This is a genomic window from Paenibacillus sp. FSL E2-0201 (assembly GCF_037963325.1).
Taxonomy (GTDB): domain Bacteria; phylum Bacillota; class Bacilli; order Paenibacillales; family Paenibacillaceae; genus Paenibacillus_AQ.
The window spans coordinates 1-57671 of sequence record NZ_CP150154.1; the positions used below are offsets into that span (position 1 = coordinate 1).

General features: G+C 45.6%; 47 protein-coding genes, 6 rRNA genes and 1 riboswitch (1 of these 54 running past the window's edge). Of the genes, 49 read left to right on the top strand and 4 right to left on the bottom strand.

Annotated features, from left to right (window positions below; all coding sequences use genetic code 11):
* From dnaA to gyrB, 6 genes are all read left to right on the top strand, one after another.
* Positions 1–1347, top strand: coding sequence for a chromosomal replication initiator protein DnaA (dnaA, locus tag NSU15_RS00005; RefSeq protein WP_042123043.1), 1347 nt, complete (start codon positions 1–3; stop codon positions 1345–1347).
* A 197-nt stretch (positions 1348–1544) separates the two neighbouring features.
* A complete protein-coding gene (gene dnaN / locus NSU15_RS00010) occupies positions 1545–2687 on the top strand; it encodes a DNA polymerase III subunit beta (protein ID WP_042123045.1) in 1143 nt (380 codons plus the stop codon).
* A gap of 48 nt (positions 2688–2735) precedes the next feature.
* The gene (gene yaaA / locus NSU15_RS00015; RefSeq protein WP_042123047.1) at positions 2736–2966 is read left to right on the top strand and encodes a S4 domain-containing protein YaaA; all 231 of its coding nucleotides are present in this window, start codon (positions 2736–2738) and stop codon (positions 2964–2966) included.
* A gap of 20 nt (positions 2967–2986) precedes the next feature.
* Entirely contained in the window at positions 2987–4105 is a 1119-nt protein-coding gene (gene recF / locus NSU15_RS00020; protein WP_042123050.1) for a DNA replication/repair protein RecF, read from the top strand.
* A 16-nt stretch (positions 4106–4121) separates the two neighbouring features.
* Entirely contained in the window at positions 4122–4370 is a 249-nt protein-coding gene (locus tag NSU15_RS00025; protein ID WP_036677731.1) for an extracellular matrix/biofilm biosynthesis regulator RemA family protein, read from the top strand.
* Between the two features lie 47 nt (positions 4371–4417).
* Complete coding sequence (gene gyrB, locus NSU15_RS00030) at positions 4418–6328, top strand: DNA topoisomerase (ATP-hydrolyzing) subunit B (protein WP_042123053.1); 1911 nt, start codon at positions 4418–4420, stop codon at positions 6326–6328.
* A gap of 126 nt (positions 6329–6454) precedes the next feature.
* On the opposite strand, the gene NSU15_RS00035 is transcribed toward gyrB, so the two are convergent.
* Positions 6455–7330 (bottom strand): YheC/YheD family protein, encoded by an 876-nt coding sequence (locus NSU15_RS00035; RefSeq protein WP_339288693.1) that lies wholly within the window; start codon positions 7328–7330, stop codon positions 6455–6457.
* 355 nt (positions 7331–7685) lie between these two features.
* On the opposite strand from NSU15_RS00035, the gene gyrA reads away from it, so the two are divergent.
* The 16 genes from gyrA (at position 7686) to NSU15_RS00115 (ending at position 30459) form a co-directional block, all read left to right on the top strand.
* Entirely contained in the window at positions 7686–10226 is a 2541-nt protein-coding gene (gyrA, locus tag NSU15_RS00040; protein WP_042123056.1) for a DNA gyrase subunit A, read from the top strand.
* A 269-nt stretch (positions 10227–10495) separates the two neighbouring features.
* A complete protein-coding gene (locus NSU15_RS00045; RefSeq protein ID WP_076120624.1) occupies positions 10496–11593 on the top strand; it encodes an HD-GYP domain-containing protein in 1098 nt (365 codons plus the stop codon).
* A gap of 388 nt (positions 11594–11981) precedes the next feature.
* Positions 11982–13539, top strand: a 16S ribosomal RNA gene (locus NSU15_RS00050).
* A 233-nt stretch (positions 13540–13772) separates the two neighbouring features.
* Positions 13773–16700: ribosomal RNA gene (locus tag NSU15_RS00055) — 23S ribosomal RNA — on the top strand.
* A gap of 129 nt (positions 16701–16829) precedes the next feature.
* Positions 16830–16946 (top strand): 5S ribosomal RNA (gene rrf / locus NSU15_RS00060).
* Together the 16S, 23S and 5S rRNA genes form the textbook arrangement of a ribosomal RNA operon.
* Before the next feature lie 154 nt (positions 16947–17100).
* Complete coding sequence (locus NSU15_RS00065) at positions 17101–18717, top strand: ABC transporter substrate-binding protein (protein WP_339288695.1); 1617 nt, start codon at positions 17101–17103, stop codon at positions 18715–18717.
* Positions 18714–19703, top strand: a complete 990-nt coding sequence (locus NSU15_RS00070; protein WP_339288697.1) for an ABC transporter permease — start codon at positions 18714–18716, stop codon at positions 19701–19703. Before NSU15_RS00065 ends, NSU15_RS00070 begins: the two co-directional genes overlap by 4 nt.
* A complete protein-coding gene (locus tag NSU15_RS00075; protein ID WP_339288699.1) occupies positions 19700–20566 on the top strand; it encodes an ABC transporter permease in 867 nt (288 codons plus the stop codon). The genes NSU15_RS00070 and NSU15_RS00075 overlap by 4 nt, the downstream gene beginning before the upstream one ends.
* On the top strand, positions 20563–21330 hold the full coding sequence (locus NSU15_RS00080) for an ABC transporter ATP-binding protein (RefSeq protein ID WP_339288700.1): 768 nt from the start codon (positions 20563–20565) through the stop codon (positions 21328–21330). Before NSU15_RS00075 ends, NSU15_RS00080 begins: the two co-directional genes overlap by 4 nt.
* Positions 21321–22094 carry an ATP-binding cassette domain-containing protein gene (locus tag NSU15_RS00085; RefSeq protein WP_339288702.1) on the top strand — a complete coding sequence of 258 codons (774 nt, stop codon included), beginning with the start codon at positions 21321–21323 and terminating at the stop codon, positions 22092–22094. Before NSU15_RS00080 ends, NSU15_RS00085 begins: the two co-directional genes overlap by 10 nt.
* Positions 22091–23155, top strand: coding sequence for an aminotransferase class V-fold PLP-dependent enzyme (locus NSU15_RS00090; protein ID WP_339288704.1), 1065 nt, complete (start codon positions 22091–22093; stop codon positions 23153–23155). Before NSU15_RS00085 ends, NSU15_RS00090 begins: the two co-directional genes overlap by 4 nt.
* 2 nt (positions 23156–23157) lie before the next feature.
* Positions 23158–24309, top strand: coding sequence for an amidohydrolase family protein (locus NSU15_RS00095; protein WP_339288706.1), 1152 nt, complete (start codon positions 23158–23160; stop codon positions 24307–24309).
* 490 nt (positions 24310–24799) lie between these two features.
* Positions 24800–26357 (top strand): 16S ribosomal RNA (locus NSU15_RS00100).
* A gap of 260 nt (positions 26358–26617) precedes the next feature.
* A 23S ribosomal RNA gene (locus NSU15_RS00105) occupies positions 26618–29545 on the top strand.
* 128 nt (positions 29546–29673) lie between these two features.
* Positions 29674–29790: ribosomal RNA gene (gene rrf, locus NSU15_RS00110) — 5S ribosomal RNA — on the top strand.
* A 255-nt stretch (positions 29791–30045) separates the two neighbouring features.
* Positions 30046–30459 (top strand): hypothetical protein, encoded by a 414-nt coding sequence (locus NSU15_RS00115; RefSeq protein WP_042123070.1) that lies wholly within the window; start codon positions 30046–30048, stop codon positions 30457–30459.
* 75 nt (positions 30460–30534) lie between these two features.
* Here NSU15_RS00115 and NSU15_RS00120 read toward each other — a convergent pair whose 3' ends face one another.
* Positions 30535–31059, bottom strand: a complete 525-nt coding sequence (locus tag NSU15_RS00120; RefSeq protein ID WP_042123072.1) for a hypothetical protein — start codon at positions 31057–31059, stop codon at positions 30535–30537.
* A gap of 208 nt (positions 31060–31267) precedes the next feature.
* Between NSU15_RS00120 and NSU15_RS00125 the strand changes: the two genes are divergently transcribed.
* The 10 genes from NSU15_RS00125 (at position 31268) to rsmI (ending at position 38980) form a co-directional block, all read left to right on the top strand.
* On the top strand, positions 31268–31453 hold the full coding sequence (locus tag NSU15_RS00125) for a sigma factor G inhibitor Gin (protein WP_042123074.1): 186 nt from the start codon (positions 31268–31270) through the stop codon (positions 31451–31453).
* 209 nt (positions 31454–31662) lie between these two features.
* Positions 31663–33204: an aminotransferase class I/II-fold pyridoxal phosphate-dependent enzyme gene (locus tag NSU15_RS00130; RefSeq protein WP_339288707.1), complete on the top strand. Its 1542-nt coding sequence runs from the start codon at positions 31663–31665 to the stop codon at positions 33202–33204.
* A complete protein-coding gene (gene tmk, locus NSU15_RS00135; protein WP_042123078.1) occupies positions 33205–33846 on the top strand; it encodes a dTMP kinase in 642 nt (213 codons plus the stop codon).
* A 123-nt stretch (positions 33847–33969) separates the two neighbouring features.
* The gene (locus tag NSU15_RS00140) at positions 33970–34299 is read left to right on the top strand and encodes a cyclic-di-AMP receptor (protein ID WP_042123080.1); all 330 of its coding nucleotides are present in this window, start codon (positions 33970–33972) and stop codon (positions 34297–34299) included.
* A 49-nt stretch (positions 34300–34348) separates the two neighbouring features.
* Entirely contained in the window at positions 34349–34792 is a 444-nt protein-coding gene (locus NSU15_RS00145; RefSeq protein ID WP_042123083.1) for a YaaR family protein, read from the top strand.
* A 17-nt stretch (positions 34793–34809) separates the two neighbouring features.
* A complete protein-coding gene (gene holB / locus NSU15_RS00150; RefSeq protein ID WP_042123085.1) occupies positions 34810–35784 on the top strand; it encodes a DNA polymerase III subunit delta' in 975 nt (324 codons plus the stop codon).
* Between the two features lie 139 nt (positions 35785–35923).
* Positions 35924–36724, top strand: coding sequence for a stage 0 sporulation family protein (locus NSU15_RS00155; protein ID WP_042123087.1), 801 nt, complete (start codon positions 35924–35926; stop codon positions 36722–36724).
* A 31-nt stretch (positions 36725–36755) separates the two neighbouring features.
* Entirely contained in the window at positions 36756–37121 is a 366-nt protein-coding gene (yabA, locus tag NSU15_RS00160; RefSeq protein WP_042123089.1) for a DNA replication initiation control protein YabA, read from the top strand.
* Positions 37122–37298: 177 nt separating this feature from the next.
* Positions 37299–38072 carry a tRNA1(Val) (adenine(37)-N6)-methyltransferase gene (locus tag NSU15_RS00165; RefSeq protein WP_076121197.1) on the top strand — a complete coding sequence of 258 codons (774 nt, stop codon included), beginning with the start codon at positions 37299–37301 and terminating at the stop codon, positions 38070–38072.
* On the top strand, positions 38069–38980 hold the full coding sequence (gene rsmI / locus NSU15_RS00170) for a 16S rRNA (cytidine(1402)-2'-O)-methyltransferase (RefSeq protein WP_076121196.1): 912 nt from the start codon (positions 38069–38071) through the stop codon (positions 38978–38980). The genes NSU15_RS00165 and rsmI overlap by 4 nt, the downstream gene beginning before the upstream one ends.
* Before the next feature lie 239 nt (positions 38981–39219).
* Here the strand turns inward: rsmI and NSU15_RS00175 are convergent, their stop codons facing one another.
* Entirely contained in the window at positions 39220–39474 is a 255-nt protein-coding gene (locus tag NSU15_RS00175) for an AbrB/MazE/SpoVT family DNA-binding domain-containing protein (protein WP_042123095.1), read from the bottom strand.
* Between the two features lie 304 nt (positions 39475–39778).
* Between NSU15_RS00175 and NSU15_RS00180 the strand changes: the two genes are divergently transcribed.
* The 13 genes from NSU15_RS00180 to NSU15_RS00240 all read left to right on the top strand — a co-directional run bounded on the left by NSU15_RS00180 (position 39779) and on the right by NSU15_RS00240 (position 52581).
* A complete protein-coding gene (locus NSU15_RS00180; protein ID WP_076121195.1) occupies positions 39779–41062 on the top strand; it encodes an HD domain-containing protein in 1284 nt (427 codons plus the stop codon).
* A gap of 149 nt (positions 41063–41211) precedes the next feature.
* Positions 41212–41982: a TatD family hydrolase gene (locus NSU15_RS00185; RefSeq protein WP_042123099.1), complete on the top strand. Its 771-nt coding sequence runs from the start codon at positions 41212–41214 to the stop codon at positions 41980–41982.
* 197 nt (positions 41983–42179) lie between these two features.
* Positions 42180–42409, top strand: a riboswitch (cyclic di-AMP (ydaO/yuaA leader).
* 281 nt (positions 42410–42690) lie between these two features.
* Positions 42691–43854, top strand: coding sequence for a 3D domain-containing protein (locus NSU15_RS00190; protein ID WP_042123100.1), 1164 nt, complete (start codon positions 42691–42693; stop codon positions 43852–43854).
* Positions 43855–44031: 177 nt separating this feature from the next.
* On the top strand, positions 44032–44583 hold the full coding sequence (rnmV, locus tag NSU15_RS00195) for a ribonuclease M5 (protein WP_042123102.1): 552 nt from the start codon (positions 44032–44034) through the stop codon (positions 44581–44583).
* The gene (gene rsmA, locus NSU15_RS00200; RefSeq protein ID WP_042123104.1) at positions 44580–45464 is read left to right on the top strand and encodes a 16S rRNA (adenine(1518)-N(6)/adenine(1519)-N(6))-dimethyltransferase RsmA; all 885 of its coding nucleotides are present in this window, start codon (positions 44580–44582) and stop codon (positions 45462–45464) included. The genes rnmV and rsmA overlap by 4 nt, the downstream gene beginning before the upstream one ends.
* Before the next feature lie 71 nt (positions 45465–45535).
* Complete coding sequence (gene yabG / locus NSU15_RS00205) at positions 45536–46438, top strand: sporulation peptidase YabG (RefSeq protein WP_076121194.1); 903 nt, start codon at positions 45536–45538, stop codon at positions 46436–46438.
* Positions 46439–46832: 394 nt separating this feature from the next.
* On the top strand, positions 46833–47108 hold the full coding sequence (locus NSU15_RS00210; RefSeq protein ID WP_019914493.1) for a Veg family protein: 276 nt from the start codon (positions 46833–46835) through the stop codon (positions 47106–47108).
* 182 nt (positions 47109–47290) lie between these two features.
* Positions 47291–47467 carry a small, acid-soluble spore protein, alpha/beta type gene (locus tag NSU15_RS00215; protein WP_339288711.1) on the top strand — a complete coding sequence of 59 codons (177 nt, stop codon included), beginning with the start codon at positions 47291–47293 and terminating at the stop codon, positions 47465–47467.
* A gap of 140 nt (positions 47468–47607) precedes the next feature.
* Entirely contained in the window at positions 47608–48462 is an 855-nt protein-coding gene (gene ispE / locus NSU15_RS00220) for a 4-(cytidine 5'-diphospho)-2-C-methyl-D-erythritol kinase (RefSeq protein WP_339288713.1), read from the top strand.
* Between the two features lie 76 nt (positions 48463–48538).
* On the top strand, positions 48539–49366 hold the full coding sequence (gene purR / locus NSU15_RS00225) for a pur operon repressor (RefSeq protein ID WP_042123117.1): 828 nt from the start codon (positions 48539–48541) through the stop codon (positions 49364–49366).
* A gap of 210 nt (positions 49367–49576) precedes the next feature.
* On the top strand, positions 49577–49867 hold the full coding sequence (spoVG, locus tag NSU15_RS00230) for a septation regulator SpoVG (RefSeq protein ID WP_042123119.1): 291 nt from the start codon (positions 49577–49579) through the stop codon (positions 49865–49867).
* A gap of 272 nt (positions 49868–50139) precedes the next feature.
* Positions 50140–51540: a bifunctional UDP-N-acetylglucosamine diphosphorylase/glucosamine-1-phosphate N-acetyltransferase GlmU gene (glmU, locus tag NSU15_RS00235; protein ID WP_339288715.1), complete on the top strand. Its 1401-nt coding sequence runs from the start codon at positions 50140–50142 to the stop codon at positions 51538–51540.
* 87 nt (positions 51541–51627) lie between these two features.
* Positions 51628–52581: a ribose-phosphate diphosphokinase gene (locus tag NSU15_RS00240; protein ID WP_036678796.1), complete on the top strand. Its 954-nt coding sequence runs from the start codon at positions 51628–51630 to the stop codon at positions 52579–52581.
* A gap of 90 nt (positions 52582–52671) precedes the next feature.
* Here the strand turns inward: NSU15_RS00240 and NSU15_RS00245 are convergent, their stop codons facing one another.
* Positions 52672–52872, bottom strand: a complete 201-nt coding sequence (locus tag NSU15_RS00245; protein ID WP_076121190.1) for a hypothetical protein — start codon at positions 52870–52872, stop codon at positions 52672–52674.
* 124 nt (positions 52873–52996) lie between these two features.
* Here NSU15_RS00245 and pth point away from each other — a divergent pair, with 124 nt between their 5' ends.
* The 4 genes from pth to NSU15_RS00265 all read left to right on the top strand — a co-directional run.
* Complete coding sequence (pth, locus tag NSU15_RS00250; RefSeq protein WP_060621480.1) at positions 52997–53557, top strand: aminoacyl-tRNA hydrolase; 561 nt, start codon at positions 52997–52999, stop codon at positions 53555–53557.
* 85 nt (positions 53558–53642) lie between these two features.
* The gene (locus tag NSU15_RS00255; protein ID WP_076121189.1) at positions 53643–53873 is read left to right on the top strand and encodes an anti-sigma-F factor Fin family protein; all 231 of its coding nucleotides are present in this window, start codon (positions 53643–53645) and stop codon (positions 53871–53873) included.
* Positions 53874–54004: 131 nt separating this feature from the next.
* Positions 54005–57529 (top strand): transcription-repair coupling factor, encoded by a 3525-nt coding sequence (mfd, locus tag NSU15_RS00260; RefSeq protein ID WP_339288717.1) that lies wholly within the window; start codon positions 54005–54007, stop codon positions 57527–57529.
* Positions 57516–57671: the start of a peptidylprolyl isomerase gene (locus tag NSU15_RS00265; RefSeq protein WP_042123130.1), read on the top strand. The gene runs 873 nt beyond the window's last position; 156 of the gene's 1029 nt are visible here — the first part of the coding sequence; its start codon is at positions 57516–57518; its stop codon lies beyond the right edge, outside the window. The genes mfd and NSU15_RS00265 overlap by 14 nt, the downstream gene beginning before the upstream one ends.

Genomic DNA, 57671 nt, shown 5'->3' on the forward strand with positions numbered 1-57671 from the left:
GTGGACAGCCATACTTCCGAATTATGGCAGCAAATTTTATCGATTATTCAAACCAAATTAAGCAAGCCGAGCTTTGATACCTGGTTTAAGGCTACCAAAGCCGTAACCTTCAACTCCCAGGTTCTCATTATTTCGGCACCTACAACGTTCGCAGTAGAATGGCTGGAAAGTCGCTACACCAAACTAGTAGGAGCTACGGTTTACGAAGTTACAGGGAAACAAGTGGATGTAAAATTCGTCATTGAAGAAAGCAAGCCGCCTGAGCTTGTGGTTCAACAATCGGCTCCCACTCCCGTAGTATCACGAGAAGAAGCGCAAACGCATCTACTCAATCCCAAGTACACCTTTGACACTTTTGTAATTGGCTCTGGCAACCGTTTTGCGCATGCAGCCTCACTGGCAGTAGCCGAGGCACCCGCCAAAGCATACAATCCCTTGTTTTTATACGGTGGTGTAGGACTGGGCAAAACCCATTTAATGCACGCCATTGGGCACTATGTACTGGAACATAACCCAAATAACAAGGTTATTTACATCTCTTCAGAGAAATTCACGAATGAATTTATCAATTCAATCCGTGATAACCGCGGTGAAAGCTTCCGAAATAAGTATCGTAACGTTGACATTTTGCTTATTGACGATATTCAATTCCTCGCTGGAAAAGAGTCCACGCAGGAGGAGTTTTTCCATACGTTCAATGCGCTCCACGAAGAACGCAAGCAAATTATCATCTCCAGCGACCGACCGCCAAAGGAAATTCCCACACTGGAAGAACGCCTACGTTCCCGGTTTGAATGGGGCTTGATTACGGATATTCAACCACCTGATCTAGAGACCCGAATTGCGATTTTGCGCAAAAAGGCGAAAGCAGAGAACCTTGATATCCCTAATGAGGCCATGATGTATATTGCTAACCAGATTGACACCAATATTCGTGAACTCGAGGGTGCATTAATCCGGGTTGTTGCTTACTCATCGCTAACCAACCAGGATGTAACCACTCATTTGGCAGCTGAAGCACTCAAGGATATTATTCCTTCCAGCCGGCCTAAGATGATTACCATCGCTGATATTCAGCAAAAAGTCGGTGAATACTACAATTTACGCCTTGAAGACTTCAAAGCACGAAAACGTACGAAAGCCGTAGCATTTCCACGTCAAATCGCAATGTATCTCTCCCGTGAACTAACGGATTATTCGCTTCCTAAGATTGGCGAGGCATTCGGTGGACGTGACCATACGACCGTAATTCATGCGCATGATAAAATTACACAGTCATTAAAGGTCGATCAGGAGTTGTACAAAGTGGTAAATAATCTTGCGGAGAAAATTAAAAATCCTTCCTAAGAGGAACAAAGAGCCTATACACAATCTATACACATGTGGGTAGGCTTAATTTTATGCTATTTGATAGGGTTATCCACATATTAGACGCCCCTACTACTAATACTATTAAATAACTATAATAATTCATCATGTAAAGACGCGTAATAAAGAACAGCAAATACAACGAAATCCCCAATTTTTCAGCTAGGAGTGAAATCATGAAAATAAGCATTCTTAAAAACGAACTCAACGAATCCATTCAACACGTATCCAAAGCTATCTCCAGTAGAACGACGATCCCAATTCTGACCGGTATTAAGCTGGAAGTTAGCCATCAAGGCGTCACACTAACTGCAAGCGACACTGATATTTCCATCCAATCGTTTATTCCAGCAGAAAATGACAGCCATACGATCGTGAAGATAGATCAGCCAGGAAGTGTAGTTCTTCCCGCTAAGTTTTTCGTCGAGATTATTAAGAAGCTGCCCTCCAAAGAGATTCACATGGAAGTTAAAGAAGGATTCCAAACGTATATTTCTTCTGGATCCACGGAGATTCAGATCGTAGGTTTAGACCCTGAAGAATTCCCGGTGTTACCGAGTATTGAGGAGAACGATACTATCTCCCTGCCAGGTGATTTGCTGAAAAATATGATTAAACAAACCGCTTTTTCTATTTCTACCCAAGAGACAACTCCGATTTTAACAGGTATACTGTGGAATCTGGCTGATAATGAGTTTAAGTTCACAGCGACAGACCGTCACCGCTTAGCTACAAGAGCAGCAAGACTAGAAGGTACGGAGAATGTCCAATTTGCAAATATCGTAATCGCCGGTAAAACCCTTAATGAGCTAAGTAAAATTATCCCTGATCAAAATATGCTCGTTGATATTGTGGTTGCGGACAATCAAGTTCTCTTTAAAATCGACAAAGTACTGTTCTATTCACGGATCCTTGATGGAATTTATCCGGATACTTCTAGAATTATTCCAACAACCTACAAAACAGAACTAACTTTGGACACAAAAAAATTAAGCGAATCAATTGATCGCGCTTATTTGCTGTCCCGTGAAGAAAAAACCAATATAGTGCGCATGCAGACGCTTGAACAAGGCGGCATTGAAATTTCTTCTAGCTCTTCTGAGCTTGGTAAAGTTCGTGAGGAACTTGAAGTCATTGATTTCAAAGGTGAACCTCTCAAAATATCTTTCAACTCCAAATATATGCTAGATGTCTTAAAAGTTATTGAGAGTGAGCAGCTTGTCATAGCATTTACAGGGATGATGAGTCCGATCATTTTGAAGCCACTTGACCAAACGAATAGCTTGTATATCATTTTGCCTTACCGTACAACAAATTAATGCCAACATTCATGAACATGTGGATAAGTGGCTGAAAGGATAAAAACCATGAAAAAAATACTTATCCACAGTGGATATATTAAGCTGGATCAATTCCTGAAACTTTCTGATTGTGTATCCACAGGTGGAATGGCTAAAGCTTTACTGCAAGAAGGACATGTACTGGTTAACGGAGAAGTAGAGGAACGACGTGGAAGAAAGCTGTATCCGGGTGACCAAATTGAAGTGCAGGATAACGGCACCTTTCAGGTTGAAGGTGGAGGAGTTAAAGAGGAGTAGGCTAGGGGAGGAACCATTTCGTGTTTGTTAAAAATATCGGTCTGCAGCATTATCGAAATTACGGGCTGCTGCGTCTGGAGAGCCTGGGCGATGTCAATCTGATTCTGGGTCAGAACGCCCAAGGCAAAACAAACCTCATGGAGGCATTGTTCGTCCTGGCGATGACCAAAAGCCACCGCACCTCGAAAGATCGCGAACTTATTTCATTCGATGCCCCTGGAGACGCTGCTCAGATCATTGCCGAGGTAGAACGTAAGTACGGCGATCTCAAGCTAGAGCTCACCCTTTCTGCCAAAGGTAAAAAAGCTAAGATTAACGGTTTAGAACAACGGCGCCTTAGTGAGTTTGTAGGATCACTTAATGTGGTCATGTTTGCACCGGAAGATTTAGAGATTGTAAAAGGCACACCTGGCATCAGACGGCGTTTTCTTGATATGGAGATTGGCCAAGTCCAGCCCAGTTATCTATTTCACCTCCAGCAGTATCAAAAGATTCTCTTACAAAGGGGCAATTTGCTAAAGCAGTTGTGGGGGAAAGAGGCAGCGGGAAAAGATCTTTTGGAAATCTGGGATGCTCAACTTGTGGAGCACGGTGTTAAAATCGTAAAAAAAAGGAAACAATTCATAAAGAAGCTGCAAATATGGGCTGAAAGCATACACCGGGGGATTACGAACGGCGGAGAAGAACTGAAATTGCTCTATGTCCCCTCTTTCGGCGATCGTGATGAGGAAGATGAAGCTGTCTTATTAGACAATTTTATGTTAAAGTTATCACAAACGAGAGAACAAGAAATCAGGCGCGGCATGACGCTGACGGGTCCCCATCGGGATGACCTGTCCTTTTTTATCAACGGAAGGGAAGCTCAGGTCTACGGTTCTCAGGGACAGCAGCGTACCACGGCTTTATCGCTCAAGCTGGCGGAAATCGAGCTGATCCATGAAGAAATCGGAGAATATCCTGTGCTGCTTCTTGATGATGTTTTATCCGAGCTTGATCCTTACCGACAGACCCAGCTTATTGAAACCTTTCAAAGCAAGGTACAGACATTCATTACCGCTACCGGAATTGAGGGTCTGAATGCCGATAAATTAAAAGGCGCCAGCCTATATCATGTTCATGATGGAAAAGTGGAGTTATAAAGAGCGGAGGAAGATCATGTATATTCATTTGGGCGGGGAGAAGATTATTCGCTCTTCGGAGTTAATTGCAATATTTGATATTTCGATTGAGAAATCTTCCAAGGTGTCTAAGCAATTCGTCATTCACTCTGAGCAGGACAAGAAGCTTGAGCGGATTGGTGAAGAGGAAGCAAAATCTATTGTCGTAACTAAAAATATCGTGTATTACTCCCCCATTTCCTCCTCCACTCTCAAAAAAAGAGCCAAAATTTTGCTCGAGATATAACTTGCGTTTAGTAACAAAGAGATAATCTGAAAGAAGTAGGTGAAGGCATGTCAATGAATCAACCGACATATGATGAGAGCCAGATTCAGGTACTAGAAGGGCTAGAAGCTGTCCGGAAACGTCCGGGCATGTATATTGGTTCCACTAGTTCTAAAGGTCTCCATCACTTGGTGTGGGAGGTCGTAGATAATAGTATCGATGAAGCCCTAGCAGGTTATTGTGACCGGATTCAAGTGATTATTCATGAGGATAACGGGATTACTGTTATCGATAATGGACGTGGCATACCTGTAGGTGAAAATGAAAAACTTAAAAAGTCGACGCTTGAAGTTGTAATGACAGTACTGCATGCAGGCGGTAAATTCGGCGGCGGCGGATATAAAGTATCAGGCGGCTTACACGGTGTGGGTATCTCCGTAGTAAATGCCTTGTCTGAGAAGGTTGTTGTTAATGTTAAGCGTGATGGGCATGTTTATCAGCAGGAATACAGACGTGGTGCACCACAGTATGAAATCAAAGTTGTTGGAGATACGGACGAGACAGGTACGACTACAACTTTTCATCCAGATCCTGAAATCTTTACTGAAACCACGGTCTTTGAATATGCGACATTGCTTACACGTATTCGTGAGCTAGCTTTTCTTAACAAAGGAATCGAGCTTTCACTGCATGATGAGCGGACCGATGTTACCAACGTGTTCAAATACGAGGGTGGTATCGTTGAATATGTGAAATATTTGAATGAGAAAAAAGAAGCGCTGCACGAGGAACCAATCTACGTGGAAGGCTCACGAGATATGATCCAGGTTGAAGTAGCTCTCCAATACAATGATTCGTATACAGAGAACATCTACTCTTTTGCGAATAATATTAATACTCATGAGGGCGGAACGCATGAATCCGGCTTCAAAAGTGCGCTAACACGTATCATCAACGATTATGCCCGTAAAGCGGGTGTGCTGAAGGATGGTAATTCAAATCTGACTGGTGACGACGTGCGTGAAGGATTGACAGCGATTATTTCTGTCAAAATTCCAGAGCCTCAGTTCGAAGGTCAAACGAAGACTAAGCTCGGAAATAGTGAAGTACGCGGAATTGTAGAATCACTGTTCGGAGAGAAATTGCAGGAATTCCTAGAAGAGAATCCAGCAGTATCTCGCCGTGTCCTTGAAAAGTCGCTTTCAGCTTCACGTGCACGAGAAGCTGCTCGTAAGGCTCGTGAGTTAACACGCCGTAAGAGTGCGCTTGAAGTCAGTGCACTACCTGGTAAACTTGCAGACTGTTCATCCAAGGATGCGTCTATCAGCGAATTGTATATCGTCGAAGGTGACTCTGCGGGGGGATCGGCCAAGCAAGGCCGGGATCGTCATTTCCAAGCGATTCTACCACTGCGTGGTAAGATCCTAAACGTAGAAAAAGCTCGCTTAGACCGTATTCTATCCAACGCGGAAATCCGGGCGATCATTACGGCTCTGGGTACAGGGATCAGCGATGATTTTGACCTATCAAAGGCTCGTTACCATAAAGTCGTTATTATGACGGATGCCGACGTCGATGGAGCTCATATTAGAACTCTGTTGTTGACATTCTTCTACCGTTACATGCGGAAGCTAGTAGATGCAGGTTATATCTATATCGCACAACCGCCATTGTTCAAGATAGAGCGCAACAAAGTGATCCGTTATGCAGGAAGCGAGAAGGAACGCGATGAGATTATCGCTTCTTTTGGAGAAAATGTTAAGGTCAATGTCCAGCGCTACAAAGGTTTGGGTGAAATGAATGCTACCCAGCTGTGGGACACGACGATGGATCCTGAGGCGCGTATGATGTTGCAAGTAACGATTGAAGATGCGATGCTTGCTGATAGTATTTTTGATACGCTGATGGGTGATAATGTTGAACCAAGACGTGACTTTATCCATGAGCATGCGAAAGACGTCAGATATCTTGATGTGTAAGAATAAAATATAAGGATAATGTATAACGTGAAACTTATACCTACTTATATTTTTAACAAAACCTCCGGCTTCTGTTCCTAATGGAATTAGAATGCTGGAGGTTTTTTTGATTTCAGAGCTGTTTTTTTAGGCCTTGGTGATTTGTTTGTTGCGGGTAGTGTATGGAGATTTTCTAGCTTTTACACGCCCGTATGCTACAGCATAGCGGTGTATTTTACGATAGATAGATTTATCAGGAAATAACTTAAATATGACTATGGATGGAAGGGTGTTGACCTCAAGCAGCCACATATCCATATGCTGATCCATGGCAATATCCAGACCGATTTCTTTAATCCCTGGATAAGTAGTTTCCAATTGGCCTGCAATTTGTACGCCTAAAGATTTTAATTGATTAACGGTGGAGAGTGTTTCAGAAGGGTTCATATGACTTTTTAATAATGTATTTACTGACACAATACTGCCTCCGTTATGATAATTGGTGACGATTTTCTGAGGGGCAGCTACTCTTCCGAGCATTCCTGTCGTTTCCCATGCGCCTGACGGACTCTTTTGGGCAAGAACTCGAAGGTCGAAGGGGCGGTCTTGATAACGTAGAAGGTCAATTCCCTTTTGGATCAGGTAGGTACGGTTCTGAATTCGTTTCTGTAAGGCTTCATGCAGCTCTTCGGGAGAGAAGAAAACTTCTGCCGTTTTTGCATATCTTAAAATATATAGGAGCTGTGTTTCTTGTTGTTCTATCTCCTCGTTATCGGTGGTGGCATTTTTTTCAGACTTCCGCTGGCTAGGGCTCAAAATCACCGTACGCTGCTCGGCTCTCATTACACCAATGCCAAAGCTTCCGCGGTCAGGTTTAATATAGACCATTGTATATAACGCAAGCATTTCTTTAAGAACACTTAAATCGTATTTACGAGTATCCGGTACATATAGAGATAGAGATTGATTTTGAAGAATGACTTTTGTTTTTGCCCATTTACTTGGGACACGTTGAATCTTCATTATCTTCCTCCTTAACAATTTTTTGCAGCATTTGGTCTTTTGAATTCCTTTGTACAAAACTTGCTTTGGAAGCATAATCTTTGACGGCTGAAAATCAGGACAAGCTACCTAAACAATGGTATAATATAAGGATATGGGGTTATGCCTTATCGAACGATACTAGGATAATAAAACCGTGTTTCTTGTCTTTATAGTCTATGTACTAAAGACATTTGCGGAAAGGGCGAATACCCTAACCAACGCAAAAGAAATCAATATTAGAAGATAAAAGGCTATCATGTTTAATTGTGCTACTTTTGTGAAAGTAATATAATTAAGGGTAGCGGTTTTTTAACTGAAGGAGGTCCAGCAACTCATGGCTGAACAAAATAACCCACAAGTCAAAGATCGGGACATTGGCGTGGAAATGCGTGAATCCTTTATGGATTACGCAATGAGCATCATTGTTAGTCGGGCTTTGCCAGATGTGCGGGACGGACTCAAGCCGGTTCACCGACGCATTTTGTTTGCGATGTCGGAACTTGGAATGTCTGCGGATAAGCCTCATAAGAAATCGGCAAGAATCGTCGGTGAGGTTATCGGTAAGTACCACCCTCACGGTGACTCAGCCGTCTATGAAACAATGGTACGGATGGCTCAGGATTTCTCTATGCGCTATATGCTTGTGGACGGTCACGGGAACTTTGGTTCGATTGATGGTGATATGGCTGCAGCGATGCGTTATACAGAAGCCCGTCTTTCCAAGATTGCAGGCGAAATGCTTCGAGATTTGAACAAAGAAACAGTTGATTTCGCACCCAACTATGATGGTGAAGAGCATGAGCCAGTTGTATTGCCAGCTCGTTATCCGAACCTGCTCGTGAACGGGGTATCTGGTATTGCTGTAGGTATGGCTACTAATATTCCACCGCATAACCTAGGTGAAGTTATCGATGGTGTGCAGGCGATGATTAAGAATCCCGATATCACACCTATGGAATTGATGGAGTATATCCAAGGCCCTGACTTCCCTACGGCTGGATATATTTTGGGTCGTGAGGGCATTCGTCAGGCTTATCGTACGGGGCGTGGTTCCGTGACCATGCGTGCCAAGGCAACAATTGAAGAGAACAACGGTAAGGCTCGCATCATTGTACATGAGCTGCCATATCAGGTAAACAAGGCAAGACTGGTTGAAAAAATCGCAGAATTAGTACGTGAGAAACGGATCGAGGGTATAACGGATCTTCGAGATGAGTCTGACCGTAACGGTATGCGTGTAGTTGTTGAGATGAGACGTGATGTGAATCCAAATGTTGTGTTGAACAATCTATATAAACATACTTCAATGCAATCCACATTTGGGATCAACATGCTTGCCATCGTCAACAACGAGCCGAAAATCCTTAATCTGCGTGATGTGCTCTATCATTATTTGCAGCACCAGATTGAAGTTATTCGTCGTCGTACAATATTTGATCTTAAAAAAGCTGAAGCACGCGCTCATATTTTAGAAGGTCTGCGTATTGCGCTGGATCATCTGGATGAAGTTATTGCGTTAATCCGCGCTTCGCGGACAACGGATATAGCTCGTGACGGATTGATGAGCACCTTTAGCCTCAGTGTAGAGCAGGCTCAAGCAATCCTCGACATGCGGATGCAGCGTCTGACCGGTCTGGAACGGGAAAAAATCGAGAATGAATATAACGAATTGTTAGCTAAAATTGCAGAGTACCGTGAAATTTTGGCGAATGAGCATCTCGTACTGGAAATCATCAGCAACGAGTTGCAGGATATTCGTGATAGATATTCTGATGATCGCCGGACAGAGATTACGGTTGGTGAAGAAAGTATCCTCGATGAAGACCTTATTCCACGTGAAGAGGTTGTTATCACTATTACGCATACTGGATACATCAAACGTCTGCCTGTCAGCACTTACCGCAGCCAGAAGCGTGGGGGCCGCGGAGTAATGGGGATGGACACCAAGGACCAAGATTTTGTGGAGCATCTCTTCGTGAGTAACTCTCATAACTATCTGATGTTCTTTACCGATAAGGGTAAGGTGTACCGGATTAAGGCTTATGAGATCCCAGAGCTGGGACGTACTGCACGTGGGACACCAATCATCAACCTGATTCAAATTGAACAAGGTGAGAAGATTAGTGCCGTTATCCAGGTGGAAGAGAGCGATAGTGACAAGTACTTGTTCTTTGCTACCCGCGAAGGTATCGTGAAGAAGACGCCACTTGAGGATTACAATAACATCCGCAAAGGCGGACTTATCGCTATTAATCTTCGGGAAGAGGATTCCCTGATTGAGGTTAAGCTGACAGATGGCCAGCAAAATCTTATTATCGGTACAGCACGCGGAATGTCGATTACGTTCTCAGAGAATGATGTTCGTTCTATGGGTCGTAGCGCAACTGGCGTGAAGGGTATTACACTCGATAGTAATGACCATGTCATTGGTATGGACTGTGTCGATAAGGAGCTTGAGGTTCTGATTGTTACTAGCAAGGGTTATGGTAAACGGACACCAGCCGGCGACTATCGTTCCCAGACTCGTGGCGGTAAAGGAATCAAGACCATTAATCTCACTGAGAAGAATGGACCTGTAGTTGGTCTTAAAGTTGTTAAGAACGACGAAGACTTAATGATCATTACTACAAGCGGTACCTTGATTCGTACCAGCATGGATGGAATTTCTACTATGGGTCGTTATGCGCAAGGGGTTAAGCTAATTAACATCCGCGAGGATGATGCTGTGGCCACCCTGTGTAGAGCCGATAAGAATGAAGAGGACGAAATGTCTGAAGATATAGAAGGCCTCGAGGACCAAGTAACAGTTGATGAATCTGGCGATATAGATCAGCCGGAAACAATCGCTGAAGATCAAGAGGATAACTTAGAATAGTTTATATTCAATAAAGAGCAAGGGGTTCTATTACAGAACCCCTTGCTCTTTTTACTGTGATTAATTAATAGTTAGTTATTTTATGAAATGTAATGAGTAATTTTTAAAAGAATAGTTTTCATTGCACTAGTCGCTTCCTTTTATCCGTACTATAATTAGCCGATAGAGTATAAATCAGTATATAAAGTACTATTTTCTCAGAAATTATCTGTCATATTAGATTTGGGTAATCCTGAGCTTATTGTTATAGAAATTAAGGGGCTGAGTATATGCCAAATGTATTGGTTGGAGAAGTTAAAGCGGGCTCAAAGATAATCAAAGATGTAATTACACCTTTGGGTGGGATTTTGTTTACCAAGGGAAAAATACTACTCCCCCGTGATCTAGAAATTTTGGAAGCTTTCTTAGTTGGGCAAGTGGAGATCGAGGGTGTTCAAGGAGAGGGCAACTCTGATGCTGCCAAAAAAAACTCGAAGCAGACATCACTTAAAGCCGGAGCCATTATAAATGAATCAATGCTGATTAAGAACAATTCCCCACTACACGATGAATATGACAAAATGATCGGACTTATTAGGACAAGCTATCGTTCGGTAACGGCAGCCTCTCTTCCTATTTTTGAGTTACGGAGTCAGTTAGAGGTACTAATTAGTCATTTGAAGGATTATCATGTCTTGAAGTTTTCTCCACGTACGCTAAAAGACGAGGATTACAACTATCACAATGCCGTATTGTCCGCGTTAACATCATATAAGATTGCTCAGTGGTGCGGGTATCCGCAAAAGGATTGGATGCAGATCGCTTTTGCTGGATTGCTGCATGATATCGGAAACGCAAAAGTAGATAGTTCTCTCTTACATAAGCCGGAGTCACTTAATAGTGCCGAAATAGAAGAGGTTCGCAGACATACTACATATGGCTATCAATTATTACGTAATGTCACAGCGATTAATGAAGGGGTAAGACTAACGGCGTTGCAGCATCATGAGAAGGTTGATGGGTCTGGTTATCCACTTAAGCTAGAAGGTAGCCAGATTCACTTTTACGCTAAAGTAGTTGCGGTAGCAGATATATTCCATGCTATGACTTTAGAAAGAGCTTATAGAAAGGCGCAGTCCCCTTATCTAGTATTAGAGCAGATTATGACAGAAAGCTTTGGTAAGCTTGACCCAGTCGTTGTACAGACCTTTATACAGAAGAGCACTGATTTATTTAATGGAACCAGAATACGTTTGAGCGATGGGCGTCACGGGGAGATCATATTCACTGATCGTGCGAATCCTACACGTCCTATGATTAAGGTAGAGGGTACAATTGTTAACTTAATGTTGGAGCGGGATCTATATATTCAAGAGATTATTTCTTAGTGTAGTAAGTATTGAAAGACTTCAGAGCTGAGGCTGTGCTGCCTAGTGCATACGAGTATATTTAGTATGATTAGTAGCACAGTCTCTTATTTATAGATTATATTAAAAAAAGTGTTGCAATCAATCTCTATACATGATATATTCTAAGTCCGGCCAAGAAATACACATGCCGAGCTCGAAAAAGAAGTTAAAAAAAGAGCTTGACATTAAATAGCCGAACATGATATAGTATAAGAGTTGCTGCTGAGACATTAAACGGCGCCAACGAGAACTTGATCTTTGAAAACTGAACAACGAGTGAGTAGGAAATCACGAAAGTGAAATCCAAATTAGAGAATTAATTTTCTCGTCAGATGTTTCAAAATGAGCATATCGCTCTTTTCAATACTAATTGGAGAGTTTGATCCTGGCTCAGGACGAACGCTGGCGGCGTGCCTAATACATGCAAGTCGAGCGGAGTTATTTTGAAAGCTTGCTTTCAAAATAACTTAGCGGCGGACGGGTGAGTAACACGTAGGCAACCTGCCCCTTAGACTGGGATAACTACCGGAAACGGTAGCTAATACCGGATAATTTCTTTTTTCTCCTGAAGAAAGAATGAAAGACGGAGCAATCTGTCACTGAGGGATGGGCCTGCGGCGCATTAGCTAGTTGGTGGGGTAACGGCCCACCAAGGCGACGATGCGTAGCCGACCTGAGAGGGTGAACGGCCACACTGGGACTGAGACACGGCCCAGACTCCTACGGGAGGCAGCAGTAGGGAATCTTCCGCAATGGACGAAAGTCTGACGGAGCAACGCCGCGTGAGTGATGAAGGTTTTCGGATCGTAAAGCTCTGTTGCCAGGGAAGAACGTCCGGTAGAGTAACTGCTATCGGAGTGACGGTACCTGAGAAGAAAGCCCCGGCTAACTACGTGCCAGCAGCCGCGGTAATACGTAGGGGGCAAGCGTTGTCCGGAATTATTGGGCGTAAAGCGCGCGCAGGCGGTCATTTAAGTCTGGTGTTTAAACCTTGGGCTCAACCTAAGGTCGCACTGGAAACTGGGTGACTTGAGTACAGAAGAGGAAAGTGGAATTCCACGTGTAGCGGTGAAATGCGTAGATATGTGGAGGAACACCAGTGGCGAAGGCGACTTTCTGGGCTGTAACTGACGCTGAGGCGCGAAAGCGTGGGGAGCAAACAGGATTAGATACCCTGGTAGTCCACGCCGTAAACGATGAGTGCTAGGTGTTAGGGGTTTCGATACCCTTGGTGCCGAAGTTAACACAGTAAGCACTCCGCCTGGGGAGTACGGTCGCAAGACTGAAACTCAAAGGAATTGACGGGGACCCGCACAAGCAGTGGAGTATGTGGTTTAATTCGAAGCAACGCGAAGAACCTTACCAGGTCTTGACATCCCTCTGAATCTGCTAGAGATAGCAGCGGCCTTCGGGACAGAGGAGACAGGTGGTGCATGGTTGTCGTCAGCTCGTGTCGTGAGATGTTGGGTTAAGTCCCGCAACGAGCGCAACCCTTAACTTTAGTTGCCAGCAAGTAATGTTGGGCACTCTAGAGTGACTGCCGGTGACAAACCGGAGGAAGGTGGGGATGACGTCAAATCATCATGCCCCTTATGACCTGGGCTACACACGTACTACAATGGCCGGTACAACGGGAAGCGAAGCCGCGAGGTGGAGCCAATCCCATCAAAGCCGGTCTCAGTTCGGATTGCAGGCTGCAACTCGCCTGCATGAAGTCGGAATTGCTAGTAATCGCGGATCAGCATGCCGCGGTGAATACGTTCCCGGGTCTTGTACACACCGCCCGTCACACCACGAGAGTTTACAACACCCGAAGTCGGTGGGGTAACCCGCAAGGGAGCCAGCCGCCGAAGGTGGGGTAGATGATTGGGGTGAAGTCGTAACAAGGTAGCCGTATCGGAAGGTGCGGCTGGATCACCTCCTTTCTATGGAGAATCGTCTTCTGCAATGAAGACATTCAAATCGGAAGTTAAACTTCCACAATCTCAGGTTTAGGCCTGTTACTCACTCGTTGCTCAGTTTTGAGAGTTTAAGCTCTCAAGTAAGACTTGATCCTTGAAAACTGGATACCGAAACGAATTTGCGTTTTAGAACATCTTTTAGCAACTTGTGCAAACAAGTAAATGTTATTAGTGAGATTTTTCGAAAGAAAAATCATGGTTAAGCTAATAAGAGCACACGGAGGATGCCTAGGCGCCAGGAGCCGACGAAGGACGTGGCGAACAACGAAACTGCCTCGGGGAGCTGTAAGCAAGCTTTGATCCGGGGGTGTCCGAATGGGGAAACCCAGCTGTGGTAATTCGCAGTTACTCACATCTGAATACATAGGGTGTGTAGAGGCAGACCAGGGGAACTGAAACATCTAAGTACCCTGAGGAAGAGAAAACAATAGTGATTCCGTCAGTAGCGGCGAGCGAACGCGGAACAGCCTAAACCTAAGAGCTTGCTCTTAGGGGTTGTGGGACGTCTCACATGGAGTTACAAAGGAATATGGTAGGCGAAGAGGTCTGGAAAGGCCCGCGATAGAGGTAAAAGCCCTGTAGCCTAAACTGTGTTCTCTCCGAGACGGATCCCGAGTAGTGCGGGGCACGTGAAACCCCGTATGAATCCAGCAGGACCATCTGCTAAGGCTAAATACTACCTGGCGACCGATAGTGAAACAGTACCGTGAGGGAAAGGTGAAAAGCACCCCGGAAGGGGAGTGAAATAGAACCTGAAACCGTGTGCTTACAAAAAGTCAGAGCCCTATCTATGGGTGATGGCGTGCCTTTTGTAGAATGAACCGGCGAGTTACGTTTAACATGCAAGGTTAAGTCGAGAAGACGGAGCCGCAGCGAAAGCGAGTCTGAATAGGGCGACTCAGTATGTGGACGTAGACCCGAAACCGTGTGATCTACCCCTGTCCAGGGTGAAGGTGCGGTAACACGCACTGGAGGCCCGAACCCACGCACGTTGAAAAGTGCGGGGATGAGGTGGGGGTAGCGGAGAAATTCCAATCGAACTCGGAGATAGCTGGTTCTCCCCGAAATAGCTTTAGGGCTAGCCTCGGTATAAGAGTAGTGGAGGTAGAGCACTGATTGGGTGCGGGGTCCGCAAGGATTACCAAGCTCAGTCAAACTCCGAATGCCATATACTTATTGCCGGGAGTCAGACAGTGAGTGCTAAGATCCATTGTCAAAAGGGAAACAGCCCAGACCATCAGCTAAGGTCCCCAAGTGTGTGTTAAGTGGGAAAGGATGTGGAGTTGCACAGACAACCAGGATGTTGGCTTAGAAGCAGCCACCATTGAAAGAGTGCGTAATAGCTCACTGGTCGAGTGACTCTGCGCCGAAAATGTAACGGGGCTAAACACACCACCGAAGCTATGGCTAGATACTATGTATCTGGGGTAGGGGAGCGTTGTATGTGGGTTGAAGGTGTACCGTAAGGAGCGCTGGACAGCATACAAGTGAGAATGCCGGTATGAGTAACGAAAAGATCAGTGAGAATCTGATCCGCCGAAAGCCCAAGGTTTCCTGAGGAAGGCTCGTCCGCTCAGGGTAAGTCGGGACCTAAGGCGAGGCCGAAAGGCGTAGTCGAAGGACAACAGTTTGAAATTACTGTACCACCGTAATCCGCTATGAGCGATGGGGTGACGCAGGAGGGTAGTGACGCGGACTGATGGATATGTCCGTCTAAGCAGTGAGGCTGATGTGTAGGCAAATCCGCACATCATTAAGGCTGGGCTGTAATGGGGAGCGAAAATTGTAGTAGCGAAGGTCATGATCTCACACTGCCAAGAAAAGCCTCTAGCCAGGAGAAGGTGCCCGTACCGCAAACCGACACAGGTAGGCGAGAAGAGAATTCTAAGGCGCGCGGAAGAACTCTCGTTAAGGAACTCGGCAAAATGACCCCGTAACTTCGGGAGAAGGGGTGCCCCGGTAGTGTGAATAGCACGAGGGGGCCGCAGTGAAAAGGCCCAAGCGACTGTTTAGCAAAAACACAGGTCTGTGCGAAGCCGCAAGGCGAAGTATACGGGCTGACGCCTGCCCGGTGCTGGAAGGTTAAGGGGAGTGGTTAGGGGTAACCCGAAGCTATGAACCGAAGCCCCAGTAAACGGCGGCCGTAACTATAACGGTCCTAAGGTAGCGAAATTCCTTGTCAGGTAAATTCTGACCCGCACGAATGGCGTAACGACTTGGGCGCTGTCTCAACGAGAGATCCGGTGAAATTTTAATACCTGTGAAGATGCAGGTTACCCGCGACAAGACGGAAAGACCCCATGGAGCTTTACTGCAGCTTGATATTGAATTTGGGTACGATCTGTACAGGATAGGTGGGAGCCGTAGAAATCGGAGCGCAAGCTTCGGTGGAGGCGCCGTTGGGATACCACCCTGATCGTATCTAGGTTCTAACCTAGTGCCCTAATCGGGTACGGGGACCGTGTCAGGCGGGCAGTTTGACTGGGGCGGTCGCCTCCTAAAGAGTAACGGAGGCGTTCCAAGGTTCCCTCAGAATGGTTGGAAATCATTCGAAGAGTGCAAAGGCATAAGGGAGCTTGACTGCGAGACCTACAAGTCGAGCAGGGACGAAAGTCGGACTTAGTGATCCGGTGGTACCGCATGGAAGGGCCATCGCTCAACGGATAAAAGCTACCCTGGGGATAACAGGCTTATCTCCCCCAAGAGTCCACATCGACGGGGAGGTTTGGCACCTCGATGTCGGCTCATCGCATCCTGGGGCTGAAGTAGGTCCCAAGGGTTGGGCTGTTCGCCCATTAAAGCGGTACGCGAGCTGGGTTCAGAACGTCGTGAGACAGTTCGGTCCCTATCTGTCGTGGGCGCAGGAAATTTGAGAGGAGCTGTCCTTAGTACGAGAGGACCGGGATGGACGTACCGCTGGTGCACCAGTTGTTCCGCCAGGAGCATGGCTGGGTAGCTACGTACGGACGGGATAAGCGCTGAAAGCATCTAAGCGTGAAGCCCCCCTCAAGATGAGATTTCCCAATTAGTAAGACCCCTTGAAGACGACGAGGTAGATAGGTTGGAGGTGGAAGTGCAGTAATGCATGGAGCTGACCAATACTAATCGGTCGAGGGCTTATCCTATACTTAAAATGCAAATTCAATTCGGATTCAGTTTTCAGGCGATTAAGCCTGTAACACGCTTAGAAATTTATTCTCACTTCTGGTGATGAACCAAATTTCACGCGGCAGCGTCTGTTTCACAGACGCATGTTTGGTGGCGATAGCGGAGGGGTTCCACGCGTACCCATCCCGAACACGACCGTTAAGCCCTCCAGCGCCGATGGTACTTGGACCGAAGGGTCCTGGGAGAGTAGGACGTTGCCAAGCACGCAAGACCACTGTTGAGTCATCGACAGTGGTTTTTTGTTGTATCTATTTGCTTAAAGAGTTGGTACGATTTAAATTTTGTTTGACAGACTACAGGGTTTAATCCATAATACAATTCATACTAAACATATAAGAATTGTAGGGGGAACGGAGTATGTCATATTTTAATTTATCTTTTAAGAAGCCGCTTCTGTTTGGGGCAATATCAATATTGCTATTGATGGTAATCGCAGGTTGCTCCGGATCTACTAATAAGGCTGATTCCAATAAGGAGGCTCCGGAAAATGCGAGTGCAGCAACTCAGAGTCCTCAAACGGCAGAGCCGGCAGTAGGAGGCACCTTCGTCTATGGACGGCCTGCTTCTGTAACCTCGCTGGATTTGCATAATCAGATTACATCCAACAATGCTTTTGCTATCGATAAAGTATTTGAATCATTAGTTGCTTTTGACAGCAAGGGTGAAATTGTAGATTGGCTTGCGAAGTCACATAGTATCAGTGAGGATGGATTGACGTATACTTTTGAACTTCGTGAGGGTCTGAAGTTTTCAAACGGTACGGATGTGACTGCGGAAGATGCTGTATTCTCCCTTGAGCGGCACTTGAAGGTTGGTGGCCCGCTGGCAATATCCGCTAAGGTTGATTCAATCAAAGCACAAGATAACAAAACGCTTGTTATTACGCTTAAAGAACCTTATACACCATTTATCTCAGAGCTGTCCAATTTCTCCAATGGCATCGTTCCTAATAATTTTGGTGGAGTTTCCGAAGAAGAATTCTTCAAGAAACCAATCGGAACGGGACCTTTTGTCGTTGAATCATGGGACACTGCGGGTGATCTGACTTTCACTAAGAACAAATTCTACTGGCAAGAAGGTAAACCATATATTGATAAGCTTGTTTATAAGTTGATTGAGGACGATAGCCAAGCGATCAACCAGCTGAAGGCTGGGGAAGTTAATGCTATTGAATCTTTGGCCTTGCAAAATGCTAATGAGATCAAAGATGGAGCCGACACTAAAGTAATTACTAACGGTAGTTGGGTGACAGAGCAATTATTCTTTAATACGCTGGATGAGCATTTTTCGGATGTACATGTCCGCCGTGCTCTGGCTCTGGCGCTTGACCGTGAAGGCTTGACCAAAGCGTTAACCTTTGGATATGCACAAACAGCAAACTCATTACTGCCAACAACGATTCCTTATAACGCCAATGATACAATCAAGGCTCTGAACTTCAATGTCGAGGCAGCCAAGGAAGAGCTTGCTAAATCGGCTTTCCCTAATGGTTTTACTACCAAGTTACTTGTAGCCTCCGGTAATAGTACAAGAGCGCAAGAGGCACAAATTATTCAGGCAGCGGGTCAAACCATCGGGATTAAAATTGAGATTGAATCGATTGAGCTTGCCACTTTCCGTGAACGATTCTTTGCTTATGATTTCGCCGCAATGTTGAATAGCGGTCAAGCTGATTCCCCGGAAGCAAACTCGATTATTGCCTTCCAAACCGATCCGGACGGCTTCAGCAAATCGTATTGGACCCATTATACGAATGATGAAGTAACGAAGCTTCTATATGAGGGCCAAAAAACAGCGGATGGCGATGCTCGTGCGCAAATCTACACCAAGCTGCTGCAGACACTTGCTGATGAAGTACCGTATATTCCGCTTTATTATCCAGATGTTTTGAAAGGTATTCGTTCTTCAGTGGATGGTCTAGTTGTGCTACCTAATGGTAGCGCCCGTTTCGAAGATGTCCGCATCAGCCAATGATGAATCTTAAGCAGGTGTTAAATCAACCTAGAGGAAGTAAGGACTCTTACAACTGGCTTGTAATATCGCTTATAAAAGCATTGGCAGTGATCTGCTGCGTAATGATAGCCGTCTTTTTCATCATCCGAATTGTGCCCGGAGATCCAGCGAAAATGATCTTGGGAGAATACAGTACCCCTGAGGCGCTCAAGAGTATGCATCATACTCTTGGGCTCGACCTCCCTTTATGGGAGCAGTTCATGCGATTTGTGAAGACGCTGTTTACGCAAGGAGATACTGGAAACTCCATTATTATGGGGACATCAACAAGAGAGTTGATTACGCAGCGGGCTCCTGTTACTTTGTTGCTCATAGTGATGGCCTGTGTGTTGGCAATTGTCGTATCACTTCTGCTTGCTACGGTAGCTGCTACGCATAAGGATAAACTGCTGGACCATTTAATACGTATATTTCCTACAATAACTTTGGGTATGCCAATCTTCTGGGTTGGCTTACTTTTAATTTTGTTCTTTAGCGTCCGGCTTGGCTGGTTTCCCGTTGGGGGAGTTAGTGAAGGGTGGGTTGGAACCTTGCACAGTCTTGCACTTCCGGCAATCACCGTTGCTTTTTCACAGATTCCTACCCTGGTCCGTTCCTTAAGAGCGCAGATGCTTGAAGTGTTAGAATCGGATTTTGTAGTCACCCTTAAAGCCGCGGGATTACCAAACAGGGTTATTCTATTTAAACATGTGCTGCGCAATTCTGCTCTTCCTACACTGATGCTGATGGGTGTGAATATTTCTTATCTAATCGGCGGCACATTGGTCGTTGAACAGGTATTTGGAATTAAGGGAATTGGCAGTTTGCTGTTTACTTCAATTTCGAAACGGGACTTTCCAGTTATTCAAGGAATAGCACTTTATTGTGCGCTATCTGTTGTGATCATCAGTCTCTTGATTGAAATCATTTCTTGGTGGCTTGATCCCAGAACGAAGGGAAAACAATGAAAACGATAAGACTAGAGCCACAATTGTATGAAGGCAACAAGATGACAAGCGGCTTAAAGCGCATATGGAATACCCCTTCTTTGTTAGTAGGAATGATTATGTTTGCAGCCCTTATTCTCTTAACTGTGTTTATACCTTATATAAGTCCCTATGATCCATCCGAGCAAAATTTGAGTGCCTTTCTGCAGCCTCCGTCGGCTGAACATTGGCTAGGAACCGATCAACTTGGGCGTGATCTGTTTACTAGACTGATCTATGCAGCGAGGACTGATCTGAAAATCATGGTCTTGGCAGAAATCATTCCCTTTTGCACAGGTGTATTCCTAGGAATGCTAGCAGGATATTACGGGAAATGGGTTGATGCAGTTATATCGCTTTTGTCAGATACATTCATCGCTTTTCCTTTTTATCTGATCGTTATTATCGTTGCTTTTGCCAGTGGAGCAGGAGAACGAGGTATTTATATTACGTTTATCCTTGTAGGTTGGATTGTCTTTGCCCGTGTCGTCAGAGGTCTTAGCGCATCTTTCCGCAATCAGGAATGGGTGGCGTCTGCTCAAACATTAGGGCTACCCGGAGTAAGAATTATTTTGCGTCATCTGCTTCCCAATGTACTTCCTCAAGCCGTAGTCGTTCTTATGACAGATATGATTGGATTGCTTGTCGCCATTGTGACGCTCGGGTATCTTGGGATCGGCATTACACCGCCAACTCCAGACTGGGGGACAATGATCTCGGATGGACAGCCCTTCATCACTACAGCTTGGTGGCTATCGGCTGTTCCGGGATTAGCAGTGGTGTATACAGGAATAGCTTTGTCGCTCCTAGGTGATGGTGTAGCAGACTTATGGAGGAAAAAATGATGTCTACACAACCCATTTTAGAAATCGAGCAACTAACACTGGCAGCGAAGACAAATGAGAGATTAGTCAACAATGTTAGATTTTCGCTGGGCAAAGGAGAGAGTCTAGGATTAGTAGGTGAGTCGGGCTCGGGAAAATCGCTTACGCTGCGTGCAATTCTGGGACTACTTCCAAACGGTGTTGAGCAGATAGGTGGCACCATTAAGAGTGATGTAAGCAGTGCGATGGTTTTTCAAGATCCAAGAGGTGCGCTTGATCCGCTCTGTATGGTTGTTAATCAGCTGGCTGAAGTCGTGTATTACAGACAGAGAGTAAGCCGAAAGGCTTCCCGAATGATTGCGCTGGAACTGCTCGAAAGGCTTGGTCTCCCCGAATCTTTAAAGAAAAAGGACCGGTATCCGAGTCAGCTGTCAGGCGGTCAATGTCAACGGGTAGTCATCGCTTTGGCACTGGCATGTAAGCCGGGTATTCTTCTCTGTGATGAGCCGACGACGGCGCTGGATGTCACGGTTCAACGACAAATTATTGAAACGATCACGAACCTCCAGCAGGAGCTGGGATTTGCCATGGTTTTTGTTACGCATAACCTCGCGATTGCAGCCAACTTGTGCTCACGCCTATGTGTAATGAAACAAGGGCAGATTGTTGAGCATGGCGCTACCCTTGATATTTTGCAAAATCCATCCGACCCTTACACACAGATGCTGATTGATTCGGTGCTTCCTTTGCCAGAGCTTGAAGGGAGTAGAGACTCATGGAACTAGCCTTGCAAATCAAAGATTTAACTGTTCATTATGGCGGCTTTACTGCGCTGGATTGTATTAATCTGAATCTTGAGCAGCATACCACTCTTGGGCTTGTTGGAGAATCTGGATCAGGAAAATCTACGCTGGCACGAGTAATTGCTGGACTGATTGCCCCGCATGAGGGAAAGATCCTTTTAGGTACCCAAGAGCTAAAAAAGAAAAGAAGCCGTGAGCAGCGAAAAATAATCCAGATGATCTTTCAAAATCCGGATGCGTCGCTGAATCCTAAACATTCGATTAGAGAGATTCTTTCTGAGCCCTTATTGTTTCATAAAATTGTGGGACGTACGGGTGTCGAGCAGAGATGTAAAGAGCTACTGAACCAAGTTCATTTGGAGCAAAAGGCATTAGACAAATTCCCACACGAATTTTCTGGGGGTCAGCGTCAACGGATAGCGATCGCCCGCGCATTAAGCGTTGAGCCCAACATCCTGATCGCGGATGAACCTACAAGCGCGTTGGATGTATCTGTACAGCTAAGTGTGCTCGAACTGTTCAATGCACTAAAAGCTGAACTTAATCTCACCATGCTTTTTATTTCTCATGACTTAGGAGTAATCAATGCAATTAGTGATACAGTTGCAGTCATGCGGCATGGGAATCTTGTAGAGCAGAGTCCGAAAGATCAATTCTTCATCCGACCTAAACATGAATACAGTTACGAGCTGTTGTCGGCGGTTCCCAAAATGCCAAAATCAAGTACATCAGGAGGTTTCTTATGAGCCCAGAACAAGAACATAAAGGATATGTGCCACTTTCAATGGCTGAGTACAATAAGCTTACACATTTGATTTCCGACATCTTGTTTACTGATCATCCACCGGTTATTATCCCAGCTGAGGCAATTTTGGGGATCGAGGCCGTGGCTGCCGGAATAGCCGCACCTGGTCGTACCATTGTAAATATAGTAACAGGTCCCTATGGAAGTTTATTTGGAAAATGGCTTGAACGGGGAGGAGCATCGGTTGTTGAAGTAAAGGTTCCTTTTGATGAAGTGGTCACTGGCAACCAGGTTGCTTCCGCAATTAAAGAGTTTAGCCCTTGTGCCCTTTCCTTTGTTCAGGCTGAAGTGGTTACAGGTGGATCTAATCCGGCTAAAGAAATATTTAAGATTGCAAAGGAGTTCAATCTCATTACTGTAACGGACTCGGTTTCTGCGGTTGGGGGAGAGGCGTTACTGGTCGATGAATGGGGAGTTGATTTTGCTGTGATAGGCGCGCAAAAAGCTTTGGCTGGACCTAACGGTGTTAGCGCCGTCAGTATTTCACCACGTGGCTGGGAATTTCTTGAGTCTAATAAAAATGCACCGCGTAACTCCATTCTGTCCTTACTGGATCTCAAACCTTCGTTGGATGGGGCCGCGCCACTACGAGTTGCTCCAAATATTCCTACACTGGAGGCTAGAGCCTTGATTCAAGCTTTGATGCGAATTGAAGAAGAAGGATTGGATCAAGTAATCAAACGCCATGAGAGAGCTGCTGCAGCTGCTGTAGCTGGTATCCAATCCTTGGGGCTTGAACCTTGGCAGAAGGATAGCAGACATTATTCTACACTGACTACAACGGTACGGATTTCTGGAAAGCAAGATTTGCAGATCGAACAGCCCATAGGGATTGTGGCTCCCGGAGACGGAGAATTATTTGGCCTTCTTTTACGAATTAATCATTTTGGAACAAATGCTGCTCGGCAAAGTGTGGAGGAAGCTATATCAACGCTTGCTGAGTTGTTGAAAGAAGACCCTGATCAGGCATTACAGGCTGTTAGGCAGGCTTGGGGGGAATGAAGATGATTCATAAGCATCCAGAGTTACAGACATTTAAGGATATTTATATAGCAGGTATCGAAGGCAGACGTTTTGATGTTGTAATCAAAGATGGGCGTTTTTTATCTATAACTGAAGCGGAGCCACATAAAGGTAACTCAACGCTTAAAGATACAGATCTATGGATAAGTCCAGGTATTATTGATCTTCATACGCATCTTGCTTGGACAGACTTTGATCATGCGGACCAATTGAAGCGCGATACCCGCGAGATTGAAACCATGCAGGCGCAGGCTTTTGAAGCTACTCTTAGGACGGGTGTAACGACTGTACGGGATGCAGGTGGAATTCTGCCAAGCACAGTGCAGCATCTTGTTCATCAGTATCAACAGCCTTTAAGAGTGGAGACCAGTAGCGACATGCTTGGAGCAGCAGATGCTCGTGGTCTTAAGCATTTGGAACAACGGATGGCGGAAATCTTTGCAACAGGAGCGGGCTGGATAAAAATCATGGCCACAGGCGGTCTTGGAGCACCTACTGAGAAGGTCGTTGATCCGATCTTTTCCGAAGAAGAGTTCTCATTTATTGTTCGTAATGCACATGCCCATGATAAAAAGGTGTTGGTCCATACCTGGGGAGGAGTGACGATAGACTGGTCCATCCAGTCTGGCGTGGAATCTATAGAGCACGGGATGTTTCTAACAGAGGATCAGGCGGGAAGACTTGCTAACTCGGGGGTAGCTTTTGTACCTACTACATCCATCTATCGTATTGCTGCAGATCCGAACGGTGTTCTAGCATTGAACCCTATCATTTGCGAACGAGCTGCCCGTGCTGCCGAATCACATTCCAAAGCTATTAATTATGCCAAAAGAGAAGGTGTAAGCATTGGATTCGGCACAGATTATGCCACACCTGCACTACATGGTTATAATCTTCAAGAACTGGATACGTTGATTGATTATGGTTTATCTCGAAGAGAAGCGTGGCAGTCTGCAACAAAAACCGCTGCTGACATTCTAGGTAGTGGCAACGAGCTGGGGCAAATTGCAGAGGGGTTTATTGCAGATGCTGTTGTTTTCAAAGTGAATCCGTACGAGGCCCACAATGCAGAGGTACTTCGAAAGAGTATCGTTTCCGTGGTTACTGGAGCGAAGGAAGCAGATTTAATCTAGATTCGTCTAAGCTATTTTCTAAAACAACTGATAACCTTGCAGTTGTTTTTCTTTGTAGTTTATAGAAAAATATAATTCCCTTTTCATATTTCATATATAGGGTATACACTCCTTCTTATGCCGCTAAGTAACGAATGTATGTAAGGCGGCAGAATAGAAGGGTGAGTGGATTCTTTAATACATGATGTACTTTTAAAACTTTTATAAAAAAAGTGTTGCAATCAATCTCTATACATGATATATTCTAAGTCCGGCCAAGAAATACACATGCCGAGCTCGAAAAAGAAGTTAAAAAAAGAGCTTGACATTAAATAGCCGGACATGATATAGTATAAGAGTTGCTGCTGAGACATTAAACGGCGCCAACGAGAACTTGATCTTTGAAAACTGAACAACGAGTGAGTAGGAAATCACGAAAGTGAAATCCAAAATTAGAGAATTAATTTTCTCGTCAGATGTTTCAAAATGAGCATATCGCTCTTTTCAATACTAATTGGAGAGTTTGATCCTGGCTCAGGACGAACGCTGGCGGCGTGCCTAATACATGCAAGTCGAGCGGAGTCATTTTGAAAGCTTGCTTTCAAAATGACTTAGCGGCGGACGGGTGAGTAACACGTAGGCAACCTGCCCCTTAGACTGGGATAACTACCGGAAACGGTAGCTAATACCGGATAATTTCTTTTTTCTCCTGAAGGAAGAATGAAAGACGGAGCAATCTGCTACTTGGGGATGGGCCTGCGGCGCATTAGCTAGTTGGTGGGGTAACGGCCCACCAAGGCGACGATGCGTAGCCGACCTGAGAGGGTGAACGGCCACACTGGGACTGAGACACGGCCCAGACTCCTACGGGAGGCAGCAGTAGGGAATCTTCCGCAATGGACGAAAGTCTGACGGAGCAACGCCGCGTGAGTGATGAAGGTTTTCGGATCGTAAAGCTCTGTTGCCAGGGAAGAACGTCCGGTAGAGTAACTGCTATCGGAGTGACGGTACCTGAGAAGAAAGCCCCGGCTAACTACGTGCCAGCAGCCGCGGTAATACGTAGGGGGCAAGCGTTGTCCGGAATTATTGGGCGTAAAGCGCGCGCAGGCGGTCATTTAAGTCTGGTGTTTAAACCTTGGGCTCAACCTAAGGTCGCACTGGAAACTGGGTGACTTGAGTACAGAAGAGGAAAGTGGAATTCCACGTGTAGCGGTGAAATGCGTAGATATGTGGAGGAACACCAGTGGCGAAGGCGACTTTCTGGGCTGTAACTGACGCTGAGGCGCGAAAGCGTGGGGAGCAAACAGGATTAGATACCCTGGTAGTCCACGCCGTAAACGATGAGTGCTAGGTGTTAGGGGTTTCGATACCCTTGGTGCCGAAGTTAACACAGTAAGCACTCCGCCTGGGGAGTACGGTCGCAAGACTGAAACTCAAAGGAATTGACGGGGACCCGCACAAGCAGTGGAGTATGTGGTTTAATTCGAAGCAACGCGAAGAACCTTACCAGGTCTTGACATCCCTCTGAATCTGCTAGAGATAGCAGCGGCCTTCGGGACAGAGGAGACAGGTGGTGCATGGTTGTCGTCAGCTCGTGTCGTGAGATGTTGGGTTAAGTCCCGCAACGAGCGCAACCCTTAACTTTAGTTGCCAGCAAGTAATGTTGGGCACTCTAGAGTGACTGCCGGTGACAAACCGGAGGAAGGTGGGGATGACGTCAAATCATCATGCCCCTTATGACCTGGGCTACACACGTACTACAATGGCCGGTACAACGGGAAGCGAAGCCGCGAGGTGGAGCCAATCCCATCAAAGCCGGTCTCAGTTCGGATTGCAGGCTGCAACTCGCCTGCATGAAGTCGGAATTGCTAGTAATCGCGGATCAGCATGCCGCGGTGAATACGTTCCCGGGTCTTGTACACACCGCCCGTCACACCACGAGAGTTTACAACACCCGAAGTCGGTGGGGTAACCCGCAAGGGAGCCAGCCGCCGAAGGTGGGGTAGATGATTGGGGTGAAGTCGTAACAAGGTAGCCGTATCGGAAGGTGCGGCTGGATCACCTCCTTTCTATGGAGAATCGTCTTCTGCAATGAAGACATTCAAATCGGAAGTTAAACTTCCACAATCTCAGGTTTAGGCCTGTTACTCACTCGTTGCTCAGTTTTGAGAGTTTAAGCTCTCAAGTAAGACTTGATCCTTGAAAACTGGATACCGAAACGAATTTGCGTTTTAGAACATCTTTTAGCAACTTGTGCAAACAAGTAAATGTTATTAGTGAGATGATTCCAAGAGAGATATCGTATGATATTTTCCTGCGGAAAAATCAAGGTTAAGCTAATAAGAGCACACGGAGGATGCCTAGGCGCCAGGAGCCGACGAAGGACGTGGCGAACAACGAAACTGCCTCGGGGAGCTGTAAGCAAGCTTTGATCCGGGGGTGTCCGAATGGGGAAACCCAGCTGTGGTAATTCGCAGTTACTCATACCTGAATACATAGGGTATGTAGAGGCAGACCAGGGGAACTGAAACATCTAAGTACCCTGAGGAAGAGAAAACAATAGTGATTCCGTCAGTAGCGGCGAGCGAACGCGGAACAGCCTAAACCTAAGAGCTTGCTCTTAGGGGTTGTGGGACGTCTCACATGGAGTTACAAAGGAATATGGTAGGCGAAGAGGTCTGGAAAGGCCCGCGATAGAGGTAAAAGCCCTGTAGCCTAAACTGTGTTCTCTCCGAGACGGATCCCGAGTAGTGCGGGGCACGTGAAACCCCGTATGAATCCAGCAGGACCATCTGCTAAGGCTAAATACTACCTGGCGACCGATAGTGAAACAGTACCGTGAGGGAAAGGTGAAAAGCACCCCGGAAGGGGAGTGAAATAGAACCTGAAACCGTGTGCTTACAAAAAGTCAGAGCCCTATTTATGGGTGATGGCGTGCCTTTTGTAGAATGAACCGGCGAGTTACGTTTAACATGCAAGGTTAAGTCGAGAAGACGGAGCCGCAGCGAAAGCGAGTCTGAATAGGGCGACTCAGTATGTGGACGTAGACCCGAAACCGTGTGATCTACCCCTGTCCAGGGTGAAGGTGCGGTAACACGCACTGGAGGCCCGAACCCACGCACGTTGAAAAGTGCGGGGATGAGGTGGGGGTAGCGGAGAAATTCCAATCGAACTCGGAGATAGCTGGTTCTCCCCGAAATAGCTTTAGGGCTAGCCTCGGTATAAGAGTAGTGGAGGTAGAGCACTGATTGGGTGCGGGGTCCGCAAGGATTACCAAGCTCAGTCAAACTCCGAATGCCATATACTTATTGCCGGGAGTCAGACAGTGAGTGCTAAGATCCATTGTCAAAAGGGAAACAGCCCAGACCATCAGCTAAGGTCCCCAAGTGTGTGTTAAGTGGGAAAGGATGTGGAGTTGCACAGACAACCAGGATGTTGGCTTAGAAGCAGCCACCATTGAAAGAGTGCGTAATAGCTCACTGGTCGAGTGACTCTGCGCCGAAAATGTAACGGGGCTAAACACACCACCGAAGCTATGGCTAGATACTATGTATCTGGGGTAGGGGAGCGTTGTATGTGGGTTGAAGGTGTACCGTAAGGAGCGCTGGACAGCATACAAGTGAGAATGCCGGTATGAGTAACGAAAAGATCAGTGAGAATCTGATCCGCCGAAAGCCCAAGGTTTCCTGAGGAAGGCTCGTCCGCTCAGGGTAAGTCGGGACCTAAGGCGAGGCCGAAAGGCGTAGTCGAAGGACAACAGTTTGAAATTACTGTACCACCGTAATCCGCTATGAGCGATGGGGTGACGCAGGAGGGTAGTGACGCGGACTGATGGATATGTCCGTCTAAGCAGTGAGGCTGATGTGTAGGCAAATCCGCACATCATTAAGGCTGGGCTGTAATGGGGAGCGAAAATTGTAGTAGCGAAGGTCATGATCTCACACTGCCAAGAAAAGCCTCTAGCCAGGAGAAGGTGCCCGTACCGCAAACCGACACAGGTAGGCGAGAAGAGAATTCTAAGGCGCGCGGAAGAACTCTCGTTAAGGAACTCGGCAAAATGACCCCGTAACTTCGGGAGAAGGGGTGCCCCGGTAGTGTGAATAGCACGAGGGGGCCGCAGTGAAAAGGCCCAAGCGACTGTTTAGCAAAAACACAGGTCTGTGCGAAGCCGCAAGGCGAAGTATACGGGCTGACGCCTGCCCGGTGCTGGAAGGTTAAGGGGAGTGGTTAGGGGTAACCCGAAGCTATGAACCGAAGCCCCAGTAAACGGCGGCCGTAACTATAACGGTCCTAAGGTAGCGAAATTCCTTGTCAGGTAAATTCTGACCCGCACGAATGGCGTAACGACTTGGGCGCTGTCTCAACGAGAGATCCGGTGAAATTTTAATACCTGTGAAGATGCAGGTTACCCGCGACAAGACGGAAAGACCCCATGGAGCTTTACTGCAGCTTGATATTGAATTTGGGTACGATCTGTACAGGATAGGTGGGAGCCGTAGAAATCGGAGCGCAAGCTTCGGTGGAGGCGCCGTTGGGATACCACCCTGATCGTATCTAGGTTCTAACCTAGTGCCCTAATCGGGTACGGGGACCGTGTCAGGCGGGCAGTTTGACTGGGGCGGTCGCCTCCTAAAGAGTAACGGAGGCGTTCCAAGGTTCCCTCAGAATGGTTGGAAATCATTCGAAGAGTGCAAAGGCATAAGGGAGCTTGACTGCGAGACCTACAAGTCGAGCAGGGACGAAAGTCGGACTTAGTGATCCGGTGGTACCGCATGGAAGGGCCATCGCTCAACGGATAAAAGCTACCCTGGGGATAACAGGCTTATCTCCCCCAAGAGTCCACATCGACGGGGAGGTTTGGCACCTCGATGTCGGCTCATCGCATCCTGGGGCTGAAGTAGGTCCCAAGGGTTGGGCTGTTCGCCCATTAAAGCGGTACGCGAGCTGGGTTCAGAACGTCGTGAGACAGTTCGGTCCCTATCTGTCGTGGGCGCAGGAAATTTGAGAGGAGCTGTCCTTAGTACGAGAGGACCGGGATGGACGTACCGCTGGTGCACCAGTTGTTCCGCCAGGAGCATGGCTGGGTAGCTACGTACGGACGGGATAAGCGCTGAAAGCATCTAAGCGTGAAGCCCCCCTCAAGATGAGATTTCCCAATTAGTAAGACCCCTTGAAGACGACGAGGTAGATAGGTTGGAGGTGGAAGTGCAGTAATGCATGGAGCTGACCAATACTAATCGGTCGAGGGCTTATCCTATACTTAGAACGCAAATTCAATTCGGATTCAGTTTTCAGGCATCAAGCCTGTAACACGCTTAGAAATTAATTCTCACTTCTGGTGATGAACCAAATTTCACGCGGCAGCGTCTGTTTCACAGACGCATGTTTGGTGGCGATAGCGGAGGGGTTCCACGCGTACCCATCCCGAACACGACCGTTAAGCCCTCCAGCGCCGATGGTACTTGGACCGAAGGGTCCTGGGAGAGTAGGACGTTGCCAAGCAGATTAAGCCATTGTTGATAATATCAGCAGTGGCTTTTTTATTTTTTTATTATGCGACTGTTTAAGGCTAGTAATAGTATTAGAATAGGTTACTGTGGAATGACATTTTTGTTACCGACGCCGCGTTGGATACAAGTATAATAGAAAAGTGCTAATAGTTAGCAAATCTTTAATACGAAGGAACTACTCATAAATTCTAACTTTGAATTTTCTTGTGTCTTTAGATGCATTGTAGAGGTAAGGAGGATTTAAGGCATGAAACAATTTAAAATATTTAGTTTAATAATGATTTCTTGTATTTTAACTTTAATACTAGCAAGTTGCGGCACGAAAGAACCTACGTGGGATACTTTTGAGGGTGCACTGAATGAGAAAAGCTTCCCTGTGCCCCATGAGGCCAACTCGCCCGACCAGACTACTACTAATGTTGCTATGGATTATGTACGTTATTCTTTACCTGGCCTAAAGGAGAAGAATGGTATTCCGGATCCTTATATGGAGGCTATTAAAGCTTGGGGCTGGACCGAAGAGGAAGATGATGATAGTGATTCCTCAGGTGTTTTTTTAAAGGATGGGTTAACGGTTCATTTAACAGTGCATGATGATTATTTTGTAGTGATGATTCCTAAAGAAAAGAAGACCTCTATTAAAGGCCTTAAGACCAAATAAACAATCGCCATCCATAAAGGATGGCGATTTATTTTTTAATGTGAAAATGGCATGAGTTATATTAGGGACTGCCCTTTACTGAGAGTAATAGGATACATCGGTTGGATTGAATTTCAGCATGCCTCCCTGACCCTGTTTATTCAATCTCAGCAGTGTATAAAGACGGGGCAGTAAGAGCCATAAGTGGCAAGTGATCAGAGATACTGTAAATGCTGGTGGTGACCAAAAAATAAAGAGTGCTGCAATACAAAGGCCGATATAGAAGTTATGTAATTGTACTTTTCGGAATATACGGTAACTAATGTGTTGATCAGGCATGAACCCCAGCCAAGGCAGTTTAAATGAGACAGACCACCTTTTTGAAATGGGATGCCCTGAGATTAAAAGAACCGAGCGTGAAATGACATATTGAACCCAAAAGGCTACAGGCGCTGCTATGACGATGTAGAGAATGCTCCACCAGGAAAGAAAAACGGTTTCAAGCACAAGGACTAATAGGGGAAGCATAATATAAATAGGCAGCAGGCGTGCCGTTAGATTGATTTTTTTAATTAGTTTATATTGATAGAATGTAGCTGCACCTTTGGTAGTGGGTTCCATAGATAATAGTCTAACCTCCTCGTGAATTCGTATGTTCTTAATATCGGCGATTAGCTGTATTTTATTAAACTGGGGCGGAAATTCACCGATATAACGGCAACGGAATATATATAATGCACGATACAAAGGATATGAAAAAACTATGAAAAGGTTTAAAATGATAGAAGGTGTATCATACTGTTCTTAAAAGAGTCAAGGTGGGATGGTTATGGAACAGCAAACCGGGCAAGCTTGTATCATTTGTGGACAGGTAAAAGAGGAAGGTATTGTGATTGTCTCGCATTTTATTTGTGAGGAATGTGAGGCTGAGATGATACGTACCGAGGCTGAGGATGCCAAGTACCGTTTTTTTATCGGCCGGATGAAGAAGATCGGATTGCAAAAGAACGCTTAAGTAGAGTAACTCTGTTAAATGATGCGGTTAAGAGAGCAGTCTGGATGAAAGATACGATGGCTGCATTAGTGATATTTAGTATACGGCTTCCTCGTTCTTCAGGCGGGAGAAGCCGTTTTGTTGTCCGTGGGGTTGCTTTTGTACTGAAGCATAGGCGTTTATGAATATTTACGTTAAAATAGAAGGAACCCTATGGGAAGGAATTTAATATGAATAAATTACAACGTTGTAGGGCGCCTATATACGAAATGCTGGAACAATATAGAATTATGGGTAATAGATCATATCATGTGCCAGGTCATAAAAATGGAAAGGCATATGATGGCGTTGAAGGCGCTGGCTTTTTAGATGAGGTAATGAAGTATGATGTTACGGAAATTTCCGGAACGGATGATCTTCATCATCCTGAGGGAGTTATCAAGGAAGCGCAAGAGCTGGCAGCAGATTGCTTTGGAGCAGAGGAAAGTTTTTTTCTAGTGGGTGGGAGTACAGCCGGCAATCTGGCACTTATTCTAACCGCTTGTCCCGAGCCTGGAATGCTTATGATCCTTCAACGCAATGTGCATAAATCAGTCATTCATGGGCTGATGTTGGCTGGAGTGCGTGCTGTTTTTCTGGAGCCGCTGATTGACCCTCTTAGCGGCTTAGCAGTGGCGCCGGCGGCAGAAGCTGTTAAGGCTGCACTTGCAGCCTACCCTGAAGCCGCAGCCGTACTTGTTACCATGCCGAATTATTACGGCATGGGGAGTGATCTTGCGCCCCTCGCGCGTATCTGTCACGACAGCGGTGTACCGCTGCTTGTGGATGAGGCGCATGGGGCGCATTACGGGCAGCACCCGGCGCTGCCTGCCGGGGCACTAGCTTGTGGCGCGGACGGTGTCGTGCAGTCCACGCACAAGATGCTCACAGCGATGACCATGGGCGCTATGCTGCATGTTCAAGGGCCGCGGCTCGACCGCGCCCTGCTCCGGCAGCGGCTCGCCATGGTGCAGAGCTCCAGCCCATCATATCCTATGATGGCGTCGCTGGATCTTGCCCGGCGGCTGCTGCACAGCCGGGGCAAGGATGCCTTCACGGCAGGGCTGGCCGCCGTGGACGTCCTGCGGCGCGGGCTCGCGGAGCTGCCGCGCTATGGGCAGGTGCAGCTGGCAGAGCCGCTGCACCCAAATACGCCGCCTGATTCTATGGCGGCGTACGTGACACAGGACCCCTTCAAAGTCGTCATTTATGACGCCACCGGGGTCCTGAGCGGCTTCGAGCTGCAGCGCAAGCTCGAGGCTAAGGGCTGTGTGCCGGAGATGAGTGATGACCGGCACGTAGTGCTGCTGTTCAGCCTTGGATCAAGGACTGAAGATGCAGAGCAATTGCTGCTGGCGCTGCGGGAAATAGATTCGGAACAACCTTCCGAATCACCGCATACGCTTAGCAAACCAGACGCTCGTAATATTTCCACGTGGAACAATTTCGATTCTTTACAAATCTCGGAGCCTGTCTCCTTTTCATTGAAGCCAGTGTTAGCTAGTGAGATTGAAAGCATTGATCTTGAATGTAGCGTGGGGAGAGTGGCGGCGGAGATGGTTATTCCATATCCGCCGGGGATCCCGATATTATATCCGGGTGAAGTGATCACAAATCAGATACAAAGAAGGCTGGCTGGTTTAGCCAAAGGAGGCGCCAAATTTCAGGCTTGTGCTGATCCGGTCTTACAGCGTATTGAGGTATACAACATTCAGAAGGGCGGAGAAGCATAAGTGGGAAAAGAAGGTTTCTTCATTACATTAGAAGGGGGCGATGGCTCCGGCAAAACAACGGTATTAGGTAGAGTAGCAGCTTATTTACAGAATCGGTCCATGCCTTATCGAATAACACGTGAACCCGGTGGCGTTGAAATTGCCGAGAAGATTCGCTCTATTATTCTAGATCCTGCCCATACAGCAATGGATGCGCGAACAGAGGCATTACTATACGCTGCATCAAGAAGCCAACATCTCGCCGAAGTCGTTGAGCCGGCTCTTAGAGAAGGGCTAACAGTGCTCTGTGACCGCTTTGTGGACAGCAGCCTTGTTTATCAAGGACATGCGAGAGGGCTTGGAATTGAAGAAGTATGGAGTATTAATCGCTTTGCGATTGGAAACCGTATGCCGGATCTAACCTTTTATCTGGATGTAGATCCAGAGATAGGGCTGTCACGGATTGCAGCGAATCAAGAACGGGAAGTAAATCGTCTGGATCTGGAGAGTCTTTCCTTTCATCAGAAGGTTCGCGAAGGCTATCAATTATTAGTTGAAGCAAATCCGGACAGAATAGTAGTTCTAGATGCTAATCGCCCTATTCATATGGTAGAACAAGATATCGTGAGAACACTTGAAGAGAGAGTATTAAAGGGTTTTTAGGGTGTTTTGTCTAATATACTAAGAGAAGTGACATATAACTAGGCGTTTGTTTATCAAGCAAGGGTTACTACGAGAAACTCTATGTAGTAATACACCATAAAAGTATTGGGAGGGAATGCGAAGATGAAGTTGATCATTGCAATTATCCAGGATAAGGACAGTAACCGATTGTCCAGCGAGCTAGTCAAAGCCAATTTCCGTGCTACTAAACTTGCAAGTACTGGTGGCTTTTTACGGGCGGGTAATACGACATTTATGATCGGGGTAGAAGACGGTCAGATTGAATCCGTATTGACCGTAATCCGTAACAGCTGTAAAGTGCGTGAGCAGTTGGTCACTCCGGTAACACCGATGAGTGGTACAACGGATTCGTATTTGCCGCTTCCTGTCGAGGTGCAAGTCGGTGGAGCTACTGTATTCGTACTTCCTGTAGATCGTTTTGAACATTATTAAGTATAATATAAATTAGCAAGTCATTTACAAAGAGGGCGGTAGATAACCTTTGAAGATCAATCCGGGGTATAGGCCCTTAAAGAGTGAGATGACAAATACAGAAGGGGCTAACAAACCCGTTCAGCAAAAAACGTTCTCTGACGTTTTTCAGCAGCAAAGTGAGCAGAAAACCAAAGATGAACTAAACCGCCAGATCAAAGAAATACAGTCTCAAGGGGATCGTTTATCTAAGTCTATGACGATTCGTGAACTTACCATTTACCGGATGATGATCAAAAGGTTTCTGGAAGAAACGGCTCGAAGAGGCGTTACTCTGAAAGAAACACGCGGTTGGGATCGACGTGGCCGTGGCAAGCGTTACAAGCTGCTTGAGGAAATTGATTCGGCTTTGCTATCTATGGCAGATGATTTGCTGAATAGTGAGCAAGGCCGGATAGATCTGTTGGGACGTGTTGGAGAAATTCGCGGGTTGTTAATCAACCTTTCTTTTTAAAGTTTTGGGAGGAAATTATGCCTTTTCATGATATAGTAGGCCAGGAGAACGCTAAGCGGCTTCTCCAAAATGCCTTGCGCAAAGAAGCTGTGAGTCATGCTTATTTATTTACAGGGCCGGCAGGCAGTGGACAAATGAAAACGGCGCTGATGTTTGCCCAAGCAATATTTTGTACCCAGAGCAAGGACGATGCCTGTGGGGAATGCCTGGAGTGCCGGAAAGTAGAGCATGGAAACCACCCTGATTTGTCACTGCTGCAGCCAGATGGAGCAAGTATCAAAATAGATCAAATCCGTGAGCTGCAGCGCGTCTTTTCCTATCGGTCAGAGGGTGTGAATCCGAAAGTTTATATTATAGATGGAGCAGACAAAATGACAGTACAAGCTGCCAATAGTCTGCTGAAATTTCTGGAGGAGCCACCGGCTCCGGCTGTTGGAATCTTAATTTCTGATAATAGCCGTTCCTTATTGCCAACGATTCAGTCGCGGACTCAGCGGATTCCATTTAGTCCGTTAAATCCGGATATTATGCTGCAAGCTCTGGCAAGTGAGGGCGTTCCTATACCCTTAGCTCGATGTGCAGTATCACTTAGTTCAGGACTTGATGGTTGCAGGAAACTTTTGGAACAGAATTGGTTTGCAGAAATGAGAAATGTAATGTTACAATTAGCTAAGGAGTCCTTAGGCAAGGGCAGCTCCGCGGTAGCAACTGCTGGGCAGAAGCTGTTCAAGACCGGGCTCGCTGAACATTTGGATATCTTCTTCAGCATGTTCCATCTGTGGTTTAAAGATATGCTCTACTTCCTGTACCGTAAGCATGAGAGTATCGTTTTCATAGATCAGTTAGACTTTATTTCCAGGCATGCCCGTGAGCGGAGTGCGGAACAATGGGTGGCTTATATGGGATTTGCCGCAGAGAGTACTAAGAAGCTGCGATCCAATGCCAATGCCCAGTTGTGTCTGGAGCAGTTTTTAATCCGACTGGAAAGTTAAAGGATTAGTTATGATATATCCTCCGGATGTCGCTTTACCTGGAAGTATCGTTTTAACCGACGAGGAAGGACAAGCATGAATCATCAGGGAGCGGACATGCCCATAGGTTCCTTTTACCGGCAAACAAGGGGGTTAATTTTTGTACAGCGTAGTAGGTGTCCGTTTTAAAAAAGCGGGTAAAATATATTATTTCGATCCACTTGATTTTCCGATTGAACGGGATCAATATGTTATTGTGGAGACAGCACGTGGGGTTGAATACGGTAAAGTTGTCGTAGGCAAAAAAGAGGTGGAAGAATCCGACGTAGTGTTGCCCCTCAAAAAAGTGATGCGTATTGCCGGAGAAACCGACGCACGCGTGGTTGAAGAGAACAAAGGGGCCGCTAAAGAGGCGTTTACCACCTGTTTAAATAAAATACGCGACCATGGTCTCAAAATGAAGCTCGTCGATGTAGAGTTTACTTTTGACCGTAATAAGATTATATTTTACTTTACGGCCGAAGGACGGGTCGACTTTAGAGAATTGGTTAAAGATCTAGCAAGTATCTTCCGGACCCGCATTGAGCTACGGCAAATTGGGGTGCGTGATGAGGCCAAAATGCTTGGTGGACTTGGACCTTGTGGACGAGTGCTTTGTTGTTCATCTTGGTTAGGGGATTTTGAACCCGTATCCATAAAAATGGCCAAGGATCAGAACCTATCACTTAATCCGACGAAGATTTCAGGACTTTGTGGACGTCTGATGTGTTGTTTGAAGTTTGAGCATGACAATTATGAGAGTGTAAAGGAAGAAATGCCAGCGGTCGGCAAGATTGTCGTGACCTCATTGGGTGATGGCAAAGTAGTAGGACTTAATGCCGGAAGCCGTACGGTTCATGTACAGTTGTTTGAAGTGGGCAAAGTTAAGGAACTTCCAATGGATGATGTTGTCGTCAAGTAAACCATTATAAGGTTACTTTCGGGGTGGAAACTTGGAGAAGAAAAATATATTTGCACACATGCAGGATATGGAAGCACAGATGGAAACGATGCGCGCCAATCTTGGAGAATGGAAACAGACGGTAAAAGAGCTGATGGAAGCTAATCAGAGGTTAACTCTGGAGAATGAACAGCTTCGCAAAATTTTAAAGCGGGATGCACCTTTGGATCCTACCGTAGATTCTGCGGAGGCGGAAGCTCTTTTAGCTGCCGGAGAGGGAACAGAAGAGGTTGTCGGGGAAGGTTATGACAACTTGGCCCGGCTTTACCATGAAGGCTTTCACATCTGTAATGTTTATTTTGGACATTTACGCACGGAAGGTGATTGTCTGTTCTGTCTTTCTTTTCTTAATAAATGAGGATATCCAGCCGTAGGAGATTGATCCTACGGTTTTTTTTGAATTTTGGCTGAATGAGGTTAACGAATTCAATGAAGCTTAGCTCAACAAAACAAAGCATATGCTTCCGAAGCAAGTTTTGTCTCAGTGATATATTCAATGAAGCTTAGCTCAACAAAACTTTTAGGAGATTATTACATGACTAATTCTTATAACGATATACCTGTTCCTTTGTTACCAACGGAGCGGGTGGATGATTTACTAACGCATGATTTACGAATTATTCAAAGCGATGAAGTATTTAGCTTTTCTATGGATGCTGTACTGCTTGCCCGTTTCGCCAGCGTCCCGCCACGCGGGAGAGTCCTGGATCTTTGTACTGGAAACGGTGTAATACCTATTCTGATGACAACCCGAACAAAAGCTTCTATAGAAGGGATTGAAATTCAGCCCCGTTTAGCGGATATGGCTCGGCGTAGTGTGGCTTTGAATGGACTTCAGGATCAGGTTGTGATCCATGAAGGTGATTTACGTGAGTTATATAAAGTAGCAGGGCATGGCGTATATGATGCGATAACTGTTAATCCTCCTTATATGCCGCTTAACGGTAGTGACCTAAAGCTGAACACGCATCAAGCTATGGCTCGTCACGAAATAGGGTGTACACTGGAGGAGGTCATTCAAGCCTGTGTGCGACTAGTTCGGACCGGAGGAAAGGTAAGTATGGTTCACAAGCCACAACGGTTGGTGGATATTATTAGTCTTATGAGAAAATATAGGCTAGAGCCTAAGATTATTCGCTTTGTACATCCACGTGCGCATCTGGAAGCCAATATGGTATTAATTGAAGCAATGCGTGACGGCAAACCAGAGGTTCGTTTACAGCCACCACTCATTGTATATAATGAGGGCAATCAATACTGTCCAGAAATTATGGACATCTACTACGGTGCTAAAGAGGGTAAATCATGACGATATCATGCCAAAGCAGTTTCCAAAACAATAACAATACACATAAGCAGGAATCAACAGGTTCACTCTTTTTGGTGGCAACACCCATCGGTAATTTAGAGGATATGACCTATCGCGCTGTTCGCACATTGCAGGAATGCGATATTATAGCTGCTGAGGATACAAGACAAACTCGAAAATTGTTGAGCCATTTTGAAATCACACCTTCTATGCTGTTCAGTTACCATGAGCATAATAAGGCTGCCAGTGGACCTGAACTTATCCGCTATATAATAGAAGGAAAAAATTTGGCTCTCGTCAGCGATGCCGGATTACCAGCCATTTCTGATCCTGGTGCAGACCTTGTAGCCCTTGCCATAAGTCACGGTATACCAGTGATTCCTATACCTGGAGCTAACGCAGCTTTGTCAGCTTTAATTGCTTCAGGTTTGCCTACGACTACGTTCACTTTTATCGGTTTCTTACCACGTGAACGTAAAGATATCCGTGCGGTATTAAGTCCTCTTCGTACGGCACAAGGGACCATACTGTTCTATGAGTCTCCACATCGAGTGGTGAAGACGCTGGCTCATCTCCAAGAAGCATTCGGCAATCGACGAATTGTACTGGCTCGTGAATTGACGAAGAGATATGAAGAGTTTTTACGTGGGACGATTGAGGAATGTATGGATTGGCTTGCTGAACATCCACCGCTTGGCGAGTATGTAATTGTTGTTGAAGGTGAGAGTAAGGAAGATGCCGAATTGGCAGAATCGGCTTGGTGGCGCCAGTTAAGTATTGAGGAGCATGTTGCACATTACGAAGCGGCAGATTTACCACGTAAAGAAGCTATGAAAAAAGCAGCTTCTGATCGTGGTGTTGCAAAGCGGGATATTTATAACGCGCTTCTTGATAAAGCTGAGCAGTAAGTGTTATAGACCGGTTCTAATGCTGAGAGGCTAAGAATACAAAGTTTATTGTGCTTAAGAGATTTACATGTAGGTTAATGTACTTTGTACAAAGAGGAGAATAAGTCCTTTTAGACATTTTGAGGCGGGAAACTGAAGTAAAAGCAGAAAAAAAATACCTCCCGCGGTCACGGGAGGTCAAGGAGATATGAAAAGGTTAGAATTAACAATTTGATTAGTTCTATTATATACTATTTATTTTAGTTTGTCACAGGGGTAGGAATAGTAGAAATGCATTCATGACAAACTATTTTTCCTTTAAAGTAAGTTACGTTCTCAGCGTTACCGCAGAAAATGCAGGCAGGCTCATATTTCTTAAGCATAATGCGCTCACCATCAACGTAAATTTCAAGTGCGTCTTTTTCACCAATACCAAGAGTACGGCGCAATTCAATGGGAATAACTACCCGACCAAGTTCGTCTACTTTTCTTACAATTCCTGTTGATTTCATCATAACAATCGTTACTCCTCTCAATGTCCCAAAAACGCCATTATTCGACATTGTTCACTGTTTTATGATATTCATAATACCAACGATTCCCAAAACAGTCAACCTTTTTTCATATGCTAATTAAGAACTTTTTCACAAAAACTTTGAATTGCCTATCATAATCACGAATTCTAAAAAAAGTGTAAAAATAAACTTTGTCGATTTACCAAGACTAAAATCGTCATCATTCGACAAAGTACGACATAATTACTTATTATATACTTAAATTGGTTAAAATCATATTAAATTAAAAAAAGGAGTTGATCTCATGAAGCAGCCGCTCACAGAAGAAAAGGTTTTCAAAGATCCGGTTCACAACTATATCCACGTGCAGGATACTATTATTTGGCGACTAATAAATACAAAGGAGTTTCAGCGTCTACGCCGAATCCGCCAGCTGGGTACCTCGTATCTCACTTTTCATGGTGCAGAGCATAGTCGGTTTTCTCATTCCCTTGGGGTATACGAAATTACACGTAGAATCATTTCGCAATTTGAACGAAGCGGGTATAAGGATTGGATTCCTGAAGAAAGTCTGCTAACCTTGTGTGCGGCTTTGCTTCATGATCTGGGGCATGGTCCATTTTCCCATTCTATAGAAGAAGCTTTTGAAATGAACCATGAGGATTGGACTTGTCGTATTATTCTGGAGGACACAGAAATAACTGAAATCTTGCGTGATGTGGAGGAGGATTTTCCTCGTAAAGTAGCTTCAGTGATCTCCAAAACTTATGAGCATGAAATCGTTGTTAATCTGGTTTCCAGTCCGCTAGATGCTGATCGCATGGATTATTTGCTACGTGATGCGTACTATACAGGTGTAAACTATGGAACGATCGATATTGATCGGATTTTGAGAATGCTGCGTCCTTATAATGGTCGGGTTGTGGTAAAAGAATCGGGAATGCATGCGATTGAGGATTATTTAATGTCGCGTTATCAAATGTACTGGCAAGTATATTTTCATCCGGTGACACGCAGCTCTGAGATTATTTTGCGACAAATTTTCCGTAGAGCTAAGGAGCTTTTCCAAGAGGGGTACCATTTTAGTTTTATGATTAATCCGCTGGAGGATTTGTTCCGTGGAGAGGTGACAGTGAAGCAATATTTAATGTTAGATGAGGCGCTGGTTCAGACGGCTTTTATGCAGTGGACGCTTGAAAAAGATGAGCTATTAAGCGACTTGTGCACCCGTTTTATTCATCGTAAACTGTATAAATATGTTGAGATGGAGAATCTTGATACAGATATGATTACTGAAATTCGCAGCAGTTTTGCGGCAGCGGGACTTCACCCGGAATATGACTTGGAGATTGATTTTCCGACAGATTTGCCCTATGATGTGTTCCGTCCGGGAGAAGCCTTTGACAATAAGCAAATCTTGCTGCTTGATCGACATGATCAGCTGAGGGAAATTTCAGAGGTGTCGGATATTGTACGCTCTATTAGCGGCATTCATCGTGGCAGGTATCATCTGTATTTTCCTCAAGATAAGTTGAGACAAGCGCTTACAAGATTGCCATCTTCAATAGCAGAGATTTTTGCAAAATAATACAAGAAAATATGGGATTTTTGACAAGAAGAAACGATGTTTTCGTCTTTTCAAATCAATAACTGCTTCCCGTAGAAATAGACGATACAATAGATGGCGTGAAATTCACACTGTCTTATGTTAAAAAACAACAAGGAGTGACGGCAAAAATGTTTCTGTTTGACACACATACGCATCTGGATGCACCTCAATTCGACGAGGATCGCGAAGAAGTTATCGCTCGTGCTGTAGAGGCTGGCGTTAGTAAGATGATTAATATCGGATTTAATCGGGAGACGATTCCCTCTACGATGAAGCTGGCAGAATCTTATGATTATATTTATGCTGCAGTGGGCTGGCATCCGCAGGATGCGATAGATATGAAAGAAGGAGACCTCGATTGGATCGCTTCTTTGTGCAGTCATAAAAAAGTGGTGGCTATTGGGGAAATTGGACTGGATTATTACTGGGATACCTCTCCCAAGGATGTGCAACATGAGGTTTTTCGCAAGCAAATCGGACTAGCCCGTGAACTAAAGATGCCGATTTGTATTCATGACCGTGATGCCCATGAAGATGTTGTACGGATTTTGCGGGAGGAAAAGGCAAATGAGGTTGGAGGCGTAATGCACTCATTCTCAGGAAGCTGGGAAACGGCAAAAATGTGCTTGAATCTTGGTTTTCATTTATCGTTTGGAGGACCCATTACGTTCAAAAATGCACGAGTGCCAAAAGAAGTGCTTGCGCAGACCCCGTTAGACCGATTATTGATCGAAACGGATGCTCCATATTTGACTCCTCATCCCTTCCGCGGGAAGCGAAATGAGAGTGCTCATGTGAAGTTGGTAGCAGAGGCGGCAGCTGAAATTAAAGGGCTAACATGGGAAGAATTGGCTAAAATAACGTATGCGAACGCACTGGAACGATTTGGGATTGAGTGAAAACGGGAGTAAAATAGGCGAAAAATAGAGAATGGCCGATATATTAAACTTTTTTAATATAAAAACGGCTGAATATTACAATATTTTAACCAAATTTTTGCTTAAACGTGGTTGAATCGTCCTTTACAACATGCATCAAAACAGGATATCATCTTTTCAGTGATGTGGGCTGTGTTATAGTGACAGCCACTGATTCATGGATCGTCTCGCTGAGTCTCCGTATGGAGAACGGGGGAACCAATATTGACCTGTCGCATGCCTGTATTTTGAATACGGCTTCGACGTGCCACAGGACAGTATTTGATTTCTTCACGTGGTCTTTGGGGTGAATTTAAGGGCAACCGCCATGAGCGGGTGACCTGAAATAGGGCGTCTCTCTTTCGTCCGAACCCGACAGCTAACCCCGTAAGCGCAAGTAAGAGAGGCAACCTCGTGCACAAGCATTCTCTATTCTGAATTTGGAGAAGCCACGAAAGAGTCCTCAATTGAACTCTTTTTAGGCTTTTTTATTTTTGAATAAATAGAATGTTGCCCACATACTGTTATATAACAGGGGTGGGAGTAGCTGTGCCGAGCAGGCGATCCATGAGCAGGAGACGCTAAGTTATTAAGTGCGTGTCCTGTGACAATCTCAAATAGTTTCGTCAAAGGAATTCAGTCCTCATGATATACAATTGACGACGGGGCTATGTAAGGAGGATGGAGAGAATGGGCGTATTCCAACCAGAAGTATCCCATGATTCGCAGTCATCCAGCAGGTCTTTCGCACTACGGTGGGAGCAAGTAAATACTCGCGTACTTTTACTTGCAGGCGTGATTTCAGTCGCTATCGCGCTACTTATTCTGCTGTACGTACACGGTCAAAGTAACAAACAATTATTTTTAGTAATAGACGGGCAGACACAGACGCTTGAAACGCGAGAAGCGCTTCTTGGTGATGTGCTGGAGAAAGAGCAAATTTCGCTGCAGCCGCATGATGAACTATCTTTAGGTCTGAGTGATGAAATAAAAGACGGTGACCGTGTCGTTATCAATCGTGCGCAGAAAATTAGCCTTATTGCGGACGGAGCAACAAAAACGTTATATACAACCGAGGATACAATCGGTAAAGCAATTGACAAAATGGGCATCACCCTAGAAGGTCATGATAAGATTTTCCCTTCGTTAGACACCGCCATTTCTGCCAACATGGAGATTAAGATTGTTCGCATCAACAAACAGACTGTACAGCGGACAACTAACTTACCCTTCAGAGTCATCAAGACAGCAGACCCCTCCCTTACTGTGGGAACAGTTAGAGTGGCACAGGCAGGCAAACCAGGCGTCATGATTCAGCATATTGAAAAGATCTACCAAGACGGAGAACTGGCCTCTATGCGCATGATTGGTAAGGAAGTACAAACGGTAACGAAAGATAAAGTTATTGCCGTTGGTACCAAACCACTTCCTAAGCCGGCTGTAGCTAAGACTACAACAACTTCCAAATCAAACACTACTTCCAAAACGGCTAAGGTTAGCGCCAAGACTAATAACGTCACAAGCAAGGCTGGCGTAGACTTTGAGTACAAGAAGATGATTAAGAACGTCTCCATGACAGCTTATTCATCAGAAGAGCCAGGTATAGGTACCAAAACTGCCTCCGGAACACGCGTAACGGAAGGTCGTACAATTGCAGTAGACCCGAATGTAATCCCTATTGGCTGGTGGGTATATATTGAGGGGCTTGGATTCCGCCGAGCTGAAGATACTGGCGGTGCCATTAAAGGCAATAAAGTAGATGTCTATTACGATTCACTGAGCCATGTGCGTAATTTCGGTCGTAAATCACGTACCGTTTATGTGATTGGACCTGTGAAGCCGGAGTTAAATTAGTTCGGAAGCTTTTGCAAATTATTCTTTGATAAGCTATAGTGATGATAACCGTTAAGGAACGCCAGATGATCATTTCGTTGATCGCAGAGCAACCGCTCATCACTTATAAATTCTTTAACCAAAAGAAGAGGAGCGAAACCTCTTCTTTTTTGCTTTTTTTGGAAGGAGTCAATAGATATGATTAAGGAATTAATTGTCGTTGAAGGTAAGAGTGATACCGTCGCTGTTAAACGCGCTGTAGAAGCAGATACGATCGAAACAGGGGGCTCGGCGGTAGACCGGACCGTAATTGCGAAGATCGCGCTTGCTATGGAGCGTAGAGGGGTGATTATTCTTACAGATCCGGATCACGCGGGTGAACGAATTCGTAAGATTGTGTCCGCAAAGGTGCCGGGCTGCAAGCATGCTTTCATTCCGGAGAAGGACGCAACCCGTAAGGGAGATATCGGTGTGGAGAACGCCTCTCCAGAGGCGATTCGTCATGCGCTACGAAACGTACATACCTCTTTTGAAGGAGCACCTGCAATAATTGGAATTGACGATCTAATGGCCGCTGGAATGCTTGTACACCCTCGGGCAGCTGAAAGACGTATGGCACTTGGTAATTTGCTTGGAATCGGATATTGTAATGGCAAGCAGCTGTACAAGCGGCTGGCGATGTTTGGAATTACGCGGGAGGAATTTGCCGGAGCTCTCGCCCAAATTGATCAGGGGGGCATTACTTCATGAGTGGTAGAGAGGAAATTTCAACTCCAAAACGGACAAAAGAGATTATTCAACGTTATGGATTTAAGTTCAAGAAGAGCTTAGGACAGAATTTTTTGATTGATCAAAATATATTGGACAAGATTGTAGACGCTGCTGGGCTAGATAGCGACTCAGGGGCTCTAGAGATCGGTCCTGGGATTGGAGCACTTACGGAGCGTTTGGCGCTAACAGCCGGTGCGGTAACCGCTGTGGAGATCGACCGTAGGTTGATCCCTATTTTAAGGGACGTGCTTTCCCCTTACCCGCATGTTAAGGTTCGTAATGATGATGTTCTGAATGTAAACCTGCAGGAGCTGTTCAAGGAAGACTTTTCATCCGTGAACAAGGTAAGCGTAGTTGCCAATTTGCCGTATTATGTGACTACACCGATCCTGATGAAGCTGCTCGAAGAGAAGCTTCCGCTTGATAACATCGTTGTAATGATTCAGAAAGAGGTTGCGGAGCGTATGGCTGCTTCTCCGGGAGGGAAGGAATACGGAAGCCTTAGCATTGCCGTGCAGTATTACAGCGAGCCTGAGCTCGTCTGCATTGTGCCGCGTACAGTATTCATTCCTCAGCCTAATGTGGAGTCAGCTGTAATCCGTCTAAAGGTAAGAGAGCGCCCACCGGTAGAAGTTGAGAGTGAGAAGCATTTCTTTGAGGTCGTTCAAGCTTCTTTCACACAGCGTCGCAAAACGATTGCTAACAATCTCAAGGCTCGTTACTTCCCTGAAGAGGGACGTGAACGTCTGGAGGCTTTACTTGCAGAAGCTGGTATTGAACCAACCCGTCGCGGAGAAACGTTAAGTTTAGAAGAATACGCCCGATTGAGCGGTGTTCTGTTGGCTGCTGGAATCGTATAAGCTAAAAACACGGCTAGTTATGAACCAACTGAGGCCTTTGCCCATACGATGGGGTAGAGGTGGTGGTTGTAATGAATTTAGGAGACTTGGTCGTTCGTAAATCATATGGCGGTGATTTGACTTTTCGTGTAGATCATATTGTGCAGGACAGAGCCGTCATTAAAGGCACAGATTTCCGTCTGTTGGCGGATTCTCCTCTGAATGACTTGGTTCAAGTGCCTCCTACCCGAATTACGGAACGAGGACAACAAGCACAGATTAAAGCGAATGAATCACTGACACAGCTGCGGAAAGACCGACAGGAGCAAAGTCAGCGGAGCGGGAGCGCTCTATCAGAGGGGGCATGGGCTCCATCGCCCAAGGAAGCTGCTTATTTTGAAGTGCCGGGGAAAGTACTACATCTGGATGGCGATCCGGCGTACTTGAATAAGAGTCTGAGCTTATATGAGCAATTGCGGATCCCTGCTGAAGGTCATCATGTTCATGAGTCCGCAATGGCTGACACTTTATACCGGCTGCTGCCCCGCGTGCGTCCAGATATTGTGGTGATTACCGGTCATGACGGGGTGCTGAAGCAACAGCATACTTACGATCTTCACAGTCTGAGCAGCTATAAAAATTCGCAAAACTTCGTAGCTGCTATTAGGGTAGCTAGGGATTATGAGCGAAATTTTGATGCGTTGACGATTGTTGCAGGTGCTTGCCAGTCACATTTTGAAGCGCTGCTGGGGGCAGGGGCGAACTTTGCCAGTTCCCCTGGACGGATATTGATCCATGCCTTAGACCCAGTATACGTAGCGGCAAAATCGTCGTTCACGCCCATTAGGGATACGGTGAATCTGAGTGATGTTTTGAACAACACCATTAGTGGTAATCAGGGAATCGGCGGTATTGAGACCCGTGGCAGCTTCCGTATTGGGATGCCGCGTCTGCAGAACCTGTCGGCACTAAAAGTGACACCTTCTGCGATTTAATCGACAGGGTAGGTCTATTTTCTAAGGCTAATAGGTAATTTGGAGTGGCCGAATAGAATAATGTGAAGAGAGGGTGAGCGATATGCTTGACCCTTTTTTTATGTTCAGAGCATATATATTGGGGCACCCGCATAGTACCTGGGCACGGATCGAAGCCCCCCACTTTGGGGGATTTATTACGTGAAATAGCTGCTATCTTTAAAGAACTACAAGGATATGTTTTGTTGCTTAGTAGCAATCGCATTACAGATAACAAGGATATTAGTTCGCCTCTGATTGCCCACAAAAAAATTCCGTTGACAACCAAATATTCATCATCTATAATTATTTATTTGCTTTGACAAACGCCTGAGAAAGTTGTATAATGGACAAGAAAAGAGGTGGTCGTCAGGCAATGGCTAATAACGCGCTGTTGGAAATTAAACGCAGTCTCGAAGCTCACGTCGGTCATAAGATCACGTTGCGTGCAAACGGAGGTCGTCGTAAAACCGTTGAACGCACCGGTGTCCTGGAAGAAACGTACCCTTCTGTATTTATTGTCAAACTGGATCAGGAGCAGCAAACATTCAAGCGAGTCTCCTATAGCTATGCCGATATCCTTACTGAATCTGTGGAAATCACAGTTTGTGAAGACGATGGGCAGATGCGGATTATGTATATTAAAGCTTAATGTCTCACAGGCAGCTTCCTTTGGAGGCTGTTTTTTATTTCTACGAGAACCGGTTGTCCTTGATAAAGGACGGCCGGTTCTTTTTGGCGGTTAACATGTCCGGTGAATGATCCTTGTTCTTAGCAAGCATACTAATTGAGCAATGGGTTTATCATTTACTTTCATAAGGGAGGAATTCCGTAATGAGCGGAAGAAAACGAGGCACGATGTCGGAAGAACTAAAGACGGAGTTAGCCAAGGAGCTTGGTTTTTACGAAACTGTAGAACGTGAAGGCTGGGGAGGAATCCGGGCAAAGGATGCCGGCAATATGGTAAAAAGAGCAATTCAGCTCGCTGAACAAGCTGCCCGGAAATCTTAATCTTTAGGGTGTGAACATTTATTTAACGAATAAGGGTGCGTCCAACTGGCGACACCCTTTTATTATTGGACTTCATTAGAAGTTTTTCATATAATATGTTAAGTTGTTTTTACGGGAAAAGCTGAAGGTGGGTGAACGCCTTGAAAATGTATGAAAAGGCACCAGCGAAAATTAATTTGATGCTGGATGTGCTGCACAAGCGTGCTGACGGTTTTCATGAGGTGGAAATGATTATGACCATGGTGGATCTAGCAGACCGCTTAGAGCTGTCTGAGCTGCCAAGGGATACTATTATAATATCAAGTCAAGCGGGTTATATTCCTCTAGATGAGAAGAACCTGGCCTTTCAGGCGGCTAGGCTTATTAAAGAGCGTTATAACGTGAAGAGTGGTGTACATATCCATCTGGACAAAAGAATACCGGTCGCTGCTGGCCTGGCTGGCGGAAGCAGCGATGCAGCAGCTACGCTACGCGGCCTTAATCGGCTGTGGCGTCTAGGCATACCTTCACAGGAGCTACAGGAGCTTGGTGCTGAGCTTGGTTCAGATGTGCCGTTCTGCGTTACAGGCGGTACTGCCTTGGCAACAGGTCGTGGCGAAAAGCTCACGCCGATTAAGAACCCTCCGCAATGCTGGGTAGTATTGGCTAAGCCACCTATCAATGTATCGACTGCGGAAGTATACGGACGCGTTCGGAGCAATAATATAGCTGTTCATCCTTCGGCTAGAAAGATGCAGGACGCGATCGAAGCTGGAGATTTTGGGGGCGTGTGTAATCATCTGGGTAATGTGCTTGAGGATGTTACTTTAAAGCTGCATCCAGAGGTACAGCAGCTCAAAGAGGCGATGGTTAAGCTCGGAGCAGACGGAGTCTTAATGTCCGGCAGCGGTCCTACAGTGTTCGGTTTAGTGTCCAAGCAGTCTAAAGTAGCAAGAATTTATAATGGACTGCGAGGGTTCTGCAAGGAAGTCTATGCAGTGAGATCACTCAATTAGTATGCTTCTCTTGTGTAAACCCGTACAAAAGTGATATATTTTTCATAAAATATTCGGTTTTGGCGAGGAGCATTCCGTGAAGAAATTAAAAAGAAGCCAACGTTTGGTAGACATGACTCAGTTTTTACTTGAGCGGCCACATGACCTACTGCCGCTGTCTATATTTGCCGATCGGTATGGAGCGGCTAAGTCCTCCATCAGTGAAGATTTGGCAATCATAAAAGAAGTATTTGAAGGTGAAGGCATCGGTGAGCTTCAGACCTTAGCCGGCGCAGCAGGTGGAGTACGTTATATTCCTGTTATGCCTAAAGAAATGGCGCTCTCTTTTGTTAAACGTTTATGTGTGCAGCTAGAACAGACAGATCGGATACTGCCCGGTGGTTATTTGTATATGTCGGATCTGCTTGGACTGCCATCTTTGATGGAGCAGGCGGGGAAGATCATCGCAACGGCCTTTTATGGATCGGAAATCGATGTGGTGATGACAGTAGAAACTAAGGGGATTCCGTTAGCCTATGCAACGGCAGCACAGCTCGGCTTGCCAGTAGTACTGGTACGACGTGACCATCAGGTTACAGAAGGCTCGGCAGTAAGTATTAACTATGTATCTGGATCACATAAGAGCATACACACCATGTCTCTCTCCAGACGTGCACTCAAGGAGAAATCGCGGGTACTCATCGTAGATGACTTCATGAAGGCAGGCGGAACCGTTCGAGGGATGGTCGACTTACTGGGAGAGTTTAATGCCGAGGTTGCTGGAGTGGGTGTATTAGTTGAGTCAGGCGCAGTAGAGTCGGAAGAACGCCTGTTGCATGACTATGTGTCTTTAGTAAAGCTGAGCGAGGTCGATTCGAAAGAGCGGCGGATTTCAGCGCATCCGGGTAACTATTTTTCCTCTTGATGGTTTGACGTTTCTACGTTTTCAAAAAGCGTGGAAATTGTCGAAAACGTAAGGAATATTAAGAAAATCACCCGATGCATGTCGAAAACAACAGATCCTAAAAAATATATTTCTTTTTTAGGTATTTTATGGAATCAAAAAGAAGGAATTCGCTTTGCTGTGTGGAATTATACACCAAGTCTCTGATGGAAAAAGGTGGTGAACACACACATGCAAATTACGGATGTCAGACTCCGCCGCGTTAACTCTGAGGGGAGAATGAAAGCAATCGCATCCATTACAATCGATAACGAGTTTGTTGTTCATGACATTCGCGTCATCGATGGTAATAACGGGATGTTTGTTGCAATGCCCAGCAAGCGTACACCGGATGGCGAATTCCGCGATATCGCTCACCCGATCTCTTCGGGAACACGCGAGAAGATTCAATCCGCGGTTTTAGCCGAGTACGATCGCGCCGCTACTGAAGAAGAAGAAGAAGTTATTGAAGAGGGAGCTTAGGCTGCCTCGGAAGACGGCTACCTTTTGGGTGGCGTAGGATCCGCCGTTTTTGATAAGATCATACCGAATACACTTCAGGACTTAAGCAGCTTGATCTTGCAAGAAAAGCTACCGCTAGTGAAGGATTTGACGACATCTTCGAAAGGCAGCGATAAATGCTTTTCTAACATGGGGTTTATAGAAAAGGGAACCATGACTTCATGGTTCTCTTTTCTTTTTGCCCGGAATGAGATATATTCAGTAGTGAGTTCAAGAGTAGGAGGTTGGCATTCTTGAAAAGAATGGCTATAGTTCTTGCCGCAGGTCAAGGCAAGCGAATGAAATCTAAATTATATAAGGTGCTGCACCCCGTTTGCGGTAAGCCAATGGTAGGGCACGTGCTTGATACAGTAAAAGCTACCGGATGCCAGCGCACCGTTGTTGTTGTTGGGCATGGCGCAGAGAAAGTTAAGGCCTTTGTAGGGCAAGGTGCGGAATACGTGCTGCAGGAAACTCAGCTCGGTACTGGTCACGCTGTCAAACAGGCTAAGGATTTGCTCGGTAGTGAAGAGGGAACAACGATTGTTGCCTATGGCGACACTCCGCTTATTACATCGGAGACGCTGATAGGATTAATGGCTCTGCATGAGGAACGTCAGGCAGCAGCGACTGTATTAACTGCAGTAATGGATGATCCATCCGGGTTAGGACGGATTATTCGTAGTGAAGATGGCGGTTTATTGAAGATTGTAGAACAGAAAGATTGTAATGCCGAACAGGCTGCTATTCATGAAATTAATACAGGAATTTATTGCTTTGATAACATTAAGTTATTTTCAGCGTTAGAGAAGGTTACTAACAGCAATAATCAACAAGAATATTATTTAACAGATGTTATCAGTATTCTGCGTGAGCAAGGTGATCTTGTTCTAGCTTTTCAGACTGAGGATGCTAACGAGTCTATTGGTGTTAATGACCGTCTAGCTTTGTCAGATGCGGAAGCAATTATGCGTCAACGTATCAACCGCAAACATATGCTGGGTGGCGTAACCATAATCGATCCTGCCTCCACTTATATCGGAGCAGATGTGGTCATTGGTTCTGATACAACGATCTATCCAGGAACCATCTTGAAGGGGAAAACTGTAATCGGTGAGAACTGTGTGATCGGACCGGCAAGCGAAATCGAGGATTGTCAGATCATGGACGACGCAACGATTAAGCAGTCTGTATTGAATCAAGCACAAGTCGGCGCACGGACTACCGTTGGGCCTTTTGCCTATTTGCGTCCAGGTTCTATACTTGGAGAAGAAGTGAAAGTTGGAGATTTCGTCGAGATCAAAAATGCTACGATTGGTGACGGCTCTAAGGTGTCACATCTTAGCTATATTGGCGATGCATCTGTGGGTAAGAATGTAAACGTCGGTTGCGGTGCGATTACTGTTAACTATGACGGGTATAATAAATCTACGACAACAATTGAAGACGATGCCTTTATCGGCAGTAACGTTAACCTTATTGCACCAGTTACTGTGGGCAAAGGGGCTTTTGTTGTAGCTGGTTCGACAATTACGCGTTCCGTTTCAGAGAACGATCTTGCTGTTGCTAGAGTAAGACAAGAGAACAAACCGGGATATGCTGAGAAGATACGTTCCCGTGCAAAAGCGAAGAAAGACCACTCGAGTCCATCGTAAAGCGTTGCTAAGAAGCGCCGGACGGACTTATATTTCCGCGCCGGCGCCTTTGGAAAGCTAAATTCCGTCACGGAGGGTTTAAATTTTATGACTTATTGTGATTCCAAATTAAAGATTTTCACTTGTAACTCCAATCCTAAGCTAGCTAGTCAAATTGCTGATTACATCGGAATTCCGATGGGTGAATCGCATACTACAAGCTTTAGCGATGGGGAAATTCAGGTCAAGCTGTCAGAAAGCGTTCGGGGTTGTCATGTGTATATTGTTCAATCCACCTGCGGCCCAGTTAATGACAACCTAATGGAGCTTTTAGTTATGGTAGATGCACTCAAACGCGCCTCCGCAAAAAGCATCAATGTGGTTATCCCTTACTATGGTTACGCTCGCCAAGATCGTAAAGCTCGTTCCCGTGACCCTATTACGGCCAAGCTGGTAGCAAATTTGATTGAAAAAGCCGGCGCTCACCGTGTAATTACGATGGACCTCCATGCTATGCAGATTCAGGGATTCTTTGATATTCCAGTGGATCACTTGCTGGGAGTACCAATTCTGGCTCAATATTTCCGTTCCAAACAAATTGAGAACCCAGTTGTCGTATCACCAGATCACGGCGGTGTAGTACGTGCAAGAAAGCTTGCTGATTTCCTGAACGCTCCGCTTGCAATTATAGACAAGCGTCGTCCAGAGCCGAATGTCAGCGAAGTCATGAACATTATCGGTAATATTGAAGGCAAAACAGCCATTTTGATTGATGATATTATCGATACTGCCGGAACCATCGTACTTGGTGCTAATGCTTTGATGGAAGGCGGCGTGAAGGAAGTATACGCTTGCTGTACACACCCAGTATTGTCTGGTCCTGCTCATGAACGTCTGGAGAATTCTCCGATTAAAGAAATTATCGTGACGGATACCATTCCAATTCGCAGCGCGAACCCAACCTCTAAGCTCAAAGTGTTGTCCGTGGCTCCACTTATGGGTGAGGCAATTATCCGCGTCCATGAAGAGTTGTCGATTAGTAAATTGTTTGAGATTGAATAAATATAAATCAATGATATAGTACAAAAGGGTTACACCTCCGTAGTCGGAGATGTAACCCTTATCGGCGTGATGCAGGTGGAAGCGCTGGTTTCAATATCCGGCGCGGGAGACAAAGGTGAATATGCTGCGGTTATAGAGAGTCCCTTGCAGCTCCACAAATCCTTCGTCCACTGCTGTCAATACACCGATGTCAATGTGCACGTCGCCTCTGTATATTTCCACAGGCACAGCATATTGGATATGGTACTGGAAATCACGTTGATGTGTTAAGATTCCACCTGGTTGTAACATTGGTTATCACCTGTCTTCGGAGTATAATTTCGCTCTGGTTGCACAGAGATATGTAGATAAGATCTATTGTACCAAAAACGGACTTCTCTTGCTGGGAGCCCGAATGGAAAGGAAAGGTTCGATAATGAAATGGATTGTCGGATTGGGAAATCCGGGAACACAATATGCGAAAACAAGGCATAATGTTGGCTTTATGGCATTGGATGAGCTTGCGGCCCAAAACGGAATTTCTTTCAACCAAAGCAAATGTAAATCCGTAATCGGTGAAGGCGTGATTGGTGGAGTCAAAACGGTATTGATTAAACCGATGACCTTTATGAATTTATCCGGTGAGGCCGTTCGTGCTTATATGGATTATTACAAAGTTAAACTTGAAGATATGATCGTTGTTTACGATGATCTGGATACCGAAATTGGAAAAATCCGATTGCGCTATCAAGGAAGTGCTGGTGGACATAACGGAATTAAATCGATCATTCAGCATGTAGGTACACAAAGCTTTAATCGGGTACGAATGGGTATTTCTCGTCCTGAACCGGGTTTTGCCATAGTGGATTATGTTCTCTCGTCTTTTCCTAAAAAAGAAGGCGATCCACTGAAGCAAATGATCCTTAATACTTGTGATGCACTGGAGTTCAGCTTGCATAATTCATTCGAACAGACGATGGCTAAATTCAATGGTTGATCTGTAAACTCTGTTTGTGATTAAGGCTAAAGATGATGTTCGCCGGACATACTGAAGGTATATAGTACCTTCAGGAGGCATATAGATGGCAATAAACTATGTTTGTAGGCACTGCAAGACATCTCTAGGCAGCATTAATAGAAGTGATGTTACAGAAGTGCAGTTGGGCCTTCATTCCTTGACCCCTGCGGAGCGCAGAGATATAATAGCGTATAATTCAGAAGGTGAGATCACGGTAAAGGTGACTTGCGACTATTGCAAGGAGGCTTTAGAGCACAATCCGGAGCTTAGCCTGCTGACAAGTCCGCTTCAGTAGGTGGAAGCGCCTGTCTCTATCGTCATCCGCAAGCCTTGGCGTTACAGCTGAGGCTTCTTTTCGATTCCAATCATAATAGGTGACGGCGGCTTTGGCTTCCGTTAGCCTGTTTAGTAAGAGAGGTGCGCCTGTTGTTACAAGGTATTATAGAAGCTTTTTCCAAGGATCCCGATTTCCAGTCTATCACCCAAGGTGTCGCTGCAGGTATGAAAGAGCAGCTCATATCGGGGCTTACAGGTTCTGCTAGACAGATTATGCTTGCAGCACTGCATGAAGAGACGGCTCGTCCTTTGCTTGTGGTGACTCATAATATGTTTTCGGCTCAGAAAATGGCCGATGATTTACAGGAAGCGCTTTCGCCGGAACGAGTTCTGCTCTATCCAGCTAATGAACTTGTGGCTGCGGAAGCAGCTGTATCAAGCCCCGAGACTCTGGCTCAGCGTATTGATGTACTGACCAAATGTGCTCAGGGCTTCCGTGGTATTGTTGTAGTTCCTTACTCAGGAGTGCGCAGACTGCTTCCTGCTCCAGAGGTTATGGCAGAAGCGCAGGTTACGGTTTCCCAGGATGGAACGCTCGCTCTGGATGAATTCTTGATGTCCATGATCGAGATGGGTTATGAAAGAGTAGAGCGGGTTGAGAACCGTGGTGAGCTAAGCGTACGTGGCGGAATTATTGATTTTTATCCAATGACTTCTCCCTTGGCTTATCGGGTTGAGTTATTTGATGATGAGGTTGATTCCATAAGAACTTTTGATCCAGTGGACCAGCGTTCTATTGATAAGGTACGTAGTGTGAAGATTACACCGGCTAAAGAGATCATAGCGAGTAGGTTTCGCCAAGAAGCTGCTTCCGCTGAAGCATCAGTTAGGCTGGAGCGACAGCTCGAGAAGATGGCGGATCGGCAGGCTAAGCTGCGACTTAAGGAAGAAATAGGCCGTGAGCTGGAGATGTTGCGTGAAGGGACTTATTTCCCTGAAATCTATAAATATATCAGTCTTTTATATCCTGAACGTTCTCATTTATTTGATTACATGGTGGAGGATACGATCCTTATTCTCGATGAGCCGACAAGACTGCTTGAAACAGCGAAACAACTCGAACGAGATGAGTCGGAATGGAACCTGCATTTGATGCAAAATGGCAAAACATTGCCGGATCTGGATCTCTCTGTCGAAACAGATGTTGTGATGTACAAACGTCCGTTTCAAAGCCTGTTTATGTCGATCTTTTTGCGTCAGGTCCCGCATATTCAACCACAAAACATTCTTGGGTTTATTAGCCGTGGGATGCAGGATTTCCATGGTCAGATGAACGTGCTTAAATCAGAAATGGAGCGTTGGCAGAAGTCCGGTGTAAAGGTAATGATGCTTGCGAGCAGTGAAGAACGGATTGAACGTGTGCGCAGAGTCCTCTATGACTACGGTATTGATGAGCCAACGATCGTACAAGGAAATCTGGGTTCTGGCTTTGAACTGCCTTCTATTCATTTAGCCGTTATCACGGAAGGAGAGCTGTTCTCTCAGAAGCAGCGGAAGGCACGTAAGATCTCCAAGGGAATAGATAATGCTGAACGGATTAAGAGTTATACTGAGCTGAAAATCGGCGATTATGTCGTTCACCAGAACCACGGTATCGGTAAGTATATGGGGATCGGTACGCTGGAGGTCAGCGGGATTCATCGCGACTACATGCATATTTTATATGCGGGCGGCGATAAGCTCTCCGTGCCGATTGAGCAAATTGACCTGATTCAGAAATATGTCGGTTCAGAAGATAAAGAGCCGAAAGTATATAAACTAGGCGGTAATGAATGGACACGGGTGACTAATAAGGTCCGCTCTTCCGTTCAGGATATTGCTGATGATCTAATAAAATTGTATGCTGAACGCCAAAGTGCTGCAGGATATGGTTTTGAGAAGGATACGCAGGAGCAGCGTGAATTTGAAGAGATGTTCCCATATGAGGAGACTCGGGATCAGCTTAGAGCGATTGAAGAGATTAAGAAGGATATGGAGCAGAATCGTCCGATGGACCGGCTCCTTTGTGGAGACGTTGGCTATGGGAAGACGGAGGTAGCTATCCGAGCAGCTTTTAAATCAGCGATTGAAGGTAAACAGGTAGCTGTGCTGGTACCGACAACGATTTTGGCTCAGCAGCATTATGAGACCTTCCGGGAACGCTTCGCTAATTATCCGTTGAATATTCAAGTTCTTAGTCGTTTCCGCAGCCGTAAGGAGCAGAATGAGACGATTAAAGGCGTTCGGGCGGGAACGGTTGATGTGGTTATCGGTACCCACCGTTTATTGTCTCAGGATCTTGTATTCAAGGACCTCGGTTTATTGATTGTGGATGAAGAACAGCGGTTTGGTGTGACTCATAAAGAGAAGCTGAAAAAGTTAAAGACGAATGTAGATGTTCTTACCCTAACAGCAACTCCAATTCCTCGTACACTGCATATGTCGATGCTGGGAGTGCGTGATTTGTCTGTCATTGAGACGCCACCAGAGAACCGTTTCCCCGTGCAGACCTATGTGGTTGAGCATAGTCAGACACTTACGCGGGAAGCTGTAGAGCGCGAATTAGCTCGTGGCGGTCAAGTTTACTATCTCTATAATCGAGTGCAGGGCATTCAAGAAATGGCCGCTCAAATTTCCATGCTAGTTCCTGAGGCTAGGGTAGGCATCGGACATGGTCAAATGTCGGAAGCTGAGCTCGAGAAGACGATCCTTGATTTTCTTGATGGAGAATACGATGTGCTGGTCAGCACAAGTATTATTGAGACGGGTGTAGATATTCCTAACGTAAATACACTTATTGTGCATGATGCGGATAAGATGGGCTTGTCTCAGCTGTATCAGTTGCGTGGACGTGTAGGCCGGTCCAACCGGATTGCGTACGCCTATTTCACGTATCAACGGGACAAGGTTCTGACGGAAGTGGCAGAGAAGCGGCTGCAGTCTATTAAGGAATTTACGGAACTCGGTTCTGGTTTCAAAATAGCGATGCGAGATTTATCTATTCGCGGTGCCGGCAACTTACTTGGCGCAGAACAGCATGGTTTTATTGCGTCCGTAGGATTTGATCTATACTCACAAATGCTGGCGGAGGAAATTCGCAAGCGTAAGGTTACTGTACTTGGTGAGGAGGATACGTCCCTTAAAGAAGGCAATACTGTCATTGATTTGTCGATTGACGCGTATCTGCCATCCGAGTATATTTACGACAGTATCCAGAAAATTGAAATCTACAAAAAAGTTGCGGCAGTGACATCCTTCGATGATGCTTCTGAGCTTGAGGATGAGCTCTTGGATCGGTTCGGAGAACTGCCTGAAGCAGTTGTTAATCTACTAACTGTGGCTCGTCTGAAAGTGTATGGAAAAATGTACGGCATTGATTCCATGATCAGACGTGGTGATGATGTTACCCTGAATTTCTACGAGGGGAGTCTTGGCGCTCTGGATACAGCAAAACTCGCTAAAGTTGGAAATAGCTTCGAAAGACGTGTACAATTCGATAGAGATGCTAAAGCCAGTATCCGAGTTAAATCGAAAGATTTAAGTGATAAACAGCTGCTTGACTTGCTTGAACAGTTTCTTAAGGAAGCTAAACAGTCTTTTAAATCGAAGGGAGAACTACACAATGTCGTTAAATAAAAAAAAATCATGGAAAGTGCTGCTCGTTTCATTGGTAGCAGCGGTTTCCTTTTCTATGCTCGCAGCATGCGGTAGCAGTGCTGATGATAGCAAGGCAGTAGCGACTTATAAAGGTGGAACGATTACAGAGAAGGAATTTGCG

Bases quoted from the DNA above. Each gene is read 5' to 3' on its own strand.
- dnaN (WP_042123045.1), top strand. From the start codon at position 1,545: ATGAAAATAAGCATTCTTAAAAACGAACTCAACGAATCCATTCAACAC.
- yaaA (WP_042123047.1), top strand. From the start codon at position 2,736: ATGAAAAAAATACTTATCCACAGTGGATATATTAAGCTGGATCAATTC.
- NSU15_RS00025 (WP_036677731.1), top strand. From the start codon at position 4,122: ATGTATATTCATTTGGGCGGGGAGAAGATTATTCGCTCTTCGGAGTTA.
- gyrB (WP_042123053.1), top strand. From the start codon at position 4,418: ATGTCAATGAATCAACCGACATATGATGAGAGCCAGATTCAGGTACTA.
- NSU15_RS00035 (WP_339288693.1), bottom strand. From the start codon at position 7,330: ATGAAGATTCAACGTGTCCCAAGTAAATGGGCAAAAACAAAAGTCATT.
- gyrA (WP_042123056.1), top strand. From the start codon at position 7,686: ATGGCTGAACAAAATAACCCACAAGTCAAAGATCGGGACATTGGCGTG.
- NSU15_RS00045 (WP_076120624.1), top strand. From the start codon at position 10,496: ATGCCAAATGTATTGGTTGGAGAAGTTAAAGCGGGCTCAAAGATAATC.
- NSU15_RS00065 (WP_339288695.1), top strand. From the start codon at position 17,101: ATGTCATATTTTAATTTATCTTTTAAGAAGCCGCTTCTGTTTGGGGCA.
- NSU15_RS00070 (WP_339288697.1), top strand. From the start codon at position 18,714: ATGATGAATCTTAAGCAGGTGTTAAATCAACCTAGAGGAAGTAAGGAC.
- NSU15_RS00075 (WP_339288699.1), top strand. From the start codon at position 19,700: ATGAAAACGATAAGACTAGAGCCACAATTGTATGAAGGCAACAAGATG.
- NSU15_RS00080 (WP_339288700.1), top strand. From the start codon at position 20,563: ATGATGTCTACACAACCCATTTTAGAAATCGAGCAACTAACACTGGCA.
- NSU15_RS00085 (WP_339288702.1), top strand. From the start codon at position 21,321: ATGGAACTAGCCTTGCAAATCAAAGATTTAACTGTTCATTATGGCGGC.
- NSU15_RS00090 (WP_339288704.1), top strand. From the start codon at position 22,091: ATGAGCCCAGAACAAGAACATAAAGGATATGTGCCACTTTCAATGGCT.
- NSU15_RS00095 (WP_339288706.1), top strand. From the start codon at position 23,158: ATGATTCATAAGCATCCAGAGTTACAGACATTTAAGGATATTTATATA.
- NSU15_RS00115 (WP_042123070.1), top strand. From the start codon at position 30,046: ATGAAACAATTTAAAATATTTAGTTTAATAATGATTTCTTGTATTTTA.
- NSU15_RS00120 (WP_042123072.1), bottom strand. From the start codon at position 31,059: ATGGAACCCACTACCAAAGGTGCAGCTACATTCTATCAATATAAACTA.
- NSU15_RS00125 (WP_042123074.1), top strand. From the start codon at position 31,268: ATGGAACAGCAAACCGGGCAAGCTTGTATCATTTGTGGACAGGTAAAA.
- NSU15_RS00130 (WP_339288707.1), top strand. From the start codon at position 31,663: ATGAATAAATTACAACGTTGTAGGGCGCCTATATACGAAATGCTGGAA.
- NSU15_RS00140 (WP_042123080.1), top strand. From the start codon at position 33,970: ATGAAGTTGATCATTGCAATTATCCAGGATAAGGACAGTAACCGATTG.
- holB (WP_042123085.1), top strand. From the start codon at position 34,810: ATGCCTTTTCATGATATAGTAGGCCAGGAGAACGCTAAGCGGCTTCTC.
- NSU15_RS00165 (WP_076121197.1), top strand. From the start codon at position 37,299: ATGACTAATTCTTATAACGATATACCTGTTCCTTTGTTACCAACGGAG.
- rsmI (WP_076121196.1), top strand. From the start codon at position 38,069: ATGACGATATCATGCCAAAGCAGTTTCCAAAACAATAACAATACACAT.
- NSU15_RS00175 (WP_042123095.1), bottom strand. From the start codon at position 39,474: ATGATGAAATCAACAGGAATTGTAAGAAAAGTAGACGAACTTGGTCGG.
- NSU15_RS00180 (WP_076121195.1), top strand. From the start codon at position 39,779: ATGAAGCAGCCGCTCACAGAAGAAAAGGTTTTCAAAGATCCGGTTCAC.
- NSU15_RS00185 (WP_042123099.1), top strand. From the start codon at position 41,212: ATGTTTCTGTTTGACACACATACGCATCTGGATGCACCTCAATTCGAC.
- NSU15_RS00190 (WP_042123100.1), top strand. From the start codon at position 42,691: ATGGGCGTATTCCAACCAGAAGTATCCCATGATTCGCAGTCATCCAGC.
- rnmV (WP_042123102.1), top strand. From the start codon at position 44,032: ATGATTAAGGAATTAATTGTCGTTGAAGGTAAGAGTGATACCGTCGCT.
- rsmA (WP_042123104.1), top strand. From the start codon at position 44,580: ATGAGTGGTAGAGAGGAAATTTCAACTCCAAAACGGACAAAAGAGATT.
- yabG (WP_076121194.1), top strand. From the start codon at position 45,536: ATGAATTTAGGAGACTTGGTCGTTCGTAAATCATATGGCGGTGATTTG.
- NSU15_RS00210 (WP_019914493.1), top strand. From the start codon at position 46,833: ATGGCTAATAACGCGCTGTTGGAAATTAAACGCAGTCTCGAAGCTCAC.
- NSU15_RS00215 (WP_339288711.1), top strand. From the start codon at position 47,291: ATGAGCGGAAGAAAACGAGGCACGATGTCGGAAGAACTAAAGACGGAG.
- spoVG (WP_042123119.1), top strand. From the start codon at position 49,577: ATGCAAATTACGGATGTCAGACTCCGCCGCGTTAACTCTGAGGGGAGA.
- NSU15_RS00240 (WP_036678796.1), top strand. From the start codon at position 51,628: ATGACTTATTGTGATTCCAAATTAAAGATTTTCACTTGTAACTCCAAT.
- NSU15_RS00245 (WP_076121190.1), bottom strand. From the start codon at position 52,872: ATGTTACAACCAGGTGGAATCTTAACACATCAACGTGATTTCCAGTAC.
- pth (WP_060621480.1), top strand. From the start codon at position 52,997: ATGAAATGGATTGTCGGATTGGGAAATCCGGGAACACAATATGCGAAA.
- NSU15_RS00255 (WP_076121189.1), top strand. From the start codon at position 53,643: ATGGCAATAAACTATGTTTGTAGGCACTGCAAGACATCTCTAGGCAGC.